At 29.8% G+C, this 52,469-nt stretch carries 48 protein-coding genes, 14 tRNA genes and 1 riboswitch; of the genes, 8 read left to right on the forward strand and 54 right to left on the reverse strand.

Going from position 1 to position 52,469, the window contains the following annotated elements; all coding sequences use genetic code 11:
• Positions 1 to 419: 419 nt before the first annotated feature.
• A tRNA-Arg gene (locus tag QK892_RS11545) sits at positions 420 to 496 on the forward strand.
• A gap of 148 nt (positions 497 to 644) precedes the next feature.
• Here QK892_RS11545 and pulA read toward each other — a convergent pair.
• From pulA to rph, 17 genes are all read right to left on the reverse strand, one after another.
• Complete coding sequence (gene pulA, locus QK892_RS11550; RefSeq protein ID WP_317273703.1) at positions 645 to 2,636, reverse strand: type I pullulanase; 1,992 nt, start codon at positions 2,634 to 2,636, stop codon at positions 645 to 647.
• A gap of 145 nt (positions 2,637 to 2,781) precedes the next feature.
• Positions 2,782 to 2,855, reverse strand: a tRNA-Gly gene (locus QK892_RS11555).
• Positions 2,856 to 2,861: 6 nt separating this feature from the next.
• Positions 2,862 to 2,936, reverse strand: a tRNA-Gly gene (locus QK892_RS11560).
• A 28-nt stretch (positions 2,937 to 2,964) separates the two neighbouring features.
• Positions 2,965 to 3,048: transfer RNA gene (locus QK892_RS11565), tRNA-Leu, on the reverse strand.
• Positions 3,049 to 3,057: 9 nt separating this feature from the next.
• Positions 3,058 to 3,133 (reverse strand) — tRNA-Lys (locus QK892_RS11570).
• A 3-nt stretch (positions 3,134 to 3,136) separates the two neighbouring features.
• A tRNA-Gln gene (locus QK892_RS11575) sits at positions 3,137 to 3,211 on the reverse strand.
• An 8-nt stretch (positions 3,212 to 3,219) separates the two neighbouring features.
• Positions 3,220 to 3,295 (reverse strand) — tRNA-His (locus tag QK892_RS11580).
• Between the two features lie 6 nt (positions 3,296 to 3,301).
• Positions 3,302 to 3,377 (reverse strand) — tRNA-Lys (locus QK892_RS11585).
• A gap of 5 nt (positions 3,378 to 3,382) precedes the next feature.
• Positions 3,383 to 3,459, reverse strand: a tRNA-Arg gene (locus QK892_RS11590).
• A gap of 27 nt (positions 3,460 to 3,486) precedes the next feature.
• Positions 3,487 to 3,560 (reverse strand) — tRNA-Gly (locus QK892_RS11595).
• Between the two features lie 15 nt (positions 3,561 to 3,575).
• Positions 3,576 to 3,651, reverse strand: a tRNA-Pro gene (locus QK892_RS11600).
• 6 nt (positions 3,652 to 3,657) lie between these two features.
• A tRNA-Arg gene (locus tag QK892_RS11605) sits at positions 3,658 to 3,734 on the reverse strand.
• Between the two features lie 75 nt (positions 3,735 to 3,809).
• A tRNA-Gly gene (locus QK892_RS11610) sits at positions 3,810 to 3,883 on the reverse strand.
• Between the two features lie 15 nt (positions 3,884 to 3,898).
• Positions 3,899 to 3,974, reverse strand: a tRNA-Pro gene (locus tag QK892_RS11615).
• Between the two features lie 149 nt (positions 3,975 to 4,123).
• Positions 4,124 to 4,600, reverse strand: a complete 477-nt coding sequence (locus QK892_RS11620) for a metallophosphoesterase (RefSeq protein WP_317273704.1) — start codon at positions 4,598 to 4,600, stop codon at positions 4,124 to 4,126.
• Between the two features lie 9 nt (positions 4,601 to 4,609).
• Positions 4,610 to 5,221 carry an XTP/dITP diphosphatase gene (locus QK892_RS11625; protein WP_317273705.1) on the reverse strand — a complete coding sequence of 204 codons (612 nt, stop codon included), beginning with the start codon at positions 5,219 to 5,221 and terminating at the stop codon, positions 4,610 to 4,612.
• A 3-nt stretch (positions 5,222 to 5,224) separates the two neighbouring features.
• A complete protein-coding gene (gene rph / locus QK892_RS11630; RefSeq protein ID WP_317273706.1) occupies positions 5,225 to 5,971 on the reverse strand; it encodes a ribonuclease PH in 747 nt (248 codons plus the stop codon).
• Positions 5,972 to 6,068: 97 nt separating this feature from the next.
• Between rph and QK892_RS11635 the strand changes: the two genes are divergently transcribed.
• Entirely contained in the window at positions 6,069 to 7,649 is a 1,581-nt protein-coding gene (locus tag QK892_RS11635; protein ID WP_317273707.1) for a hypothetical protein, read from the forward strand.
• A 28-nt stretch (positions 7,650 to 7,677) separates the two neighbouring features.
• On the opposite strand, the gene QK892_RS11640 is transcribed toward QK892_RS11635, so the two are convergent.
• Entirely contained in the window at positions 7,678 to 9,177 is a 1,500-nt protein-coding gene (locus QK892_RS11640) for an ABC transporter substrate-binding protein (RefSeq protein ID WP_317273708.1), read from the reverse strand.
• Between the two features lie 147 nt (positions 9,178 to 9,324).
• Between QK892_RS11640 and QK892_RS11645 the strand changes: the two genes are divergently transcribed.
• Entirely contained in the window at positions 9,325 to 9,582 is a 258-nt protein-coding gene (locus QK892_RS11645; RefSeq protein ID WP_317273709.1) for a hypothetical protein, read from the forward strand.
• A 141-nt stretch (positions 9,583 to 9,723) separates the two neighbouring features.
• On the opposite strand, the gene QK892_RS11650 is transcribed toward QK892_RS11645, so the two are convergent.
• Positions 9,724 to 10,044: a thioredoxin family protein gene (locus QK892_RS11650; RefSeq protein WP_317273710.1), complete on the reverse strand. Its 321-nt coding sequence runs from the start codon at positions 10,042 to 10,044 to the stop codon at positions 9,724 to 9,726.
• Between the two features lie 102 nt (positions 10,045 to 10,146).
• On the opposite strand from QK892_RS11650, the gene QK892_RS11655 reads away from it, so the two are divergent.
• Complete coding sequence (locus QK892_RS11655) at positions 10,147 to 10,863, forward strand: superoxide dismutase (RefSeq protein WP_394855026.1); 717 nt, start codon at positions 10,147 to 10,149, stop codon at positions 10,861 to 10,863.
• Between the two features lie 118 nt (positions 10,864 to 10,981).
• Here the strand turns inward: QK892_RS11655 and QK892_RS11660 are convergent, their stop codons facing one another.
• The 8 genes from QK892_RS11660 to QK892_RS11695 all read right to left on the reverse strand — a co-directional run bounded on the left by QK892_RS11660 (position 10,982) and on the right by QK892_RS11695 (position 20,065).
• A complete protein-coding gene (locus QK892_RS11660) occupies positions 10,982 to 12,091 on the reverse strand; it encodes an ABC transporter ATP-binding protein (RefSeq protein ID WP_317273711.1) in 1,110 nt (369 codons plus the stop codon).
• Positions 12,092 to 12,112: 21 nt separating this feature from the next.
• Positions 12,113 to 12,586, reverse strand: coding sequence for a hypothetical protein (locus QK892_RS11665; protein ID WP_317273712.1), 474 nt, complete (start codon positions 12,584 to 12,586; stop codon positions 12,113 to 12,115).
• Between the two features lie 289 nt (positions 12,587 to 12,875).
• Positions 12,876 to 14,981: a HelD family protein gene (locus QK892_RS11670; protein ID WP_317273713.1), complete on the reverse strand. Its 2,106-nt coding sequence runs from the start codon at positions 14,979 to 14,981 to the stop codon at positions 12,876 to 12,878.
• Positions 14,982 to 15,097: 116 nt separating this feature from the next.
• Entirely contained in the window at positions 15,098 to 17,020 is a 1,923-nt protein-coding gene (ftsH, locus tag QK892_RS11675) for an ATP-dependent zinc metalloprotease FtsH (protein WP_317273714.1), read from the reverse strand.
• Between the two features lie 21 nt (positions 17,021 to 17,041).
• On the reverse strand, positions 17,042 to 17,590 hold the full coding sequence (lepB, locus tag QK892_RS11680) for a signal peptidase I (protein WP_317273715.1): 549 nt from the start codon (positions 17,588 to 17,590) through the stop codon (positions 17,042 to 17,044).
• Positions 17,587 to 17,811, reverse strand: coding sequence for a DUF3006 domain-containing protein (locus tag QK892_RS11685; protein WP_317273716.1), 225 nt, complete (start codon positions 17,809 to 17,811; stop codon positions 17,587 to 17,589). Before QK892_RS11685 ends, lepB begins: the two co-directional genes overlap by 4 nt.
• A 151-nt stretch (positions 17,812 to 17,962) precedes the next feature.
• Positions 17,963 to 19,255, reverse strand: coding sequence for a diaminopimelate decarboxylase (gene lysA / locus QK892_RS11690; RefSeq protein WP_317273717.1), 1,293 nt, complete (start codon positions 19,253 to 19,255; stop codon positions 17,963 to 17,965).
• Positions 19,256 to 19,387: 132 nt separating this feature from the next.
• The gene (locus tag QK892_RS11695) at positions 19,388 to 20,065 is read right to left on the reverse strand and encodes a beta/alpha barrel domain-containing protein (protein ID WP_317273718.1); all 678 of its coding nucleotides are present in this window, start codon (positions 20,063 to 20,065) and stop codon (positions 19,388 to 19,390) included.
• Between the two features lie 220 nt (positions 20,066 to 20,285).
• On the opposite strand from QK892_RS11695, the gene QK892_RS11700 reads away from it, so the two are divergent.
• Positions 20,286 to 21,482 carry a DUF1576 domain-containing protein gene (locus QK892_RS11700; protein ID WP_317273750.1) on the forward strand — a complete coding sequence of 399 codons (1,197 nt, stop codon included), beginning with the start codon at positions 20,286 to 20,288 and terminating at the stop codon, positions 21,480 to 21,482.
• Between the two features lies 1 nt (position 21,483).
• Positions 21,484 to 21,828, forward strand: coding sequence for a hypothetical protein (locus QK892_RS11705; RefSeq protein ID WP_317273719.1), 345 nt, complete (start codon positions 21,484 to 21,486; stop codon positions 21,826 to 21,828).
• 46 nt (positions 21,829 to 21,874) lie between these two features.
• Here QK892_RS11705 and QK892_RS11710 read toward each other — a convergent pair whose 3' ends face one another.
• From QK892_RS11710 to QK892_RS11755, 10 genes are all read right to left on the reverse strand, one after another.
• Positions 21,875 to 22,369: an NAD(+) diphosphatase gene (locus tag QK892_RS11710; protein WP_317273720.1), complete on the reverse strand. Its 495-nt coding sequence runs from the start codon at positions 22,367 to 22,369 to the stop codon at positions 21,875 to 21,877.
• Between the two features lie 33 nt (positions 22,370 to 22,402).
• The gene (sfsA, locus tag QK892_RS11715) at positions 22,403 to 23,095 is read right to left on the reverse strand and encodes a DNA/RNA nuclease SfsA (RefSeq protein ID WP_317273721.1); all 693 of its coding nucleotides are present in this window, start codon (positions 23,093 to 23,095) and stop codon (positions 22,403 to 22,405) included.
• Positions 23,096 to 23,600: 505 nt separating this feature from the next.
• Positions 23,601 to 23,771, reverse strand: coding sequence for a hypothetical protein (locus QK892_RS11720; protein ID WP_317273722.1), 171 nt, complete (start codon positions 23,769 to 23,771; stop codon positions 23,601 to 23,603).
• Positions 23,772 to 23,985: 214 nt separating this feature from the next.
• The gene (locus QK892_RS11725) at positions 23,986 to 24,285 is read right to left on the reverse strand and encodes a DUF3892 domain-containing protein (RefSeq protein ID WP_317273723.1); all 300 of its coding nucleotides are present in this window, start codon (positions 24,283 to 24,285) and stop codon (positions 23,986 to 23,988) included.
• Between the two features lie 152 nt (positions 24,286 to 24,437).
• Positions 24,438 to 24,875 carry a hypothetical protein gene (locus tag QK892_RS11730; protein ID WP_317273724.1) on the reverse strand — a complete coding sequence of 146 codons (438 nt, stop codon included), beginning with the start codon at positions 24,873 to 24,875 and terminating at the stop codon, positions 24,438 to 24,440.
• Between the two features lie 259 nt (positions 24,876 to 25,134).
• Positions 25,135 to 25,722 carry a rubrerythrin gene (rbr, locus tag QK892_RS11735; RefSeq protein ID WP_317273725.1) on the reverse strand — a complete coding sequence of 196 codons (588 nt, stop codon included), beginning with the start codon at positions 25,720 to 25,722 and terminating at the stop codon, positions 25,135 to 25,137.
• A gap of 210 nt (positions 25,723 to 25,932) precedes the next feature.
• The gene (locus QK892_RS11740; protein ID WP_317273726.1) at positions 25,933 to 27,804 is read right to left on the reverse strand and encodes a PTS fructose transporter subunit IIABC; all 1,872 of its coding nucleotides are present in this window, start codon (positions 27,802 to 27,804) and stop codon (positions 25,933 to 25,935) included.
• A gap of 17 nt (positions 27,805 to 27,821) precedes the next feature.
• Complete coding sequence (gene pfkB / locus QK892_RS11745) at positions 27,822 to 28,727, reverse strand: 1-phosphofructokinase (protein WP_317273727.1); 906 nt, start codon at positions 28,725 to 28,727, stop codon at positions 27,822 to 27,824.
• Complete coding sequence (locus tag QK892_RS11750; protein ID WP_317273728.1) at positions 28,724 to 29,476, reverse strand: DeoR/GlpR family DNA-binding transcription regulator; 753 nt, start codon at positions 29,474 to 29,476, stop codon at positions 28,724 to 28,726. The genes pfkB and QK892_RS11750 overlap by 4 nt, the downstream gene beginning before the upstream one ends.
• A gap of 197 nt (positions 29,477 to 29,673) precedes the next feature.
• A complete protein-coding gene (locus tag QK892_RS11755; protein ID WP_317273729.1) occupies positions 29,674 to 29,994 on the reverse strand; it encodes a (2Fe-2S)-binding protein in 321 nt (106 codons plus the stop codon).
• A 250-nt stretch (positions 29,995 to 30,244) separates the two neighbouring features.
• On the opposite strand from QK892_RS11755, the gene pflB reads away from it, so the two are divergent.
• Entirely contained in the window at positions 30,245 to 32,476 is a 2,232-nt protein-coding gene (gene pflB, locus QK892_RS11760) for a formate C-acetyltransferase (RefSeq protein ID WP_317273730.1), read from the forward strand.
• A gap of 53 nt (positions 32,477 to 32,529) precedes the next feature.
• Here pflB and QK892_RS11765 read toward each other — a convergent pair whose 3' ends face one another.
• The 11 genes from QK892_RS11765 to QK892_RS11815 form a co-directional block, all read right to left on the reverse strand.
• Positions 32,530 to 33,417, reverse strand: coding sequence for a tocopherol cyclase family protein (locus tag QK892_RS11765; protein WP_317273731.1), 888 nt, complete (start codon positions 33,415 to 33,417; stop codon positions 32,530 to 32,532).
• Positions 33,407 to 34,849, reverse strand: coding sequence for an FAD-dependent oxidoreductase (locus QK892_RS11770; protein WP_317273732.1), 1,443 nt, complete (start codon positions 34,847 to 34,849; stop codon positions 33,407 to 33,409). The genes QK892_RS11765 and QK892_RS11770 overlap by 11 nt, the downstream gene beginning before the upstream one ends.
• A gap of 231 nt (positions 34,850 to 35,080) precedes the next feature.
• Positions 35,081 to 35,971, reverse strand: coding sequence for an SDR family oxidoreductase (locus QK892_RS11775; RefSeq protein ID WP_317273733.1), 891 nt, complete (start codon positions 35,969 to 35,971; stop codon positions 35,081 to 35,083).
• A gap of 265 nt (positions 35,972 to 36,236) precedes the next feature.
• Positions 36,237 to 36,977 carry an amino acid ABC transporter ATP-binding protein gene (locus tag QK892_RS11780; protein ID WP_317273734.1) on the reverse strand — a complete coding sequence of 247 codons (741 nt, stop codon included), beginning with the start codon at positions 36,975 to 36,977 and terminating at the stop codon, positions 36,237 to 36,239.
• Positions 36,978 to 36,997: 20 nt separating this feature from the next.
• A complete protein-coding gene (locus QK892_RS11785) occupies positions 36,998 to 37,759 on the reverse strand; it encodes an amino acid ABC transporter permease (protein WP_317273735.1) in 762 nt (253 codons plus the stop codon).
• A gap of 68 nt (positions 37,760 to 37,827) precedes the next feature.
• Positions 37,828 to 38,655: a transporter substrate-binding domain-containing protein gene (locus QK892_RS11790; protein ID WP_317273736.1), complete on the reverse strand. Its 828-nt coding sequence runs from the start codon at positions 38,653 to 38,655 to the stop codon at positions 37,828 to 37,830.
• A 141-nt stretch (positions 38,656 to 38,796) separates the two neighbouring features.
• Positions 38,797 to 38,980, reverse strand: a riboswitch (Lysine riboswitch).
• Positions 38,981 to 39,087: 107 nt separating this feature from the next.
• Entirely contained in the window at positions 39,088 to 40,062 is a 975-nt protein-coding gene (locus QK892_RS11795; RefSeq protein WP_317273737.1) for an ABC transporter ATP-binding protein, read from the reverse strand.
• Between the two features lie 22 nt (positions 40,063 to 40,084).
• On the reverse strand, positions 40,085 to 41,059 hold the full coding sequence (locus QK892_RS11800; RefSeq protein WP_317273738.1) for an ABC transporter ATP-binding protein: 975 nt from the start codon (positions 41,057 to 41,059) through the stop codon (positions 40,085 to 40,087).
• Positions 41,059 to 41,910 carry an ABC transporter permease gene (locus tag QK892_RS11805; protein ID WP_317273739.1) on the reverse strand — a complete coding sequence of 284 codons (852 nt, stop codon included), beginning with the start codon at positions 41,908 to 41,910 and terminating at the stop codon, positions 41,059 to 41,061. The genes QK892_RS11800 and QK892_RS11805 overlap by 1 nt, the downstream gene beginning before the upstream one ends.
• Positions 41,911 to 41,914: 4 nt before the next feature.
• Complete coding sequence (locus tag QK892_RS11810) at positions 41,915 to 42,868, reverse strand: ABC transporter permease (protein ID WP_317273740.1); 954 nt, start codon at positions 42,866 to 42,868, stop codon at positions 41,915 to 41,917.
• Positions 42,869 to 42,934: 66 nt separating this feature from the next.
• On the reverse strand, positions 42,935 to 44,512 hold the full coding sequence (locus QK892_RS11815; RefSeq protein WP_317273741.1) for an ABC transporter substrate-binding protein: 1,578 nt from the start codon (positions 44,510 to 44,512) through the stop codon (positions 42,935 to 42,937).
• A gap of 685 nt (positions 44,513 to 45,197) precedes the next feature.
• On the opposite strand from QK892_RS11815, the gene QK892_RS11820 reads away from it, so the two are divergent.
• Positions 45,198 to 45,407 carry a cold-shock protein gene (locus QK892_RS11820; RefSeq protein WP_317273742.1) on the forward strand — a complete coding sequence of 70 codons (210 nt, stop codon included), beginning with the start codon at positions 45,198 to 45,200 and terminating at the stop codon, positions 45,405 to 45,407.
• 58 nt (positions 45,408 to 45,465) lie between these two features.
• Here the strand turns inward: QK892_RS11820 and QK892_RS11825 are convergent, their stop codons facing one another.
• The 6 genes from QK892_RS11825 to QK892_RS11850 all read right to left on the reverse strand — a co-directional run bounded on the left by QK892_RS11825 (position 45,466) and on the right by QK892_RS11850 (position 52,210).
• Positions 45,466 to 46,269, reverse strand: a complete 804-nt coding sequence (locus QK892_RS11825) for an alpha/beta hydrolase (protein ID WP_317273743.1) — start codon at positions 46,267 to 46,269, stop codon at positions 45,466 to 45,468.
• Positions 46,270 to 46,469: 200 nt separating this feature from the next.
• Positions 46,470 to 47,408, reverse strand: coding sequence for an ABC transporter ATP-binding protein (locus QK892_RS11830; RefSeq protein WP_317273744.1), 939 nt, complete (start codon positions 47,406 to 47,408; stop codon positions 46,470 to 46,472).
• Positions 47,398 to 48,477 carry an ABC transporter ATP-binding protein gene (locus QK892_RS11835; protein WP_317273745.1) on the reverse strand — a complete coding sequence of 360 codons (1,080 nt, stop codon included), beginning with the start codon at positions 48,475 to 48,477 and terminating at the stop codon, positions 47,398 to 47,400. The genes QK892_RS11830 and QK892_RS11835 overlap by 11 nt, the downstream gene beginning before the upstream one ends.
• A gap of 12 nt (positions 48,478 to 48,489) precedes the next feature.
• Complete coding sequence (locus QK892_RS11840; protein ID WP_317273746.1) at positions 48,490 to 49,554, reverse strand: ABC transporter permease; 1,065 nt, start codon at positions 49,552 to 49,554, stop codon at positions 48,490 to 48,492.
• The gene (locus QK892_RS11845) at positions 49,547 to 50,488 is read right to left on the reverse strand and encodes an ABC transporter permease (RefSeq protein ID WP_317273747.1); all 942 of its coding nucleotides are present in this window, start codon (positions 50,486 to 50,488) and stop codon (positions 49,547 to 49,549) included. The genes QK892_RS11840 and QK892_RS11845 overlap by 8 nt, the downstream gene beginning before the upstream one ends.
• A 66-nt stretch (positions 50,489 to 50,554) precedes the next feature.
• Positions 50,555 to 52,210, reverse strand: coding sequence for a peptide ABC transporter substrate-binding protein (locus QK892_RS11850; protein WP_317273748.1), 1,656 nt, complete (start codon positions 52,208 to 52,210; stop codon positions 50,555 to 50,557).
• Between the last annotated feature and the right edge of the window lie 259 nt (positions 52,211 to 52,469).

The following is a 52,469-nucleotide window of genomic DNA, read 5'->3' on the forward strand; positions in this document are numbered from 1 at the left end:
AGATTCTCACTTAAGACTTAAAAGAATTGCTGGTTTACTTTATACTTAACTTATATTCTGTTCAATTTTCAAAGATCATGTTTACTTCGCATTTAAGCGACTTCTATATGTTATCATCTTGAGTTTGCATTGTCAACATATTTTTTTAATTTATTTTGCCAACGCCTCAGGAACATTGACTATTGTATCATAGCTTTATTTTAATTCAAATAAACTTAATTCATTTATTTAAATTTATTTACTATTTACTTTATTTTTATTCATATTTCTTTATTTTATACATACTGATACACTAGGATATGTTTAACTTAAATGATTTAATATTTAGTATATTTTTATTAAAAATTAATTATTTATTATATAAAACTAGCAATCAAGGCATATTCATAATATAATATAGTATATTTTGAAATATTTATGCATCTATAGCTCAGCAGGATAGAGTGCTGGACTTCGAATCCAGGCGTCGGGGGTTCGAGTCCCTCTAGGTGCACCATCGACTTACAAAACGCAATCCGTATTGTGTTTTGTAGGTTTTTTAATTTCCATTATCTTATCACTAAAGTTATTTATCTATAAAAATAGAGTAGAAATTTTCTACTCTATTTTAGTCATTCTTAGTTCTTTATCTAATTCATTTTATATTAGCTATAATCATACCTTAATATTAATGCTGATATACCTTTTACTTTAATCTTTGAGTCATTTATTTTATAAATACCATTTTCATTTATATCTTTATAATCTAGAACAACTATAAATCTATTATGTTCTAACTCTACTTCGACATCATGTTTATTCCCATTAAATATAACTACTATTTTCCCCAAAGGATCATTAACATTATCTCCTTCTGCTATATAGCCAACAATATTTTCATCCTTAAAATTCTTCCCGAATTTTAGAAAACTAATATTCTTATTAATATCATTACTTGAATCCATTTTAAATATTTTATGATTTTTTCTAAGCTCAATCAAACTTTTATAATAATTGAAAACATATAAATACTTTTCTTTTTTGCTCCAATTAAATTTATTTACGTAATCTGATGATTTATAGCTATTTTCTACTAAAGTTCCATCTCTCTCTTCTTTACTTCTAAGTATTTCATCTCCTGAATGAATAAATGGTATTCCTTGTGATGTTAATATGATAGCAGCTGCTAACTTGTTCATTCTTATTCTTTCTTCTATTGTTGATGAGGACTCTACTAAAGATAACTTATCCCAAAGCGTATAATTATCGTGAGCTGAGGTATATGTTATAACTTGATATGGTTCATTAGCCCATGGTTTTTTTGAGTAGTTAAGCTTATTGAAATCTATATCTTTGTGATTTGTTGATGCAACTATTCCAAATTTTATAGTTTCCTCAAAACCAATTCCTCCGTTTATAAATCCACCCTTTTCCACTTCAAACACGCTTCCCTTTATAGCATCTCTTATATCATCACTAAATGCTCCTACTTGTATATTACCAAAACACTTTATATTTTCCTTTAATGTCAATATTGAATTATGAAGTGGAGACTCTCCGGCCTTCCAGCCTTCGCCGTATATTAACACACCATCATTTAACTCTGATCTAATTGACTTCATAGTTTCAATATCATGAAGGCCCATCAAATCAAATCTAAATCCATCTATTTTGTATTCTTTTACCCAATATTTCACAGAGTCTAAAATGAATTTTCTTACCATAGTTCTTTCTGAAGCTAATTCATTTCCACATCCTGATCCATTTGAAAAACTCCCATCTTTATTAAATCTATAATAATATTTAGGTACTATTTTATTAAAATTAGAATTTTCAGTATCTGCAGTATGATTAAATACCACGTCCATAACAACTTTAAATCCTAGCTCATGAAGATTCATTATTAGTTCTTTAAATTCTCTTATTCTAACCTCACCATCATAAGGATTTGTTGAGTAAGATCCCTCTGGTACATTATAATTTAAAGGATCATACCCCCAATTATACTCTTCCTCATCATAATACATTTCATTTACAGTTTTATAATCAAATGCTGGAAGCAATTGTATCACATTTACACCTAATTCCTTTAAATGATTTATCCCCGTCTTTATGCCACTACTTAAACCTGCCGTATTATTATGAAATCCCTTAAACTTTCCTTTTATATCATCTTTCACACCTGAATTATAATCTATTGTGAAATCCCTAATATGTACCTCATATATAATTGAATCTAGATGACTCTGAAATTTGGGAATTTTATGACTTTCCCATCCAATAGGATTAGTTCTTTCTAAATCTATTACCATCCCTATATTTCCATTAACTCCAACTGATTTTGCATATGGATCCACTACTTCACTCTCTATTCCATTGTTTTTTATAATATAGTTGTAATATTCTCCGTGTAAGTCTCCAACTACTTCTATTTCCCAAAGACCTCTTTCTTTATATTTCATATCTTTAATATCCTTATACTTTTTATTACAAAGATATCCATCATTACCCCTAAAAATTATTTTTACAGATTGCGCATTTGGTGCCCAAACCCTAAAAATCGTTTTCTCTTTATTGTAAATCGCTCCCAATTCCCCATCATACTTATATAGTTCATCAAACTCTTTCACCAAATTTTCTTCAAAAAAATTGAACATATAATCCCTCCCACAAAGCAATTATATTATAAAAAATTCTATTTTTATATTTATTCTTTTAATTTTATATTTAAAACAAATTTAAAAGCTATATTTTGTTATTTTATAAAAAAATAAAAAGCTTACGATAACTCGTAAGCTTTTTTGGAGCGGGTGATGAGAATCGAACTCACGTAACTTGCTTGGAAGGCAAGGGCTCTACCATTGAGCTACACCCGCATATTATGGAGCGAAAGACGGGACTCGAACCCGCAACATTCACCTTGGCAAGGTGACGCTCTACCATTGAGCCACTTCCGCTTATTTTTCTGAAGTTTTAAAATATATATGGTGCAGATGAAGGGAGTCGAACCCCCACGCCAATGGCGCTAGATCCTAAGTCTAGTGCGTCTGCCAATTCCGCCACATCTGCATATATATTTGGTGGCTTACCCGGGAATCGAACCCGGTACACCTTGATTAAAAGTCAAGTGCTCTACCGAATGAGCTAGTAAACCACATGGCTGGGATAGCAGGATTCGAACCTACGAATACCGCAGTCAAAGTGCGGTGCCTTACCGCTTGGCGATATCCCAGTATTTAATGGGGTGAACGATGGGACTCGAACCCACGACAACCAGTGCCACAAACTGGCGCTCTACCAACTGAACTACGTTCACCATTAATGGTGCGTTATCAGGGGATCGAACCCGGGACACCCTGATTAAGAGTCAGGTGCTCTACCAACTGAGCTAATAACGCATATATGGTGCGTGTTAAGAGATTCGAACTCCTGGCCCACGCCTTAGAAGGGCGTTGCTCTATCCAGCTGAGCTAAACACGCATATTAACCATTAATATCTTATGTTTATGGAGCGGGTGATGAGAATCGAACTCACGTAACTTGCTTGGAAGGCAAGGGCTCTACCATTGAGCTACACCCGCATATTAAGTTTTAAATGGTCGGGGTGACAGGGATTGAACCTGCGACCTCATGGTCCCAAACCACGCGCGCTCCCATCTGCGCCACACCCCGAGATAATGGTGCGTGTTAAGAGATTCGAACTCCTGGCCCACGCCTTAGAAGGGCGTTGCTCTATCCAGCTGAGCTAAACACGCATTCTCTCGTAAAGAACATAAACTATTTTATATCATTACTGTCTACTTGTCAATATCTTTTTTAAAACCTTTTATTGGAGCGGGTGATGAGAATCGAACTCACGTAACTTGCTTGGAAGGCAAGGGCTCTACCATTGAGCTACACCCGCATATAAGGTTTTAAATGGTCGGGGTGACAGGGATTGAACCTGCGACCTCATGGTCCCAAACCACGCGCGCTCCCATCTGCGCCACACCCCGAAAGCTAATATCTCTCAGCGACAATGTTTATTCTACAATAGGAACAGCAATCCGTCAATACATTTTTTTTAAAAATTTTAATATAACTATTCACTTATTACATAAGCCATTAAAAATAAACATCTTAAGACGGACTGCTAAAGCTCTAACTATATTTCTTCCAAATATAGTTTAGGATTTTTACCTTTATCTAACTCTATAAATCCCATTGTTTTCTTCATACCACCATATGGTAACGATATACTGCCAGGGTTCATCATAGATATTCCATCATGCATACTTATTAAAGCTTTATGTGAATGTCCAAAGAGTAAAATATCAGCATCTATTTCTTTGCCTTTATAAAATATAGTATTGTACTCATTTTTTACATTATACATATGTCCATGAGTTACCAATATTTTTGTTCCCATTACATCTATGATTCTTTCATATGGATATTCATTACTAATATCACAATTACCTCTGACTGCATATATCTCTCCATTAAAATCTTCTTCTAATAATCTAGTATCAGGCGCTCCATCTCCACAATGTATAATTATATCTACATTCTCTAAGTGTTTCTTAACTAGATTTATAGATGAAGAGTCATAATGGGAATCACTTATTACAGCAATTTTCATTTTCTCCTCCTACAATAATTCCTCTATTATTTTCCTTGCCTTTTGAAGAGCAACTCCTCTATGTGATATTTTATTCTTATCTTCTATGCTAAGTTCGGCAAAGCTTTTATTAAATGGTTCATAAAAGAATAATGGATCATATCCAAAACCCCCATCCCCATTTTCCTTATTTAAAATATATCCATCAACAGTTCCTTTGACACTTCTATATTCATTCCTATCATTTACAATAGCCAATTGACAAACAAATCTTGCATTTCTATTTTTATACTCCACGTCATTTAACTTTAAAAGAAGCTTCTCATTATTTTTCTTATCATTTCCATGCTCACCAGCATATCTCGCTGAAAAAACTCCTGGTTCACCATTTAAATATTCTACTTCTAACCCTGAGTCATCAGACATTACTATAAAGTCTTTTTCGCCTCTTTTTATTAATTCTTTATATATTTCTATGCTTTTCTTTTTTGCATTTTCTTCAAAAGTAAGTCCATCCTCTTCGACCTCTATATTTAATCCTATATCTTTCAAAGATAAAACTTCAACTCTTATATCACTTAAAACTCTTTTTATTTCTTTAATTTTACCTACATTATTACTAGCAATAACTAATTTCTTCATAAGTTATTTTCCCCCAGTACCTATCCATAATGCATCCATTTTTAATGAATCCTTTTGTATTTGAATCATTTGCTTTATACCCTTTTGAGCTAAATCTAATAATTCATTTAATTCATTTCTATTAAATGGTGATTCTTCTCCAGTTCCTTGCACTTCTATAAACTCACCTTCGTCTGTAGCCACTATGTTCATATCAACCTTTGCATTAGAATCTTCTTCGTAACATAAGTCTAAAATTTTCTCATCTTTAAGAATACCAACACTTGTAGCACTTACGAATTTTCTAATAGGATATACTTCGAAAGGTTTTTCTTTATGAAGCTTATTAACTGCATCTACTAATGCTACAAAGGCTCCTGTTATAGACGTCGTTCTAGTTCCTCCATCTGCCTGTATTACATCGCAATCTATCCATATAGTTTTTTCTCCAAGTGCTTTTAAGTCCATGATAGATCTTAAAGCTCTACCTATTAATCTCTGAATCTCCATAGTTCTACCATCTATCTTTAGCCTAGCTATATCTCTAACTTTTCTTGTTCCAGTGGATCTTGGTAGCATATTATATTCAGCAGTTATCCATCCTTCACCTTGCCCTTTTAAAAATGGTGGGACTTTATCCTCGATTGAAGCTGTACAAATTACCTTTGTGTCACCAACCTCTATTAGAACAGAACCTTCTGCATATTTTGTATATCCTCTTGTAATTTTAGTTGCTCTAACTTGATCATTTTTTCTTCCATCTATTCTCATGTTATTACCTCCAGTTCTTAATATTATAAAAATTTATGCACTATTTTAACTTTCAACTCATATTATTAGTATGAGGATTAATGAAGAGGTGAAGAATTTGCGATATATAGGACCTTACTTTAGAATGAATAAATTATCTTATAAAGAAATTAACGGCCAACTTTTTCATTTATCAAAGGAAGCCATAAGAACCTTGGTTCTAGAGTCAAAATGTGGATTAGTTGATTCTATTAAAAATTATAAAAAATTATCATCCTCCATTGATATTACCACATCTACCAATTTTTCTCCACTACTATGTATATATAGAAAATCATCTCCTAATTATATTCATAGTAAGAATTACAATGGATTTGATGAAGAATCATTCAAGAAAGAAGTTTCTCCGACAACCAATGCACTATTGACTACAAGTATACTTAATTTATCTACTTATTATTCTAGATTTAAAGATGTAGATGAAAAATTATATTCTTATTCTAAAGTATATAAAAAACTTTCAAAACGACAGCTTGAGTTTTATTCAGTTAACCTTAGAGACAATGATGGTTTTTTTACAGAGAAAAAAAACTTATCAGAAAACAATTATAAAGGTTTTAATCTTGTAGATAAAAATAATAAATTTAAATTCTCTGATCAAGCATTTATGATGGTAGCTTATAATCTATATTCAATATTATACCCAGAAGATAAACTTTCATCAGACTATAATAGCTTTTCTCTTGAAATACTTAATACACTCATGGATTTTAAAGAAAAGATATATGATTGCTCCTTCGAAGAAATATGCAAGATACTTACTGCTCTTAATATGTTTTACAGTAATTCTGAAAATAAGGATGCAGAAATATTAATTATAGATTTAACAGATTTCTTAATTAATAAATTTGATGAAAAAGACTACTATGTTGATTCTTTAGATTTTACTACATTATTTGCTTTAAATTTAATCTTAGCTCATAAGTACACTAAGATAATTGCTTTTAATGAGAAATCCAAAGATATATTAAAGAAACTATTGTCATTCTATGATGATGAAAAAGACGTCTTTCTAAAATTATCTAGTAAGAAGGATATGAAATATAGTTGTTTTGATATTGCCTTTTATTTCTTAGCATTATTTATGCATGCGAAAGAAGATAATAATGAGATGGAATACAAAAATATTATTTCTTCATTATATAGAAAATACTTTATTAATTCCGGCATAATTACATCTTGGCCAGATGCACCTACATTAGATGATGCTGAAAGATACAGGGGATTAACATTTAATTCAGCCGATATGCTTGATGAAGGTTTCTTTAAATTATCCACTACCCAATCACCATCAAGCTCAGGAATAGCTCCTGTATTTAAGAAAAATGTTACTTATTCAAAAAAGAAAAACTCATTTTCTTCATCTAACTCATCCTTTGATAGCTATAAGAATTTGTATATATACAATTTAATTATATTCTTATTTAAGGATGACTTTATGTTAGAAACTAATTTATTATCTACTCCTTCTGATTATAGATTAGATGATAATGACTCTATTGATGATAATGATTTAGAAGTGAATGATGAAATAATTAATGACAATAATAAAAGTAAAAGTAAAGATAATGAAGTAAAAGATAAAAGTACTGTTCCTAAAGATGATTCTATAATCGAAGAAGAATCAACTATAAAATAATAAAGACTGAGACATACCTCAGTCTTTATTATTTTTGTATTTCGTTGAAATTTATATTTCCATTTCCATCTAAAACAAGATTTTTAATTTCTTTATTAATAGCGATATTATCATTATAGAAAACTAATGGCAGCACACTATAATTACTAAATAACTCTTCTTCTATACTTAAAAACTTTTCTAGTCTATCTCCTTCTGTTTTAGCAAGTAATAATTTTTCTTTATTATCACTATCTAAGAATTTTACTAAACTGTTGTAGATTGATGCCTCATTAGAAAGTGTTAAATCACCTTGAATTATCGCAAAGTCATAGTAATTTGCCTCATCAATAGAATTTAATTCTTCGCTTGTAATTAAATCATATACTAAATTAATATCGGTATTATTCTCAAACCAGGAAGATAAGTAATCGCATATTTCTTTATTCTCGCTTCCTTCTTTTGCTACAATATGTAATACTTCAGGCTTAACCCATTCTCTATCTTCTGTACTCATTACTTTTCTAGCTTGAAGCTTTTCTAGATTCTCCTTGTCTTCTCTAAAATAACTTCCTTCAGCCAATTCAATATACATACTATTTTTGATCTCATATTCTTCTAAAGCCTTATTTACTAATCTATAAACTTCTCTTCTACCTTCTACTTTCAGTGTAGTATCTTTAGGATTAAAAGCTAAATACATAGCTTTATTAGATTTCAAATTAATTAATCTTCCTTCTGAACTCAATCTATTTAGTTGACTCTTTGGTGGATTAATAACTAAATCTCTTCCCCCCACTTCAAAAGAAGCCATAGCTACTTCTTCCCCTTCATAGGGAATGATAGTTATTCTATCAACTATATTTTTATTCGTCTTTTCATTCCTCTTAAGATTTAATTCTGACATAGTACTGCCTTCGATTTTATAGTTACCTGAATAAATTAAATTAGCATAATTTTTTTTTATATTTTCCCAAAGTAAGACATTTTTTCTGATTCTATATTGTGGTGTAGTAAGTTCCTCTATAAATTTATCATCCTTTGAATTCAATCTAAATATTATATTTTCTTCATTAAACCTTATACCAACGTCTTCAGTAAAAGATCCTTCTCCATTTCTAAACCTCTGTGCACCATATACGTTCAGTAATGCAGCTATATTTTCCTCATTTTCCTCTGTTAATATTTCTCTAAAAAATGTTGCAATATCTTTTGGTGTTATTTTAGTTCCATCGCTCCAAAATACATCACTTCTTATTTTAAAGTCATATTCTAGCCCATCATCCCTTACTTCAACACTTTCTGCTAGAGAAGGTTTTATTTCATTATTTTCATTTATTTCTACTAATCCTCTACTAGTTGCTGTAACAATATCTTGTGCTCTTTTATCTAAACTTCCTACTGCTTTGAAATCTGTTGGTATTTCAGAAATTGAGTATATAACTTCATCATTATTCTTTTCTCCATTTGGTGTAGAAACATCTATAAAGCCTATTAGAAAGCTCGCAACTAAAGCTGAAGATATTAGTGTTATTATTAATTTCTTCATATATACTTCTCCTTATGGTTAGTATCCTTTAGAATTATATCCACATAAATACATATTTAATCACAAATACTAAAATTTATATAAATATGCAAACTTTGTTTTTCTATATGCTATAATACTCTATATACATTATGGAGGAATATTAATATGGATTTAGCAGTACAAATTTTTCAAATAGTCTTTTATAGTATAGGAACATTATTTATGCTAACCTTTGCTATTATAGGTGTATGGGCTTTTATTACCTTTACTAAATACTACAAAACAAAAAGAATTGAAAATTATCTACTTGAAAAAATTTATCAAGCCATAAATCAAATTTCTTATAAAAATAATAGTACACTTAATGAAAATTCTGATGAGAATCTAATTGGTATTGATGATATATTAGATGAAGAAGATTAATGAAGATTTTTATAGATATTTAATTACTATTCATAATTATTAATTTTACTTGTAATTCATACGTAATATATTTGGATAATAAGTTTAAAATCAAAACAAACAAGGGTGAAGCTTATTAACCTAACTTCCCCTTCTATAAAGCTATAAGTCGTAAAAAATCATATTATAGTATCGATCTATTGAGTTTTTAAAATCTAACATATCAAAGTGTCTTCCTATTCTTAAAGTTTCTTTTCCATCAACAAATAATAATAAAATAGGTAACGAAAAAATATTATAAGTTGCTGCTATCTCTTCATTTCCTACAGCGTTAACTTCTATGAATCTCACTTCTTTATAATCTTTAATTATATTTAACACTTTATTCTTTATAGCATCACAAGCCCCACAACTTGAACCACTAAAATATACTATATTTATTAAATTATCTTTTATAAATTCTTCAATTTCACTTTTTTTCATATTACCTCCAAATTATTCATTCTTTATATATATTATATCATTTAAACAAATTATTTATAAAATTCCTTTTCTTTGTAAATACTAAAATAGGAGGTGTTATATTTGAAGAAAAAATATACAATATTATTACTAGCAACATTATCAATTATTACATTCATTACTTTAATTCCCACACTTACTGCAAAAAGTAATCGCTTAGCAGACTCTCAATTCGAGCTTAAGCCTTTGCCTTATTCTTATGATGCATTAGAACCATATATAGATAAGGAAACTATGATGCTTCATCATGATAAACATGAGAAAGCATATTTAGATAATCTAAATAAGGCAATTTCTAAATATCCTGAATTATATAAGAAGGGCTTAGAAGGAATTTTAACAGATTTAAACTCAGTTCCTGAAGATGTAAGAGAAACTGTTAAAAATAATGCAGGTGGTGTTTATAATCATGAATTCTTTTGGGCAATAATGTCTCCTGAAAAAGAGCAAACAGCAAAAGGCGAATTATTAAAAGCTATCAAAAAAGAATTTGGATCTATTGATAGTTTTAAGACCAAGTTTAAAGATGCTGCTTTAGGCAGATTTGGTTCTGGATGGGCTTGGCTCGTTGTTGATAAAGATGGTAAGTTATCTATAATTTCTACTGCAAATCAGGACTCTCCAATCTCTCAAAATTTAACTCCTATATTAGGAATAGACGTATGGGAACATGCATATTACTTGAAATATCAAAATAAACGTGGAGATTATATAGATAATTGGTGGAACGTAGTTAATTGGAAACAAGCAGAAGATAACTATATTTCAAATAATAAATAGCTATACTAAATAAAAATGGAGCTGTTCTCACAGCTCCATTTCAATATTCTATTTATTTTAGAAACTCACTAGGGAGTTTCCTCACTATTTTTTTCATTTTTAATTATTTCATTTTTTCCTAGAATATAGTATTTTGCTCTTCTTTATCAAATAAATGCATCTTATTAGAGTCAATTCCAAATTCTATTGGATCGCCAATCTTATAATCTGCTGCTGTTCTTGACTTAATTATAAAGTTTGCATTATCTTTCTTAACATGGATATATGTTTCAGCTCCTAAATTCTCAGTTAAGTCAACTTGTCCGCTAAAAGTAATAACTCCAGTTTTAGTTAATTCTTCTTTATTGTGATATATATTTTCTGGTCTTATACCAACTATTACCTCTATATTTTCAGCATTTTTTTCTTTTAAAAGTCCAAGTTTATCAGCTGGAATTTCTATTAATTTATCGAACACCTTAACATATTGCTTTCCGCCTTCAATCAAAGTTTGTCCGTATGTCATATTCATTTGTGGACTTCCTATAAATCCTGCAACAAATAGATTTGCTGGGTGATTGTATATTTCAGTAGGTGATGCAACTTGTTGAATAACTCCATCTTGCATAACTACTATTCTAGTTCCTAAAGTCATAGCCTCTGTTTGGTCATGTGTAACATATATAAATGTTGTATTTAATTCATTATATAATTTAGATATTTCTATTCTCATTTGAACTCTTAATTTTGCATCAAGATTTGATAATGGTTCATCCATTAAGAATACTTTCGGACTTCTAACTATAGCTCTACCCATAGCAACTCTTTGTCTTTGTCCACCTGATAAAGCCTTTGGCTTTCTATCTAATAAATGCTCTATGTCTAATATTTTAGCTGCTTCCTTTACCTTCTTATCTATTTCATCCTTCGGTAATTTTCTTAACTTTAATCCAAATGCCATATTTTCATAAACTGTCATATGTGGATATAATGCATAGTTTTGGAAAACCATAGCTATATCTCTATCTTTTGGTGCTACATCATTAACTAATTTATCATCAATATATAATTCTCCACCAGATATTTCTTCTAGACCAGCTATCATTCTTAGTGTAGTTGATTTACCACATCCTGATGGTCCAACAAAAACGATAAACTCTCTGTCTTCGATATCTAAGTTAAAGTTCTTAACTGCTTCAAATCCATTTTCATATACTTTTTGAATATTATTTAATTTTAAACCTGCCATTTTCTCTCCTCCATATATATATTAATAAAATGATAATGGGTTAACCCTTTTTACTAAGTCTAATAATTTTTCGTCCATTGCTAATTGAAAGCCTCTATTCCCATTAGAGTTTTTTGTTATAAATACCATAGGCTTAATTCCGGATTCCTCTAAATATGCTTTTGTAACTTTAGTATTACTACCTAACTTGTCCAAAGTTTTAACACTAGATATTTCTCTAATATTAAAATTTCCAATTTCTTTTCTCTTGCTCTTATTCATAATTTTATATATTGAAAGCTCATTTCCAGTAAGTTCATACTCGTATTCTATTATAATTTTTCTAGATAATATAAAAATGATACTGTAAATTAATATAAAAAACATTGAACCAACTAAATTTAATAGTGCAGCAAACACTATTGCCATAGCTAAGGATAATTTCGAGAAAATATTAAATGTTTTTTCTATCTTCTCATAGTCTTTTGTTTGAAACTGCTCATAGAAGTTATCCACTTACGCACCTCCTTATATCGTTTACAAAAAGCTCATATTTTAATTATATTATCTTTTTTTCTAAATTCAATTTTATTTAACTTGTAATAAAGTTTTCCTAAATATTGACTAATAAAAGCACATATATATTGTGATATTTTACAATAAAGAAGGAGATAGATATCATGTTCCTTGCTCCGTCGCCCGCTCCAAGTCGCCGTCACATGATATCTATCTCCTTCTACACTGAATGTAATAATTCCTCATTTTATTCGGAATTATAAAAATTTATTCATAGGGTATTATTTTATTATCTAATTTTTATTACAGATAATCTATGAAGAGCTCTAGTGCTCATTATATACTTAACTAAATTATCAGTATTTTCATCAAAATCAATTATTATTACTGCATCGAACTCTAAACCTTTTGCATAATATGAAGGAACTAAAACTTTTCCACCTCTATAAACTATATCAGCTTTATTAAATGCTAGAATATTAGTACGTTTTTTTAGCTCAGGTGAAATAATATTTAATTCTTCCTTATCCTTAGTGATTATAGCTACATTTTCATACTTCTCTTCTTGGTAATCTTCTAAAAGATTCACTATAACTTCTATTAAATCTTCAGTATCATCCTTTGGAACTACAGTTTCTAGAACATCAAATTCTCCTTTTCTAACAAAAGGAACTACTGCATTTTCATCTAAAAGCTTACTTGCATACTCCATAATTTGATAAGTAGATCTATAACTTTTTTTAAGTTCATGTAAGTTGAAAAATCCACCAAAGATTTCTCTAAGTCTTAGCATAGCTGGAACTTCTTCTGCTTTAACCAATCTTTGATTAGAGTCTCCTACTATTGTATAGCTTCTGCAGCCAGTTAATTCATTAATAACTATAAATTGAAGCATATTATAATCTTGCGCTTCATCAATGACAATATGCTTAATTTCATAGCTTGCTTTTTTTCCATCTAGTTTTATCATTAAATATAAAACTCCTGATAAATCTAAATATGATAGCGTATCGACATTTAAAAATTCCTTATAAATATCTACTATTCCTTTATTTTCAATCCATGATTCGATGTCATTTTTAGATTTCATAACTTCTTTAATAACATCTCTTATAGCGATTTTTCTTCTAAATTCTATATTATTTTCTTCAACAACTAAATCATCAGCTGATAATTTTGCCTTCTCTTCTAGAGCCTTTTTATTGATTTCTCTAACTTTTTCGTCTCTTTTATCTTTTACCTTAGCAAATAGTATTCTCTTTATCTTTTGACTTCTTCTGAATATAGGCATATATTTATAGTGTTTTTCAAATAGTTCACTTATTTCATCTACTGAAACTATTTCTTCATTCATAAATTTCACAGCATTATATTCGAAGTATTCTTCCTCTATTTCATTTATCTTTTTATCTAGTAAATCTATAAATTCCTTAGATGATTTAAATTTAATTTCATTTATTATTTCTTCATTTCCTTTTAGAACCTCTTCTAAATAAGCAGTTATATCTAGAACTTCTTCATTAAGACCTATTTCTTTATATGCAAATGATAAAAATGTTTCATTATTAACACCAGTTTCGCCTAGATTAGGCAAAACTTCTGAAATATAATCCATAAATATATCATTAGGTCCTAGAATTAGGACTTTATCAGTTAATTGTTGTCTATAGTTATATAATAAATAAGCAACTCTATGAAGAGCTATTGTAGTTTTACCAGAACCAGCTACCCCATTAACTACAACTACCTTATTTCTATCTGCTCTAATTATTTCGTCTTGTTCCTTTTGTATTGTATTTACTATATCTTTAAGCTTTTCTCCTGAACTAGATGATAACACCATTTGTAAAATTTCATCTTGTATATTTATATCCGAATCAAAATAACCCTCTAATTTAGCCTTTTTTATTATAAGTTGTCTTCTAGCTAATATATCAACAGGTATTTCTCCATGTGGGCTTGTATAATTTGTTTTTCCTAGCATTCCTTTATAAAATAATGATGCAACCGGTGCTCGCCAATCTACAACTACTGGTTCATAACTATCTTCAGGAGTTAAACCATATCTACCAATATATAGTTCTTCATTAAAATCATCATCTATGAAATTAATCTTTCCAAAGTAAGGTGATTCCTTTAACTTAACAAACTCTGATAATTTTCTATCGATAGCCTTATAACTTTCTTCCTTTATATATCTTTCATGATCAAAATATTCTACTAATTTATCTTCATCATCTTTGTATTCTTCAATATACTTTTTTCTGTATTCTAGTATATAATCAGAAATCGCCTTTCTTTTCTCTATATAATTTAAAGTTTCATCATTAAGTACACTTAATGTATTTTTTAGGTTTTCCTCTTCTTTTAAGAATTCTATTTTATCCAAGAGCATTTCCCCCTTTGATTTTTTACTAAGAAAGAGTGTAACAAAAAAATTTGTACACTCTTTCTTTAAAATACCCAACTTTTATTATTTTAAACTTCATTATATTTTAAATCAACTTCATTTTATATATTATTTTCATTTGTCATTACTGAAGCTTCATTATTAGAATTATTATTTTCTTTATTCTTCTCTTTCTTCTTTCTAAGCTCCGGATATTTTTCATATACAAACTCCATAAACTCGTCTCCGAAGATAGTTTCCTTTTCCAATAAGTATTCAGAAATCTTATCTAATAAATCTCTATTTTCATTTAATATCTTTCTAGTATTTTTATGACAAGTTCTAATAATATTCAATACTTCTTGATCTACTAATGTTGATGTTTCTTCACTACATTCTCTAACTGCTCTTCCATCTAAGTATCTATTTTGTAATGATTCTAATGCCATCATATCAAATTTATCTGTCATACCATATATAGTTACCATACTTCTAGCTGTTTTAGTTGCTCTTTCTATATCATTAGAAGCCCCAGTTGAAACTAAATTAAACACTTCTTCTTCTGCCGACCTTCCGCCTAACATAACCATGATTTGACTAGTTAATTCTTCTTTAGAAACAAGGTACTTTTCCTCTTCTGGCAACTGCATTGTATAGCCTAAAGCTCCCATAGTCCTTGGCACTATAGTAATCTTATGTACTGGGTCTGTATTTTCTAAAAGTGCTGCAACTAATGCATGCCCTACTTCATGGAATGCAACAACTCTTTTTTCAATAGTGGAAAGAATTCTATCTTTCTTTTCTTTACCAGCAATAATAACTTCAACAGCTTCTCTTAAGTCTGCTTGAATCACAAACTCTCTATTATGTTTAACTGCTCCTAACGCAGCTTCATTTACTATGTTTGCCAAATCTGCTCCTACGGCACCTGGAGTACTTTTAGCTATTTCTTCTAAATCTACATCATCTCCAAGTTTAACGCCTTTAGAATGAACTTTAAGAATATCTATTCTCCCCTTAAGATCAGGTCTATCAACTATGACTCTTCTATCAAATCTTCCTGGTCTTAATAATGCCTTATCTAATATTTCTGGTCTATTTGTTGCAGCTAAAACTACTATTGCCTTAGTTGAATCAAATCCATCCATCTGAGTTAATAACTGATTTAACGTTTGTTCTCTTTCATCATTAGTCTGAAGTTGAGAATCTCTACTCTTACCGATAGAATCTACTTCATCTATAAATATTATACAAGGAGCATTTTTTTCTGCTTCTTGGAATAAGTCCCTAACCTTTGCAGCTCCCATTCCAGCAAACATCTCAACGAAGTTTGAACCAGAAATCGATAAGAATGGTACATTTGCTTCACCTGCTACTGCTTTTGCAAGTAATGTTTTCCCTGTTCCTGGTGGACCTACTAATAAAGCTCCTTTTGGAAGCTTAGCCCCTATATCAGTATATTTTTCTGCATGATTTAAATAATCTATTATTTCCTTTAATGATTCTTTCGCCTCATCTTGACCTGCCACATCATCAAAAGTAATTTTTATATCATTTTCCTTATAGACCTTAGCATTACTTTTACCTAATCCCATCATAGGTCCAGAACCCATTTTCTTACCTATTCTTCCTGCTAAAAATCTAAAAATACCGAAAAGTATTAATGGCATAACTATCCAATTAAAGATAAAGTCAGCAAAAAAATTATCTTGTATTGGCTCTGCTCTATATTCTACTCCAGCTTCATTTAATAAATTTATCAAATTTGGATCATCTACATTACCTGTATATAATATTTTTCTATTTGAACTTTTCTCTTCATTTTCTTTTGGTAATATTTTTATTTCACTTGAAGAAATAATAACACTTTCCACTTGCTTATTTTCTAGCATACTTAAAAACTTATTATAGCTGATTTGATCCGTAGTCATATAATTTTTAGTAGCTGTGAATACATATAAAAATAAAAATGCTAAAATCGCATATATTATTGTATTTTGTTTTTTATTATTATTGTTATTTTCTTCCGTATTCTTATTACTCATATTATTTCCTTTCTAAATAAACTATTTTAATTTACCTATTTCATCAAAAGGATATACCTTAATTTGTGCCTTACCAGTTATATCTTCTCCATCTATATAAGGATTAATCCAATATCTTGAGTCTTTAGAGTATAATCTATTATCTCCTAAAAAGAAAAATTTCCCTTCCGGAACCTCGTAAACTCCATTAAAATTATCTTCTGTACCTATATAATCTTCTACTAATTTTTCTCCATTTACATATACTACACCATTTATTATTTCTATCTTATCCCCAGGAAGACCAATTAATCTTTTAATCAAATCTTCTTGAAGCTCTTCTGAATAAAATACTACTATGTCTCCTCTTTGTAATTTATCCAAATTATATACTCTTGTTACAAACAGTCTATCACCAACATTTAAAGTTGGTACCATAGACTCTGATGGAATTAGAACTTTAAATAACAAGAATTTATTTATAAGAAAAGCTATAATAAAAGCAGAAATTATTGGAATTCCCCACTCATAAATGAAGTTCTTTATTGAATTTTTTCTCTTTCCATCACTTTCGATATTCTTATAAGTCATTCTTCCCATAATCCTTTCATTAATTGATCTATTTCTTCTTTCCTTTGTTTTGAAGCCTCATTATCTATATAATAAAGATTATCTTTTTTGTAAAGTATATCTCCTTCTTTAGCTATTCCATTTATATATTTTTTTTCAGCATTAAATATTTTTCCCTCATTGTCTTCTAATATTACATAGTTTCCTTCTATTCTATCAACTACATACTCCTTATCATTCATAATTATATTTGTATCTTCACCTACCTTTTTATATTATATTTTAGTATACCATATTTATAATAATTAAAATAGATTATGCACGATTAATAATAGGAGCTTTATAAAATCATATAATACTCAATGATTCTTTTATATAGCTCCTAAATAATTATTATATCTCATCTTTAATTAAATCTTCATAACTTTGTCTCTCTACAATTACTCTAGCTTCACTATTTCTAACGAAAACTACTGCTGCTCTAGTTATTTTATTATATCCACTTGCCATCGAAAATCCATAAGCTCCAGTAGATAATATAGCTAATATATCTCCACTTTCAGCTTTCTGAATTTCTATGTCTTGTATCAATATATCTCCAGATTCGCAGCACTTTCCCGCTATTGTAACCTTATCATCCATCTGCTCTAAAGCTTTATTCGCAATTAAAGCTTCATATTTTGCACCATATAAGGCTGGTCTAATATTATCAGTCATTCCCCCATCTACTGATAAATACTTTCTAAAACCAGGTATTTCTTTAATTGCCCCTACTGTGTATAATGTAGTTCCTGCATTTGCAACAATCGATCTCCCAGGCTCTATAGTTAATATAGGTTTCTTAATTCCTAAATCATTACATACTTTATTTACACTTTCTAATATAACCTTACAATAATCATCTATCTCTTTCGGTTTATCTCCTTCAGAATAATAAATTCCAAATCCTCCACCTAAATCTAGTTCCTCTATATAATGACCAGTTTCTTGTTTTATATCATATATATATTTTATCATAATTTCAGCGGCATCTTTATAAGGCTCCGTTTCAAAAATTTGTGATCCTATGTGGCAATGAAGTCCTACCAAGTTTACATTATATAATGATAATGCCTTCTTCACAGCATCCATAATAATATTACCTACAGGAGCAAATCCAAACTTTGAATCAATCTGACCTGTTTTTATATAATCGTGAGTGTGAGCTTCTATTCCAGGTGTTAATCTTAAATAAATATCTTGCTTTTTATTGTACTTTTCTGCTATTTCATTAATTATAGCCATCTCTCTAGTATTATCTACAATAAACCTACCAACACCTAGTTTAATTCCAAGTTCTATTTCACTTAAAGTTTTGTTGTTTCCATGAAAATATATTTTTTCCATCGGAAAGCCTGCTTTATATGCTGTGTATAACTCTCCATCAGAAACAACATCTAAGTATAAACCTTCCTTATTAATTAATTTACACATTTCAATTGTTAAAAATGCTTTGCCAGCAAAAGCTACTCTATTATTTTCTTCTTTAACTCTAAACGCATTTACATAGCCTCTACATTTATCTAATAAGAGTTGTTCATCCATTACATAAAGTGGGGTTCCATAATCTTTAGCTAAATCGCTTGCCTTAATACCCCCAATAAATAAATCATTATCTTTAATTTTGCTTGCCCCAAATAACCTCATACATTACCTCCAATTAAATAATAAATATTATAATAAAGCCACCATGGTAAACCATAGTGGCAATATCATACTATTTATTATTATACTCTTTTCTATATAATTATTCTATATTTATGCAAATGAATTAATTATTTAATTTTCTCCTCTGTATTTGTCCATTAAATCTCCCATTACTTCACCTGATGGTGGTGGTGTATATGTTATTGCATTTGCGCCTGCTTCTATAGTTCTCATTATACTTTCTTTAGTCGGTCCCCCTGTTGCTATTATCGGAAAATTAGGGAACTCTTCTCTTATTTTCTTTACTATATTAGGAGTATTTTTTCCTCCTGATACATTTAATATAGTAGCACCTGCTTCTATTCTTTCCGCTATGTTTTCACATTCAGATACTATTGTAACTATTACTGGTATGTCTATTATTTCTCGTACATTTCTTATTATATCATTAGCTGTTGGAGCATTTACAACTACTCCCATGGCACCCTTAAATTCTGCGTCTAAAGCTAAATTCACTACTCTTTTCCCTTGAGTAATTCCTCCACCTACTCCACAAAATACAGGTATATCAGCAGCCATAACTAAAGCTTGTGTAATAATAGGTTGTGGTGTAAAAGGATATACTGCAATTATGGCATCAGCATTTGTATTTTTTATAATTGCTACATCTGTTGTAAATAATAAAGATTTTATTCTTTTGCCAAAGATTTTTATCCCACTACAATCTCTAATACAGGAAGGAACCTCTATTACATGGCTTCTTAATGCTCCTTTTATCTCTGGTACTTGTTTTACTTTTTTCCCATCCATATAAAACTCCTTCTATTTTTATCTTTCTCTCTATTATCTTTTTTAATATAATTATATTATACTATCTTTTTAGTATATTAACATATAAATAACTAGATTATTTTATAAAATTATGACTATATAATCAATATTAATTATAAGGTATTTACGTAAAAATTTATAAGAGGTGATTGATATAAAAAAGGGTAAATTATATCCCCCGTATACTACTTTGATTGTCATGTACTTATTCTTTATTATTGTTGCATTTATTTTAGATTCTCCAATAGAAATTCTACAAGGACTTAAAAAAATAACTTCTAGCCCTGACATATTAATTTCTGACTATGTAGAGATTGGAGGAATTGGAGCTGCTCTTATTAATTCTGCTTTAACCAGTTTGCTTTCCTTATTACTTTTAGTGTTTAGTGGTGTTAAACCCAATGGAGCTACTATTATGTCTCTATGGTTAATTACAGGCTTTTCATTTTTCGGTAAGAATATAATAAATATTTGGCCAATTATTGCTGGCGTTTACCTTTACTCTAGATATCAAAAAGAACCATTTCTTAATTATAGTTTAGTCGCATTACTTTCTACAACATTAGCCCCTACAGTTAGTCAACTTAGTTTTACTAACTATTTTCCAACGACTTTAAGTATTATTTTAGGTTATCTAATAGGAATACTAACTGGCTTCATATTAGCACCTATATCTTCCCATTGCTTAAAATCTCATAACGGATATAATTTATATAATGTAGGATTTGCAGCAGGCATTTTTGCAACATTGTTAATGTCTATTTTTAGAGCTTTAGGAATAGAGTTCGAAACTAGGCTGTTATGGAATACAGAATCAAATTATATATTTTCAATTTTATTGTTAATTATATCATTTTACTTGGTTGCTATAGGCCTATATAATAATCCAACATTAAAAGAAGATTTCTTTGCATTAATTAAGCATCCTGGAAGATTAGTTAGTGACTTTTATATACTATTTGGTAATACATGCTATTTTAATATGGGCATATTGTGTCTTTTATCAACAATTCTTGTATTAGCTTTAAACTCTAATCTAAATGGTCCTACTATCGCTGGAATATTTACTATTGTTGGTTTTGGAGCCTTTGGTAAGCATATTAAAAATATTACTCCTATTATAATAGGGGCAATATTAGGAGCATTATTTCATATTAATCCAGTTAATTCTCCATCATTAATATTATCAATACTTTTTTCCACAGCTCTTGCACCAATAGCTGGTAAGTTTGGATATAAAGTAGGTATATTAGCTGGATTTTTACATGTAAATATGGTTACTAATATAGGATATCTTCACGGTGGTCTTAATTTATATAACAACGGTTTAGCTGCTGGATTTGTAGCAATGATCTTAATTCCAATAATAAATATTTTTGAGAAGGAGCCTATATAAAATGAAATACTACTTTGAAAGAAATTTAAAAATTATTAATGAACTAATGACATGCCTATACAAATTAGGTTCAAAAGATATTAATGTCAATCTTCATAAGGAGGACTCTGGTACATGCTTTCTTATATGGGGCCAAGTAAACAATGTTGATAGAGATACTTTAGATAACTTAACTACTATACTAAATACTAAAAGACAGCACGAAGTTGAAGAAACTTATTGGCATCTAGGTGGTGAGTGTGAATCAGATGGAGAACTTTCTCTAGTAGGAATGATGATAGATAAGGCCGAAATAAGCTATTCAAATAATATATTAACATTAAAAATTTATAGAACTGAACTTTAATAATAAAAAAATCAGTAGCTGTTATTTTATAGCCACTGATTTTTTATTAATTAGGTTTTAATTCCAATATTTTTTTTACTACTTTTGTTCCTATAATATCTTCTTTCATTTCTTCTAAAGCATTAGATAGTTTTGTCCATCCAATCCCCTCTACTTCTTCTGATTTTTTAATTTCTCCCGAAACAAATTCTGCAACAAAGGTTATCATTAATATTTCTTTATCTGATACATAATCAGATCCTAAGTATCTAATATTGTCTATTTCTATATCCGCTTCTTCCTTTACTTCTCTACGAACCGCTTCTTCAGCTGTTTCGCTATTTCCAACATAACCAGATAATAATACCTTTGAATTTTCATATATATAACTTTGCTTTAATAACAATATTTCATCATCTTTTATTATTGCAACCATTATACAAGGCTTAGGAGTATCAAAAAACATCATATCATCATGAGAACAGTATGGAACACCGCCTTCATCCCAACTGAACTTCTCTTCTAATCGCCTCCCACAGATAGGGCAAAACTTATATTTCATATTCCACCTCTTTACTTGTAAAAACTAGGTTAATTACAATATTATATCAACTTTTTTATTTATTTCAATCATTTTTTTATCGACGATACAATCATAAGCCATAATATCTACGCCATTTTCTTTAGCTAGTCTTAATGCCTTACCGAATTCCGGATCAGTATCATCATTTGGAGAAAAAGTATTCACGTTTTCCAACTGTATTAGAAATAAAATTCCTGCACCATATCCTTGCTTTTTAGCTTCTATTAGCTCCATTATATGTTTAGAACCTCTTTCAGTAGGGGCATCCGGGAACTTGCACTTACCACCACTTTCCAAAGTCACTCCTTTTACTTCTAAATAATACACTTCATCTTCTTCTGTTGATAACTTGAAATCAAATCTACTTTTTCCAAAAGTCTTTTCTCTGTTGATTTCACTATATTTGTTTAAATTTTCAATTTTTTTATTTATCAAAGCCTCATTAACTACCTTATTTGGAATCTGCGAATCAATATTAATTAATATATTTCCTTTCATTGCTGCAATTAGATCAAACTTAGTCTTCCTATTTGGATTTAACTCTTCTCTTAGAAATACTTTTACTCCTTCTTTTAATATTTCTCTACATCTACCTGTATTAGGTACATGTACTATAATCTCCTCACCATTCAATAATACTTTTGCATTAAATCTGTTTGGTCTGTTAATAAATATTCCTTCAAAAATATTTTTATCAAACTTCATATTAATACTCCTTTTACTAATTCTACATTTTTCTCATATTTTTTCATAATTATCCACCATAAATTAGAAAGTTTTCCACAGGTAACTATTTAAATTCTATGATTATCTCTATATTTTCCTTAGAATTATAACATTATCCACAGTTTTTATCCACATTATGTACAAACTGTGCATAACTTCATTTATTACTATATAGACACTTTTTTTTATGTTTTACTTCATATAACATTTCTTTCTAATACTCACCAAAAATCATCATATTGTTACAAACATACATTCAATACATATATATTGTGTCAATACTATTTTTAAAAGTTTTCAACAGTTTTTCGAAGTTGTCCACATTTTGTGGATAACTTTCCACAATTTCAACATATATTTCTATGCTTATCCACATATCACTATTTTCATATTTATCTAAAATTATATCTTATTTATGAAAATTATAAAAAAAAAGCTGTACCAAAAAAGTCTTTTTAAGAATACTTTCCGATACAGCTTTTCATTATCTAAGTACGTTTCTAGAATTATACCATGAAACTAAGTATTGAACTGCTAATACAACTGGTCCTACAAAAAGTGTTGCAGCTGTCCATATAATTTTATTTTGTCCTTTTTCTTCAGCTAACTTAAATGATGAAAAAGCTGATATTAATAATAATATTATTACTATCATAATTTATTTTTTATCTCCCTTATTTTTAATTCCTTAATCCAAATTTATTTTACATAATGTATTCATTTTTTTCAATAAAACCATATTGGTAAAATAGTAAACTATTTGTAACACATTAACTTAAATTTTATATTTCAATATATTCTTTATTTTTATTTAATATTACAATAAAAGATAAAGGCATATTATATACCTTTATCTTTATATAAATATATCATTCAACTGTTGGTAATGAACTCAAATTATTGCTTTCATCTTGATCAGGAAGACTTCTTAAATATTCTTCTCCTTTTTTTGAAACTCCTATTGCAACACCTGCAATCCCTCCATTTTTAGCCTTTAGTATTCCTTCTTCTTTAGATATCCTTTCTCCATTAGAAAGCTCATATCCAACTATCTCTCCAGATTTCTTAATTACAGCTGTAATAGATTGTGCATTATTCTTAGGTGTTGGAACTTCTTTATTTATATTTGCAGGTAAACCACCAATCATATTATCATTCTTATTATTCATAATAACACCTCCTATTTGTATTAAAGTTATTTTACCCAATAATTTTTTTTAAATTCAAGTTCACTTTATTTTTAACCATACTTTGATAATCACTTATGAAAACTAAATAAGGAACACTTGATATTTTGATATTATCAAGTGTTCCTTAAATCCTATAAAATATTCTCTGCTTGTTTTCTTAATAATTCAATATTATTATTTGCATCTACAGTTGTGAAGTTATACACATCCGTAAAATTATAAAAATAATTTGCTATTGCAATTCTCTTAACCCTTGATATTTTTAATTCAGCTGCAATTTTTTCTAAGAAATCAACTTCATCACTCTCGTATTCACCATCTACTAGTGCTAATCCAACTAATTCAAAATAAATTATTCCCTTCGATCTCTCTGATGAATTATTAAGTATTTTAATTATGTCATCATATTCCATAGCTTTTACTTCTTCATCTACTATTCCTAACTCATCCTTATACTCGGCTACTAGTATCTTTTCTTCTTTAGCAAACTTATTATCAACTTTAGCAAAAATTGAAACTAAGTTTAAAAAACATATTGCTTCTTCCTTATTTAATTCATTTAAAAACATAATTACTTCTCTCCTAATTTCATAAAAATTCTAATAATTGAATTATATAATAACTTATACAAATATGAAACATAATCTATATTATAGATAACTAAGATTAATTTAAATCTATCTCTAAAATTTATAATAAACTTGTGTAATTATACTATTATTATTTTGATTTTATTCATAAAATCAAATCTTAACTAATTGATTATACAAAATATAATTTATTGAAAAAGACTTAAGAGAGTTGTCCCTTAAGTCTTTACTTTCTTTATTAATATCTTTCAGTATATACTTCAAAGTATGATTGTGGATGTAAACATGCTGGACATGCTTGTGGTGCTTCTGCTCCTTCAAATATATATCCACAGTTTGAGCATTTCCACAGAACCACTTCATCTTTTTTGAATACTTTTCCATCTTCTACATTCTTAAGTAATTTAAGATATCTATCTTCATGCATATTTTCAACTTCAATTATTCTTTCATATGCAACCGCAACAGCTGGGAAACCTTCTTCTCTAGCAATTCTTGCAAATTCAGGATAAAGTTGAGTCCATTCTTCATTTTCTCCTGCTGCTGCAGCTTTCAAGTTTCTAGCTGTATCATCATACAAGTCTACTGGATATCCCGCAGTAATTTCTATAGCTTCCCCTGCAAAGTCGTCCTTTAAGAATTTATAAAATCTTTTAGCATGTTCTCTTTCTTGTTCAGCAGTTTCCATAAATATGTTTGAAATTTGCACATATCCTTCTTTTTTAGCTACACTTGCATAATAAGTATATCTTGTTCTAGCTTGACATTCTCCCGCAAATGATTTCATTAAATTTTCAGCAGTTCTTGTCCCTTTTAAACTCTTCATAATGACCACACTCCTCTATAAATAATTTAATTAAATTTCCTATAAATACATTATATTACATATGCACTTTTAAATCAAAGGGTTTATTATTAAATAGTAAGAATTATCCGACAACTTCTCAGGTTTTTCTTTGTTTTTTTGAGTTTTTTATAGGTTCCTTTTTACAAAAAAATAGTCACAAGAAAATCTTGCGACTATTAATATCATTTATTAGTTTTTATTCTTCTTTAATATAGCTAAAACTACCATTCCAACTACTGAACCAACTACTAAAGCTATAAAGTATCCAAGTGGATTGCTTATAACAGGTAATACGAATATACCACCATGAGGTGCTCTTAATGCACATCCAAAGAACATTGATAATGCACCTGCTGTTGCTGACCCTATTACACAAGCTGGTATTACTCTTAGTGGATCTGCTGCTGCAAATGGAATTGCTCCTTCAGTTATAAATGATAATCCCATTACATAATTTGTTAAAGCTGATTGTCTTTCTCTTGCTGTAAATTTCTTTTTAAAGAAAGTTGTACATAAAGCTATTGCTAATGGTGGGACCATACCTCCAACCATAACTGCTGCCATAATATCAAATTGACCACTAGCTAATGATGCTGTTCCAAATACGTATGCTGCCTTATTTAAAGGACCACCCATATCAAATGCCATCATTCCACCTAAAACTGCTCCAAGTAATACTTTACTAGTACCACCCATGTTATTTAATACATTTGTAATACCATTATTTAAAGCTCCAACTGGTGGGTTAATTACAAATGTTATTATAGCACCTATTAATAATATTCCGAATAAAGGATATAGTAATACTGGTTTTAAACCTTCTAAGCTATCAGGAAGCTTATCAAATATTTTCTTTAAGCCTACTACTAAATATCCAGCAATGAAACCTGCAAGTAATGCACCTAAGAAACCTGAACCGCCACTATTAGCAAGCATACCTCCAACAAAACCTACTGCAAGTGCTGGTCTATCCCCTATACTCATTGCAATATATCCTGCTAATACTGGTAACATAAATCCGAATGCAGTATCACCTACACTCTTTAAGAATGCTGCAAAAGGTGTATTAGAACCGAAGCTTGCAGGGTTTATGCTGTAATCATCAAATAAGAATGCTAATGCAATTAATATACCTCCACCAATAACGAATGGTAACATATGTGATACACCATTCATTAGGTGCTTATAAATTTGACGTCCTATGCTTTCCTTTTCTCCTGAAAGTTCTTCATCTGAATTTTTTGAACCGCTATGGTTATAAATTGGAGCATCCCCTGATATAGCTTTATTTATTAACTCTTCTGCTTTATGAATTCCGTTAGCAACTTTAGTTTGGATAACTTTCTTGCCATCAAATCTTGCCATATCAACTTTTTTGTCTGCTGCTATTATTATACATTCTGCTGCTTCTATTTCTTTAGCAGTTAATACATTTTTAGCTCCACCTGAACCATTTGTTTCTACTTTTATTGTAACTCCCATGCTCTTAGCTTTTTCTTCTAAGCTTTCAGCAGCCATAAAAGTATGAGCAATTCCTGTTGGACATGCTGTTACTGCTAATACTCTATATCCATCTTTGCTCTCTTCTTTTACTTTATTAACCTTTGCATTTTCAAACTCATCAATTAAATTTACAAATTCTTCTGGTGTTTTCGAGTTTTCTAAAGCATTTCTAAACTTTTCATCCATTAACATAGTTGAAAGTCTTGCTAACACTTCTAAATGTACATTATTTTCTCCATCTGGAGCTCCTATTAAGAAGAATATCTTTGCTGGATTCCCATCAAGTGAATCATAATCTACTCCATTATTTACTATCATAGCTGCTAATCCAGCATTTTTAACTGCCTTTGTTTTAGCATGAGGTATAGCTATTCCATCACCTATCCCAGTAGTGCTAAGCTCTTCTCTAGCTAAAACTGCTTTTTTATATTCATTTTTGTCACTTAAATTACCTGAAGCATCCATTAAATCAACTAATTTATCGATTGCTTCATTTTTAGAATTCACTTTAGGATTTATTGCTATAGATTTGATATTTAATAAATCAGTAATTTTCATTTTTTTATTCCTCCATTTTATAGTATTTCTTTTAGTAACTCATAAACTTTATCTTTAGTTGCTAAACCTTCTGAAAAGGCACTAGCACTTCCTGTTGCAACTCCCATTTTAAAGGCTTCTTCTAAATTGCTATTATTTAAATATCCAGCAATAAAACCTCCAACCATGGAGTCTCCTGCTCCTACAGAATTAACAAGTTTTCCTTTTGGAACATTTGATTTTATAACTCTATTATCTTCAGTTATAAATATTGCTCCATCTCCAGCCATCGAAATTAATACATTTTTTGCACCCATTTCTTTAAGCTTCTTACCATAAACTATAATTTCATCTTCATTTTTTAATTGCACATTAAATAATTCAGCTAATTCATGATGATTAGGTTTAATTAAAAATGGTCTGTATTTCAAAACATTTAATAGTAAATCCTTCGTTGCATCTACTATAATTTTGATATTTTTGTTTTCTAATCTTTTCATAATTATTTCATATATATTTTCTGGAAGTGTATTTGGTATACTTCCTGCTAAAACTAAAATATCACCTTCTTTCAGTGAATCTAATTTATTAAATAATTCATCTAAATCCCTATCATTAATAGCTGGTCCTTGACCATTTATTTCTGACTCTTCATTAGATTTTAATTTAACATTTATTCTAGACATACCATTATTAAGTTTTATAAAGTCTGTCTTACAGCCCATACTCTTTACTCTATTTTCAATTTCATCTCCTGTGAAACCTGCTATATATCCAAGAGCTATATTCTCTACATCTAAATTATTTAGAACTATAGAAACATTAATACCTTTTCCCCCTGCATATATTTCTTCATAAGATGTTCTATTTACTTCACCTACCTTAAAGTTATCAACTCTTACTATATAGTCCAGAGCCGGATTAAAGGTTATAGTATATATCATAGTTTTGAAACCTCCACTACTTCTGTTTTATCTTTATATCTATTCTCTTCTAATTCAGTAGTAATTATTACTGCCTCATCTATTTCTGCGAATGTAATACAGCTTATTTCATTAAATTTTGTGTTATCTGAAAGTATATATGGATTTCTAGTTCTTTTAATTGCTTCTTCTTTTACTAAAGCCTCATTAATATCAGGAGTGGTAAATCCTCTATATTCTGAGATACCATTAGCTCCAAAAAATCCTTTAGTAAAGTTGTATTTCTTCAAACTATTTATAGCTTCTATTCCTACTATAGCTTCAGTTAATGGCTTTATTTCTCCTGCAATAACATAAGTAGTAAATCCTCTACTTATTAATTTCTTTGCCTGATTTATACCATTTGTGACGTAAACTGCATTTTTTTCTTCTAAGTAATCTATAATTAAATTCGTTGTTGTTCCTGCATCTATATAAATAAAATCATTTTTATTTACTAAACTAGCAGCATACTTTGCAATAATAGATTTATCTTTAATATTTAAGTTCTCTCTTACTTCTAAATTATCATCTTGTGTATTGAATTCCTTTTCAACTAAAGTAGCTCCTCCATGAACTTTCTTAAGTTTCCCTTCTTCATTTAATGAATTCAAATCTCTTCTAATTGTAGATTCTGAAGTATCTAGCAATTTTACTAATTCACTTACATATACTACTGAATTTTTGGTGAGTTCCTCTAATATTATTTTATGTCTTTCTTCTGTTAACATAAAAATCACTCCTCGTCATAATAATACTACGCCTTAAAATCGATTTCAAGCATTTTAATTCAAAAACCTCCAAGAACTTTTTGGTAATCAATCATAAAACGTCAAATTTATTCAAATTTATTTAATTTAATTGAATAAAAAATAGACCTATATATTTATAATTTAGATCTACTTTTTCCTTTTAATATAAAATCATTCTATTTCTTTCGTTCTATAATGCTTTGTATTAATGAACTACATCTTCCACAAGTAGTACCAGCTTTTGTAATTTCTCCAACTTTATCTACTGTGTTATATCCATTATTAACTGCACTAATCACTTCATTTACAGAAACAGAATTACAAGTACAGACAGAATCTAATATTGATAAAACCTCACTGGTGCAACCACCACAACAAGTTGCCGCTCCTGTAATTTCCATAATATCTTCTATATCCCTAGCACCTAACTTCATTGCCTTTCTTATATCTAAATAGCTAACATTTCTACATCTGCAAATCTTTCTTTCTCCAACCATAAAAAATCCTCCAAAAATTATAGTTATACTATATACTTATTTTATACTTTTATTATATAATTGTAAAAGTGAGATTAATTTTAATTAATTCTCTACTAGTATTATTTAAAAAGTAATGAATTGTTAAATCTTAAACACTTTATTGCAATTGTTATTACTTAATGATAAAATTTAAATGATAAATATTATTTATTGAGAATATTTTCCAGATGTAAGAGTGTTTGTCAATTTTAAAAAAGGGGTGCAATGTATGAAGCAAGAATGGATCAACTTTAAAGAAGGTCAATGGACTAAAACTATTGATGTTAGAAACTTTATTCAATTAAACTATACTCCATATACTGGCGATGATAGTTTTTTAACTGGTGCAACAGATGCAACAAAAAAATTATGGGATGAAGTTAGTGAATTATTCAAAAAAGAAAGAGAAAATGGTGGAGTTTTAGACGTTGATACTGAGACTATTTCTGGTATTAATGCATATAATGCTGGATATATAGATAAAGCTTTCGAAAAAATAGTTGGTGTTCAAACTGATGCTCCATTAAAAAGAGCTGTAATACCTTATGGTGGTATCAGAATGGCTGAAAATGCTGCAAAAGCATATGGTTATGAAGTTAGCCCAAAGATTTCAGAAATATTTAGTAAATATAGAAAAACTCATAATCAAGGTGTTTTTGATGCTTATACTGATGATATGAGATTAGCAAGAAAATCTGGTGTTATCACAGGTCTTCCAGATGCTTATGGTAGAGGAAGAATCATAGGTGATTACAGAAGAGTTGCTCTATACGGAGTAGATAGATTAATAGAAGATAAAATTGCTCAAAAGAAGAGTTTAGAAGTTAGATGTATAGATGAAGATGTAATTAGATTAAGAGAAGAAATTTCTGATCAAATAGTTGCATTAAAAGAATTAAAAGGATTAGCTGCAACTTATGGTTTCGATATATCTGGACCTGCAACAAATGCTAAGGAAGCTATTCAATGGTTATACTTTGGATTCTTAGGAGCTATAAAAGACCAAAATGGTGCTGCTATGTCTTTAGGAAGAACATCTACTTTCTTAGATATATATGTTGAAAGAGATTTAAAATCAGGATTAATTACTGAAGAAGAAGCTCAAGAATTAGTTGATCATTTCGTTATGAAATTAAGACTAGTTAAATTCTTAAGAACTCCAGAATACAATGATTTATTCTCAGGAGACCCTACTTGGGTTACTGAATCAATCGGTGGTATGGGATTAGATGGAAGAACATTAGTTACTAAGAACTCTTTCAGAATTCTTAATACACTATATACTTTAGGACCATCACCAGAACCTAACCTAACTGTTCTTTGGTCAACTAGATTACCTAAAGGATTCAAGGATTTCTGTTCAAAGGTATCTATTGATACAAGCTCAGTTCAATATGAAAATGATGATTTAATGGCTCCATACTGGGGAGATGATTATGCAATTGCTTGTTGTGTATCTGCAATGAAAGTTGGTAAGCAAATGCAATTCTTCGGTGCTAGAGTTAACTTAGCTAAAACTTTACTTTACGCTATAAATGGTGGTAAAGATGAAAAGTATGGAATGCAAGTTGGACCTAAGCTTGCACCATTAACTAGTGAATATCTAAACTATGATGACGTAATGGATAGATTTGATGCTATGACAGATTGGTTAGCTAACCTATATGTTAATACTTTAAATGTTATTCACTACATGCATGATAAGTATTCATATGAAAAATTACAAATGGCTCTACACGACAGAGATGTATTTAGAACAATGGCTTGTGGTATAGCTGGATTATCAGTTTGTGCTGACTCTCTATCAGCGATCAAATATGCTAAAGTTAAACCAATAAGAAATGAAGAAGGTGTAGCTATCGACTTCGAAGTTGAAGGCGATTACCCTAAATATGGAAATGATGATGATAGAGTTGATGATATAGCAGTCTGGTTAGTTGAAAACATGATGAACAAAATCAGAAAGAATAAGACTTACAGAAACGCTTACCACACTCAATCAGTATTAACAATAACTTCAAATGTTGTTTATGGTAAAAAGACTGGTACTACTCCTGATGGAAGAAAAGCTGGCGAGCCATTTGCTCCAGGTGCGAATCCAATGCATGGAAGAGATAACAGTGGTTCATTAGCATCATTAAACTCAGTTGCTAAATTACCATATGAGCATTCACAAGATGGTATATCAAATACTTTCTCAATAATTCCTGATGCATTAGGAAAATCACCTGAAGATAGAATCCATAACTTAGGAACAATGATGGATGGATACTTCTCTCAAGGTGCTCAACACTTAAATGTAAATGTATTTGATAGAGCTACTTTATTAGATGCTATGGAACATCCAGAATTATATCCTCAATTAACTATAAGAGTTTCAGGATATGCTGTAAACTTCATTAAGTTAACAAGAGAACAACAATTAGATGTTATAAATAGAACATTCCATAAATCAATGTAATTAATTGATTTTATACTATAAATAATTAAGGAGCTGTTGCCACAGCTCCTTTTTTAATTACTTACATATTCAAAACTTGTTTTATTGCTATCTAAATTAAAAATTAAATTTGCATTTTTATAAAATTTAAAACTTGCATTACATGATATATTTTCCTTTATGGTTCTTATCATTTCTCCACCATTTGGTGCTAAAAGACTTTGTGGAGACTTATCTTTTATTAATATTTCTAATCTATATGAACCTCTTTTTATTATTATTCCTTTTTCATTATATGAAATTATTTTAACTCCATTGTACGTAGCTAGCCTATATTCTCTTCCTTCATAATATACTAAAGCTATGCATCCCTTAAATTCAAATCCTAAAAACGGTATATCTGCTATAGAAACCATAACACTTATATCTTTCTTCTTGAAATTATTGCATTGTATCCATAAATAAGTCTTTGGAAAAGACTTCCCCCAATCCTTCTCTATATATCCAGTAGCTTCTGTAAACATAACTTCTTCATTATTAATCGATAAACTTCCTTCTATATTATGATTTGCACTTAAAACACCATGAAAGCACTCCATAAACGGGAAGTGAGCAAATGGTCCCATTATATCTCCCTTTATAGGAGTAATATTATTATAAGAAAGTTCCCCTATTATACTTATATCTTTATTTTTTATATTCACTTTAATTCCTTTAATAGAAAATATATTATCTCTTATCTTTATGGTAAGTTTATCTTCACTTATGTAAAAATCCTCAAAATCATAATTTATATTATAAGACTTATCTTCTGTAATAATTTGAATAAAGGCATACTTCTCTCCATTTTTATTTATATTTATCCCTGGAATAAAAGCTATACTATAATATTTAGTTTGATGTTTAAAGTACCATCCTTCAAAATAGCTTTTTTTATTTTTATAGATTTCTTTACTCTTCATATTTTAAATCTTTAATAGCTGGCGATTCTAAGAAATTACCATTATAATCAAATCTTGATCCATGACAAGGACAATCCCAAGATAAGTCATCAGCATTCCATTTCAGTTCACACCCTAAATGTGGACATTTATTAGATACTGTATAAATCCTTCCCTCACTATTTTTATAAACTCCAACTTTTCTCCCTTCATAAATTACCACACCAGATTCTCCATTCTTTATATTTTCTATAATTTCCATTGGAATTCTTATTTTTTCTGCTATAAAGTTATATGTAGTTTCAAATCCATCCTTAACTAAATTCTTTATAGAAGCAGTCATATCAAATCTACTTGGTGAGAATATTTCATTAAAATCATATGTTTCCCCACTAATCAATCCACTGATTATTATCGCTGAAACCATAGATGATGTCATTCCCCATTTATTAAATCCTGTCGCTACATAAACATTAGGCATTTCTTTAGAATAAACCCCTATAAAGGGAATTCCATCTGAAGTAATACAATCTTGAGCAGACCAATGGTACTCTTCTATTGAATCTGGATAAAGCTTTTTAGCTAAATCTCTTAACTTATTATATGATCCTCCATCTTCATTACTTCCAGTCCTCCCAGCAGCTCCACCTAAGATTAAATAATCTTTATACCTTCTAAATGAATATCCTCCATCTTTTTCATCAATATACATTCCATTTAAGAACTGAGCATTTTTTAATGCCATAACGTATTCTCTTTCCTGATGCATTCTTAAGAAATAATAACCTGGTGTATTTATGATAGGAAAGTGTGTAGCTACTACTATACTTTTAGCTTTAATCTCCCCTCTATCTGTAACTACAACATCATCTTTTATTTCTATTGCTGTTGTATTTTCATATATAGTTAGATCCTTTGCGATATAATTTAGAAATTTTATAGGATTAAAATTTGCTTGATTCTTAAACTTAACAGCTTTAGCAATTTCAAATGGAAGCTCTATGCTATCTACTAATTCGGCATCTATTCCTATACTTATAGCTGCCTCATACTCTTTTTCTATTTTTTGAGGTGAGTCTAATGTATAAATATAAGCATCTGCTACTTCAAAATCACAGTCAATATTATTCTTACTAATTATTTGTTGATAGTTCTCCAATGCTAACTGATTTGCAAGGAAATATCTCTTTGCATTTTCTTTTCCAAATTCTTTTATTAATTTATCATATATAATATTATGTTGTATTGTAATCTTAGCTGTAGTATTAATCGTATTTCCTTTCAATACCTTATTACGTTCTAGTATTACAGCATTTATATTTTTTTCTTTAAGCATATAAGCTGTCAATATTCCTGCTATACCTCCACCTATAATAACTACATCAGCTTCTTGAATATCTAATTTATGTTCTTTTTTGCTTATTTTATAATTTTCAGCCCAAATTGATTTCATATAATCACTCCTATAATTAACTAACTGTTACTCTTATCTATTATTCCCTAATTTTTCTTTTATTATTGAGTGATAATGAATAATTTTTTAATTAATATTTAAGTATATTTATTATTCCTATAAGCTCTCTATATATATTAAAAGGCTCCGATTTAACTCGAAGCCTTTAAATGTAATATATCAATTAAATCATTATTAATAGAGTGTTTTTTACAATCAATATAGCAATTGTTAACTTCCTACCATTCTACCTCCATTAATATGAATAACTTGTCCAGTTACGTAGCTAGAATCATCTGATGCTAAATATACATATGCCGCTGCTAATTCATAAGGTTGCCCAGCTCTTTTCATAGGTGTATCTGTTCCAAATACGGCTACTCGATCTGCTGAAAGACTAGATACTGTTAATGGAGTCCATATTGGTCCAGGAGCTATCCCATTAACTCTTATTCTCTTATCTAGTAGTGATTGAGATAGTGAGCGAGTAAATGTTGTAACTGCTCCTTTAGTAGCTGAATAATCTATAAGCTCTTTATGTCCCTGATATGATGTTACAGATGTAGTATTTATAATGGAACTTCCTGGTTCTAAATAAGGCAAAGCAGCTTTGGTAAGATAAAACATAGAAAAAATATTAATTTTAAAGGTTAACTCTAATTGTTCAGAAGTTATATCTTCTATACTTTTTTGTGAAAATTGAACAGCTGCATTATTTACTAAAATATCTATTTTACCAAATCTATTAATGGTTTGCCTAACAATTTCCTTGCTAAAATTCTCATCAGATATATCTCCTTCTAAATTTAAGCATTCACTACCATACTTCTCTATATAACTCTTTGTCTCCTCAGCATCTACCTTTTCATATAAATATACTATTACTATTTTTGCTCCTTCTTTTGCAAAAGCAACTGCTGCCGCTCTTCCAATACCACTATCTCCACCTGTTATAATAGCAACCTTACCTTCTAATTTTCCACTACCTACATAATTAGGATTATCAAATATAGGTCTTGGGTTCATTATTGCTTCTATTCCAGGTTGAACATCTTGATGTTGTGGTGGAAAATTATTAACTTCACCGTCATCCATCAAATTCCTTCTGTAAACTGAATTCATATACTCCTCCATAGTAATTTATTACAATATTTATACTATGAATCCGCTTAAATAATGTTCCATATATAAAATTACCTAAGTACATACTACGCCTTAATTAACTTTTATATAATTTTGCAAAGTTTTTCCAAGCCAAATTACTTCATCATTCTTATTTTTTAACCTTATAAGTACTTTATAAAAAATTAAAAAAGGAGCTGCCTAGGCATCTCCTTAATTTTATATTTTTGATTATTCATTCTACATTATGCGATAGCACATAAAGTTAAATTGTATTTAATGTACGACTCAAAAATTCGCGTGTTCTTTCTTTTATTGGGTTGTTAAATATTTGCTCTGGTGCTCCTTCTTCTTCAATAATACCATTATTCATAAATACTACACGATCAGCTACCTCTTTAGCAAAGCCCATTTCATGAGTTACAACTAACATTGTAAGTCCACTTTCTGCTAGTTCCTTCATTACTTTTAATACTTCTCCAACCATTTCAGGATCAAGAGCTGAAGTCGGTTCATCAAACAAAATAACATCTGGTTCCATAGATAGTGCCCTTGCTATAGCTACTCTTTGTTTTTGTCCACCTGATAATTGTTTTGGCTTTGCATTTATGTAATTACCCATACCTACTACATCTAAATATTTCATAGCTACTTGTTCAGCTTCTTCTTTAGATCTTCCTAAGACTTTAACTTGTCCAACAACACAGTTACCTAGAACATTATGGTTATTAAATAAATTGAATTGTTGAAATACCATTCCTAATTTAGTTCTATATTTATATATATCATGCTTATCATCTAAAATATTTTCATCCTTATATATTATTTCTCCACCTGACGGTTTTTCTAATAAATTTATACATCTTAATAAAGTAGATTTTCCTGAGCCTGAAGAACCTATTATACAAACAACTTCGCCTTTTTTAACTGAAAAATCAATATCCTTTAAAACTTCATGGCCTCCAAAGGATTTACTTAAATGCTTAACTTCTATTATTTTTTCCATATTAATTCCTCCTTAAGCCACTACATAGATTTTTTAGCCATATCTTCTGGCCTAGCAACTTGCATTTGATTTCCTGCGATTATATAATTCTCTGGTCCATCTATCTTCTTCTCTAAATATCTTAGTATTCTCGTAACTGTAAATGTCATTATAAAGTAAAGAATACATGCTACGAAGAAAGATTCAAAATATCTAAAGTTATTTCCTGCTATAGATTTAGTTTGGAAGAATAGTTCTGATACTGATATAACATTCAATACTGAAGTATCCTTTATATTAATTACAAATTCATTACCTGTTGCTGGTAATATATTTCTAATTACTTGTGGTAAAACTACATTAATCATAGTTTGAAAGTGATTCATTCCAACAGCATGAGCTGCTTCAAATTGCCCCTTATCTATAGAAACTATACCACCTCTTACTATTTCAGACATATATGCTCCTGTATTGATTGAAACTATAATTAAACCTGCAGTAATTTTATTTATATCTAGACCAAAAGCTGCCGCTGATCCATAATAAATTACCATTGCTTGTACAATCATTGGAGTTCCTCTGAAAAATTCTATGTAAACAGATAAAATTCCATTAACTATTTTCAAAAATACTTTTTTAGGCCCTTTTTCTGGAATAGGTATAGTTTTTACTACCCCAACTATAAGTCCAATCATAGTTCCTATTAAAGTACCAATTATTGAAATAAATAATGTCATTCCAGCTCCACGTAAAAACATGGGCCAGTTATTTGTAACTATTTTAACTAACCATTCTATAGTCATAATCTAATCTCCTTATATATAAAATAGGGGCAATTGATTAAAATAAATCAGTTTTACCCCCTTTAATTTTATTGGACTGCTGGTTGATTTTCTATCGCCTTGTCCATTATTTCTAATCTTTCTGCATCTGAAACTCCATTTAAGATTTCGTTTATTTTATCTTTTAATTCACTATCCTTCTTAAGCCCAACTGCAATAGCTGTATCTTCTTCTGAAGTAGTAAATCCTTCTTTAAACTCTACCATCTTAAAGTTTTCATTTGCCGCTTGTGCACTTATTGCTTCTGGTTTTTCTGTTACATATCCATCTATTACTCCAGTCTCAAGTGCAACTCTCATTGCTGGGAAGTTGTCCATAGCTTCTACTTTATTAACACCTGGAATTTGATCTATTACACTATAATGGAATGTGTTTAATTGAGCTGTTATTTTAGCTCCTGAAAAGTCTTTTAATGTAGCTGCCTCTTCATAAATGCTACCTTTTTTAACTAGCATAACTAAATCTGATTTATAGTAAATATCTGAAAAATCTATAGTCTCTTTACGTTCTGCTGTCGGAGACATACCTGCAATTATTGCATCTATCTTCCCAGATGTTAAGGCTGGTACAAGTCCATCCCATTCAGTTTTAACAATTACTAATTCCTTTCCTAGTCCATCAGCTATTTTTTTAGCTATTTCTACGTCATATCCGCCTGCATATTCAGAACTTCCATCTATTTTAACTCCTCCATTAGAATCATCTAATTGAGTCCAGTTGAAAGGTGCATATCCAGCCTCCATTCCAACTCTAAATACATTTTCTTCAGAACTATTTGTTGTGCTTGAGGCACACCCTGTTAATGCTAATGTAGCTGTTACTACAGCTGAAATTAATAATGATAATTTTTTCTTCATAGTATATCCTCTCCTTTTTTATAATAAAAAAACCAACCTATTCGGTTGGTGCTATCTTAAATATTCTGGATAAGATATTCTAAAAATATTTGAGCTATTAGCCTCATAATAAATTCATATATACTTTACCCTCATCTTCCCATTTGAGATAGCACAACTTGATAAACCGGGCAGTTTATCAAGACAGTCCTGCAACTATTAATTACAGACCCAGCAAGTAATATTGAGATATATTACAAACTTCGGCAAAATTTCCTTCTCAATAGCTTCATAGCATTCTCAAGCTCCACTAAAGACTGTTAAATTTTGCGCCTCTACCCCACTGCTAAGTGAGGTATTTATTTAATTTTATATACATTTTACATCTATTTCCTACTACTGTCAATAACTAAATATTTCAATTCTTTTCAAAATATTAAAAATTGAGAATTATTAATATAAATGACAACTTACAAAATGATTCTTCTCTATTTCTTTCATTTCAGGCTCAACAGTCTTGCACTTCTCTGTGGCATAAGGACATCTAGTATGGAATCTACATCCTGTTGGAATATCTATTGGACTTGGAACATCACCTTTTATTAAACTAATATCTGATTCCCTTGATTTCTTTGGATCAGGAACTGGTATCGCTGACAGAAGTCCTTTTGTATATGGATGTAATGGATTTTTATATAATTCATTACTATCTGATATTTCTACTATCTTACCAAGATACATTACTCCAATTCTATCTGAAATATGCTTTACCATTGATAAATCATGTGCAACAAAAAGATATGTGAGTTTTAATTCTTTTTGCAGGTCTTCTAACATATTTATAACTTGCGCTTGAATAGATACATCTAATGCTGAAATTGGTTCATCACAAAGAATAAAGTCCGGCTCAGTTGATATAGCTCTCGCGATACCTATTCTCTGTCTTTGACCTCCACTAAATTCATAAGGATACTTATCCATATCTGCTTTTGATAATCCAACCATTTCTAATAACTTTTCTATCTTTTCATTTCTCTCATCCTTATTTAAGTTAGTATGTAAAGTTAAAGGCTCATTCACTAACTCTCTTACAGTCATATTAGGATTTAAAGATGAATATGGGTCTTGAAATATAGTTTGAATTTTACTATAAAAGTTTTTCATTTCTTTTTTAGGCAATTTTGCTATATCAGTTCCCTCAAAAAGTATATCTCCTTCTGTTACATCATAGAGTCTTGTTATAGTTCTTCCAAGAGTCGACTTCCCACATCCTGATTCACCAACAAGCCCAAAAGTTTCTCCTTTTCTAATATTAAATGAAACCCCATCAACAGCTTTGACATATTTTTTTCCCTTACTTAAAAATTCACTTTTGACTGAAAAATATTTTTTCAAATTCTTTACTTCTATTAATATTTCATTAGACATCCTAACACACCTCCTTCAAAATTTACTTTTCTAAAAAGCACATTGATCTATGCGTTTCACTAAACTCTTTATATTGAGGCACCTCTTCAAAACACCTTTTAAATGCAAATTCACATCTTTCCGCAAACGGACATCCCTTTGGCGGATTTAGTAGCGATGGTGCAGAACCCTTTATAGGTTTAAGTCTTGATTTATCATCATCTTCTATATTAGGAATAGAATTAAGCAGTGCCTTAGTATATGGGTGCTTAGCTTCATAAAAAATTTCATCTATGAAACCTTCTTCCATCACTAATCCACCATACATTACAACTAATCTATTACAAAGGCTTGCCACTACTCCCAGGTCATGAGTTATTAATATAACTGACATATCATTCGTTTCTTTTAGATTTTTCAATAACTGTAAAATCTGAGCTTGTATCGTTACATCAAGAGCCGTAGTAGGTTCATCTGCAATTAATAGCTTCGGATTACATGCTAGTGCCATTGCTATTAAAACTCTTTGCCTCATTCCTCCACTAAATTCATGAGGATATTGATCTATTCTCTTTTCAGGCATCGGTATCCCTACCTCTTTTAAGATATCTAAGGCTACTTTTCTTGCCTCTTTTTTATTTATTCCCTTGTGTCTTACTAATACTTCTATTAAGTGATCCCCTATTTTTTTTAGAGGATTCAAAGCTGTCATAGGATCTTGAAAAATCATAGCTATTTCTTTTCCCTTAATACTCTGCAATTCCTTCTTGGTCATCTTCACTAAATCAAAATTATTAAAATATACTTTTCCTTCATCTATTTTTGCATTTTCAGGTAATATATTCATTACAGATTTCATAAGAACACTTTTTCCACTTCCTGATTCTCCTACTATACCTAAAATATCTCCTTTATTAACATGAAAGCTTACGCCTCTTACAGCTTCAATTTTTTGTTCCTTAATATAAAAGTTAGTCTTAAGATTATCTATTCTAAGAAGGTTATTATCATTTTTCATTAACTCTCACCTCCTGAAGTTTTAGGTTCTACAATTCCCCTTAATACATTTCCTAATTTATTGAAAGAATATATTGTCAATACAATTAATATCCCTGGTATTAATGCCATATATAATGCACTTTGTAGATTACTTTGTGCATTTTGGAGTAAATTTCCCCAAGATGACATAGGTGGTTGAATTCCAAGCCCTAAAAAGCTTAAAGATGACTCAGTCATTATAGCACCAGCAATACTGGATGTGGCAGAAATAATTATGGTTGGAAAAACACTAGGAATTATATGTCTCAAAATTATTTTACCTGAAGATTCACCAATAGATTTTGCATAAAGCACATATTCTCTTTCTTTTATTGATAGAGTTTCTGCACGTACTAGTCTTGAGGTTTCCATCCAAGAAAATAAACCTATAACTATAATAATTGCTTGTAATCCTGGTTTTAAAAATATACTTATTACTGTTACTAATATCATCCATGGTATAGATGATATTATATCAACTAATCTCATTAAAATATTATCTATTTTTCCACCATAATATCCACTTATAGTTCCAGCAGCTACTCCAATACTAGTAGAAATTAACATAGCTAGAATCCCCACTGTCAATGAAACTCGTCCACCATATAAAGTTCTTACAAAATAATCCCTTCCTAATTCATCTGTTCCAAAAATATGTGTAGAACTTGGTGGCTGAAGAATATTAGATGTGTTTGTTAAGTCAGGATCTACTGGGATTAAAAATGCAAATATAGAAATAAGTATTATAAATAGTAGAAATATTGTAGAAAATAAAGCACTTTTATTATATTTAAACTCACTCTTAATTTTATTTAATCTTCTATTCTCCATTTCACTACCTCATTCCCTTTATTCTAGGATCTATCAAACAGTAAAGTATGTCTGACATTAGATTACCTAGTATTACCAAAGTAGACGATAGTAATAAAATAGCCATAATTATCGGATAATCTAGAGATCTTATAGCATTCACAAAATATGGGCCTACTCCTGGCCATCCAAATACAGTTTCTGTTATCATAGCTCCAGTTATAAGCATAGGTAAGGCCATCCCTAACTTTGTAATTATAGGTAACAGTACATTTTTATACACATGTTTAAATAATATTTCTGATTTACTTGCCCCAAAAGCTTCTTGAACCATTACATAATCTTCAGAAATTTGACCTATAGTTGAAGATCTTACATACCTTATTAAATCAGGTAAAAAGGCTATCACTAAAACTGTACATGGCATTATAAAATGTAAAATAAAGTCAGCAAAAGATCCTTCTCTTCCAATTGTATTCATCCCCAATATAGGTAATAAAGATAATTTATAACCAAAAATAAATATAATAATCATTGCAAACCAAAAACTAGGAATAGCTATTCCTATAGAACAAAATCCATCTATAATTTTATCTACCAATTTATTTTTATTAGAACCTGATAATAAACCTAAAAATATTGAAATTATAAAAGCTATTAAATAAGAAGGTAATACTAATACAGCTGTTGCCGGAATTCTTGCTATTAAATCACTTGATATGCTTTGATGAGTAATTATTGAATATCCAAATTCTCCTCCTATAATACCTTTAAGCCACAATAAATACTGAACGTACACTGGTTTGTCAAAACCATATTTAGCCTTAATAAGTTCAACTGTCTCTACAGACATTTTAGGTGTAATCATTGTATCAATGGCATTATATGGTGCTAATTGAATTAATGTAAAACAAATTACTGAAATTAATAATATTAAAGGAATAGCTTGAAGTACTCTCTTCAAAATATATTTAGCCATTTTCTCACTCCCACCTAAAAAATTTTATGGTGCTGCAATAAGCAGCACCCTGTTAGTATTTAAATATTATTCAAATTTCAATTTTGACATATCTTCAAAAGTATAAACTGGAACTAATTTAGCCTCGTCTACTCCTGTTATATTAGAACTCATAACTACAATTCTCTTATTTGATAGCATTGGATAGAAATAAGCATTATCTTGTATTTTTTGTTGAATCTTAGTATAAATTTCAACTCTCTTTGCTTCGTCAGTTTCAACTCTACCAGCATTAAATAAATCATCTATTTCTTTATCCTTATAGTGGCTATAATTATATTGGCTTTCAGATGTGAATAATGAATTAAATGTATCTGGATCTATTCCCATTATATATCCACCTATGAACATATCATAATTTGAATCTTCTTTTAGCATCTCTTGACTTAAAGCTGTTCCTTCTTGTCCTGCTAACTCTACATTAATACCTATAGCCTTAAGATTTTGTTGAATAATAGTTGCTTCCTTTTGTGATGGAACATCATTAGCTGTATATCCAAGCTTAACAGTTAAATTAGTAACCCCTGATTCTTCCAATAATTTTTTAGCTTTTTCTTGATCAAAACTATATTGTTCAACATCCTCTGTATAGAATGGATTTACATTAGGTAAGAATGAATACACTTCATCAGCATATTCCTTTGAACCAAAAGCAGCATTTATTAAATCTGTTCTATTCATTGCATAAAAGATTGCCTGCCTAACTTTTTTATCTTGTAACTTATCTGAATTTGAATTAATAACTACATAAGCAACTCTACCTTCACCATAACTATATGGAGTTAAATCTTCACCCTTAGTTAAATCGGCCAAATCAGTGGATTGAACAGATAGTGCATTTATTTCACCTTTTTGTAAGGCAAGCTTAGCAGTATTAGCATCTGGTATAATTCTAAAAATTACATTTTTTATATTTGCTTCTCCAAGATAATAATATTCATTTTTTTCAAATTTAACATATTGTCCTGCTTTATATTCTACTAATTTATATGGACCAGTTCCTACTGGAGTTGCATTCTTTTCACTATTTTCAAAATTAGTTTCTCCTTCGTAAATATGCTTTGGCATAATAAATATATTTGCTAATAATTCCATAGCAGGAGCACTAACTTCTGGAAGTATAAAATTAACTGTATGATCATCTACTTTTTCAACCTTTAAAGGCTTCCCATTAAATATTAATTGGCTATAAGCCCACCCTGCATTTTCTTCTTTTAGCATTTGCTCATAAGTGAAGACAACATCATCAGCAGTGAAAGGTTCACCGTCACTCCATTTAACATCTTTTTTAAGTTTAGCTGTGTAAGTTAAATTATCTTCTGACGGAGTCATACTTTCTGCAAGAAAATAATTAATTCCATCTGCATTATACATATATAGTGGTGAATATATAGCTTTTATGGTCATTAATCCATAACGATCACTTGTTGTTATTACATTAACTGAATTCCCTGGATCTCCAGCTATACCATATATAAATGTATCAGATTGTGTAGAAACTTCACCATCACTATTATTATTTTCTGTTTTATTCCCACAAGCTGTTAATAACATTGCTGTTGCTAATGTTGCTGTTAAAATTTTTGATAATTTTTTAAATCTCATATTTACCCTCCAAAATTATTATTTTATGTTGTATTTTCAAACTCCGGATTTTGAAAATAAGAAAGTGTGTTATATAAGGTTTCTTATTCAGTCGCTTTGCTCCGAGGCATCGCAACCCTATATAGCATACTTAAAATTTAATTAAGTAATTTTAAATTTTTTATTCACAGAGTAATATCTTTATAAATTACTTGTATAATAAAAAAAATAGCCTTCATATTCAGAGACCAAGTTTAAATCCACGTGGTTCCACTCTGATTTTTATGAAAAAGCATAGAATCTTTTAAATAGATAAATTTATCTATAGCTATAATGAGCGTTTCCGCTAAAGTCTACAATTATTTTAACTTAGTGCTCAAAGATGCACTTCAATCAAGTTCCACTTAAAATCTCACAGACAAGGAAATTATTCTCTGAAAGCTTCCCTTAATTTACTCTTTCCATTAAAACATATTATTCCTATCGGATTACTTGAGTTTCTTTATATTCATATTATATGAACATTAGCAATAATTGTCAACTAAATTTAATATAAAATAATACTACCTATTTTTATGCAGCTACATTAATTTTTATTCACAAACAGTTTACTTTTATACTTAATTAATAAATTTATTTTTTATAGTTTAAAATTTGTTTTTTTAATAATAATAAGTAGTGATAATTTATTAATGGAGGTTTTGCAATGGCAAACTATACTGGAGTTGTAAAATGGTATAACATGAAGAGGGGTTATGGATTCATATCTTGTAATGAAGGAAATGATGTTTTTGTTCATCATTCTCAAATCAAAGAGAAAGGTCCAGAAAAAGATCTTCATGAAGGTGAAAATATAACTTTCGATATTCAAGAAAACGAAAAAGGCCCAATGGCTGTAAACGTGCAAAAGCTTTAATAATAGCCTTTTGTTAACTGAATAGTGTAAAGATAAGGGACATTTTGATAGGTCCCTTTTATTCACCTCTTATTTCACTAAACCATTTCAATACATTTTGTATTTCTCTATCCCAGCAAGCCCAATTATGTTCACCTTCTGAATAATTAAATTTATAATCTACTCCTAAAGATTTCATTTTAGATTCCATCTCTAAGTTATTTTTATATAAAAAATCTTCAGTTCCGCACCAAGAATATATCTTCGGTATATCGTCGATTTTATTACTCTCAGCTAATATATCTAACAGATAAATTAAATCATTCTTCGAATTCTTGATACTTTCTAATGGTCCGAATACGCCTTCCCAAAAAGCTTTTCTTTTATTTCTAAAACCTTCTGTCATTGATTCACTTGCTATATTTAATGGTCCAGATAATGAAGCTGCTGCTCTGAACTTCTGTGGATTAGTTAAAGCTAACTTAAGAGCTCCATGGCCCCCCATCGAAACTCCAGCTACAAAAGTATCTTCTCTTTTGTCTGAAAAATTTTTAAAATATTCCTTCAAAAAAACTGGCAGTTCTTCTGATATGTATGTCCAATAATTAGCTCCATAAGTAGTGTCTGTGTAACAACCTAAGTGAGTTGTTGGTATAACAACAGTAAATCCATATTGTGATGCATATCTTTCTATAGAAGTTCTACGCATCCAAACGCTCTCATCATTTCCCATTCCATGTAATAAATACAACACTGGTTGTCCCTCTTTATTAACATTATCCTTAGAATCTATCTCATTAGCCTTCTTCTGTGGAAAAAGGACATTTAATTTGGTATTAATTCCTAGTACATTTGAAAAATAATTCACTTCAAATAAAACCATTTTGTCCTCCTTAAAAATAATTACTATTATGTTATTATATACCTAAATTTAAAAATTAGATATATTTAATATTAAATAATAGTTATTTTCTATAGATATTAATTTTTATCAATATCAATTTAAATATAATAAAAGGCTGATGCATTTACTTAATTCTATGCATCAGCCTTTTATTTATTGAAGCAATTATATTCTCCATACTAATCTTCTTTACTATTTATCCACTTTTGAAATTCTTCATCAGTAGCTAAAACATAATGGGTTCCGTCTACAAACTTTTTTTCTCCTAGTGAGTAATTTATTCCACTAGTAGCGTAATCATAGCTTATCGCTCTTCTATCCTTCTCAACATTAGGATTTGGATGTGGTATTGCTGAAATCAATGATTTTGTATATGGATGTACTGGATTAGAAAATATTTCTTCTGTAGTGCCTGTTTCAAGCAAATATCCTAAATGTAGTACCCCTATTCTATTGGAAATATATTTAACCATTGATAAATCATGAGCAATAAATAAAAGTGCAGTGTTGGTTTCATTTTGAATTTCTTTCATTAAATTTACTACTTGTGCTTGAATAGATACATCTAAAGCACTAATTGCCTCATCTGCAATTATTAGTCTCGGATTCATTATAAGTGCTCTAGCTATCCCTATACGCTGTCTTTGCCCTCCGGAAAATTGATGTGGATATCTATTGGCATGCTCCTTTGATAATCCAACCTTTTCTAATATTCTATATACTTTTTCATTTCTCTCTTCTTTACTATTATATAGTTTATGAATGTCTAATCCTTGAGCTATTATATCTAATACTTTCTTACGAGGATTCAAACAAGCCATAGGATCTTGAAATATCATTTGCATATTTATTCTTAAATATTTATTATCTTTATCAGATAATTTTCCTGATATATCAATTCCATCAAAATTAATTTCTCCAGAAGTTGGATCATATAGCCTAATTATTGATCTTCCAATTGTAGATTTTCCACTTCCTGATTCCCCTACAAGACCATATGTCTCACCTGGATATATCTCAAAAGACACTCCATTCACAGCTTTTACAGTAAATTTCTTACTTACTTTAAAATATTGCTTTAAATTCTTAACTTCTAATAAAGGCTGTCTATTTTCCACTTATAACTACCTCCTTTAGCATCCTATCTATTCTCTCTCTAAGCTCTTTTGGCATTTCAACCTTTGGTGCATTTTCATGCAATAACCATGTTGATGCATAATGAGTATCAGTTATTTTAAACATCGGAGGCTCAACTCTCTTATCTATATTTAAAGCATAAATATTTCTTTCTGCAAAAGCATCTCCTTCTACTGTACTTAATAAGTTTACAGGTGTTCCTGGTATTGTATATAGCTTATCATCTGTAGTCTCTATATCTGGCATAGCAGACAATAGTCCCCAAGTATATGGATGTCTCGGATCATAGAAAATTTCATCTACATTGCCCTTTTCTACAATTTTTCCTGCATACATGACTGCAACATAATCTGCAACCTTTGCTACAACTCCAAGATCATGAGTAATATATATAACAGAAATATTTAATTTCTTTTGTATATCTTTAATTAACTCTAGTATCTTTGCTTGTATTGTCACATCTAAAGCAGTTGTAGGTTCATCACAGATTAATAAATCAGGATTACATGCAAGTGCTATTGCTATTACTACCCTTTGCCTCATACCACCTGATAGCTGATGTGGATAATTTTTCATTCTTTTTTCTGCATCAGTAATTCCAACAAGATTTAATAACTCCAAAGCTTTTTCATAAGCCACTTTTTTTGGAGTCTTATAATGCCAAATCATGCCCTCCATAATTTGAGCTCCTATTGTCATTGTAGGGTTTAATGAAGTCATTGGATCTTGGAATATCATTGCGATACGTTTTCCATTAATCCTTGCTCTCATTTCCTTTTTAGATAATTTTAATATATCAACTTCAACTTTTTCGTCTTCCCTGTAGTAGTTGAACTTAATACTTCCAGAATTAATTACCCCATTACTACTTAATATACCCATAGCAGCCTTCATAGTAACTGATTTCCCACTACCACTTTCACCAACTATAGCCAAAGTTTCTCCTCTATATAAATCAAGCTTTACACCACGAATAGCATTAACAAGACCTGATGATGTCTTGAATGATATAGATAAATCTCTAATTTCTAATATTTTTTTATTTTCCATCTATACCACCTCCTATATTTCCTTCATCTTAGGATCAAAAGCATCACGTATTCCATCTGCTACAATATTAAAACTTAACATTAATATTGCAAGTACCACAAGAGGTGCTACTATCATATATGGATGAGTTGTAAAAGATTTAAATGCCTCACTAATTAATGAACCTAAAGATGCCATTGGAGCTGGTACCCCTAATCCTATAAAAGCTAAGAATGCTTCTGTAAATATAGCATTAGGAATTGAGAACATTGTATTAGTAATTATAGGTCCAATAATATTAGGCAAAATTTCTTTAAAAATAATAAAGAAACTCTTAGCTCCTAATGTCTTAGATGCTAATACAAACTCTTGCTCTTTAAGTTTAAGCACCTGTGCCCTAGCAATACGATTCATTCCAATCCATCCAGTAATCATAAGAGAAAAGGTAATAGTCAAAAGACCAGGCTTTAGAACTACGATTAACAATGTAACTATTACTAAATTTGGTATTCCATTTAATATTTCTGCAAAACGCTGCATTATATTGTCAACTTTACCTCCAAAATATCCTGAAATTAAACCATAGCTAAGACCAAATATTATATCTATAACAACTGCGACTAATGCTATATAAAGTGAAATTCTAGTTCCCATCCAAGTCCTAGTAAAGATATCTCTTCCTAAAACATCTGTTCCAAACCAATAATATACATCTTCAAGCCCAGTTTTCCCTCCGTCCTTAGATATATATTTGTTAACTTCAATACTTCCTGTAGATGCTTTTAAAGTTTCTCCACCATCAAGTATTCCGAACTTCTCTAAAACCGGAACTCTAGGTGCAAGATTTTGATGACTTATAATTTGAGAATCATAAGTATTCTCATTCATCCCAACACCAAATATAGCCATTAATGCTATTATAACTATGAATATTAATCCAATTATTGTCCCCTTACTCTTTAGTAATCTTCCTAATACATCCCCCCAATAAGATTGACTAGCATAAACTGTATCATCATGGGGTATCTCGTCTTTCCAAATAAATTCAAAATCATTCTCTAAAAAATCCGTACTTTTAGAATTATAATTATTACCCATGGTTATCCTCCTTTGCTAATCTTATTCTTGGATCAACTACTCCATATAGAATATCAACTATAAGCATTATGCCTATATACATAGCACTATAAATAAAGGCTAGTGCAACTATTACATTGTAATCATTAGACTGAATTGCTGTAACTAATAGACTTCCAATACCCGGAATGGAGAATATCTTTTCAATTACTAAGCTTCCAGTCATAAGTCCAACTACAAGTGGCGCTAAAACTGTAATAATAGGAATTAAGGCATTTCTTATAGCATGCCTAAATAATAGCCTAATTCCACTTATCCCCTTACTTTCTGCTAGTTGCATATAATCTGAGCTTAATACTTCTAGCATTTCAGTCCTAGTAAACCTAGATATAGTTGCTATTGTAAACATACATAATGCTATAGTAGGTAGTATTGAAGATTTTATTGCACTTTCTGCCGAATATAATAAAGGAAAAAAACTAACTTTATACCCTAAGTAATATGATAAAACTAATGCAAATACATATGAAGGTAAGCTAACTCCTAACACGGATATAACAGTTGTTATTGTATCCCAAATTGTATTGTGTTTAATTGCTGAAATTATTCCTAAAATTAGTCCTACTATAGAACCTAATAATACAGCTTGCCCACCAATTCTTAATGATATAGGTAGTCTAGTATGAAGAAGTGTTGATATTGGAGTGTTTTTAGAAATTGTATAGGAAACACCAAAGTCTCCTGTAAGCATATTTTTTATATAATTAAAGAATCTTATTATTATCGGTTTATCTAATCCATATTTTTGATTTAATAATACGATTTGGTCTGCTGTTAACTTCTCATCGTTAAACGGAGACCCAGGCATAAATTCTAGCATTAAAAATAGTACTAATAGTATTGCTAATAATGTGGCTATGGAAATTGCTATTCTTTTGAGTAAATATTTTTTCATGTGCAATTCCTCCTTTTAAAAATATTACAGTGGTAAACTAACCACTGTAATATGACTTTATATTCTTTACTCTATAGTTGCATTTTTATAAACTCTGTTGATTCCTACAGAATGGAATTCTATCTTTGAAACATTTTTCTTAATCATTACTGCATTACCTTTTTGATATACAGGTGCAATAACAGCTTCATCCATTACTGTTTTTTCTGCATTTTTTAATGCTTCCCATCTTGCTTCTGGATCTAATGCAAGCTCCCCACTTTTAGCTGATTCAATTACTGCATCATATTCAGTATTTGACCATAATCCATAGTTATTTGGGCTATCAGTAGTCCACATATCTAAATATGTCATTGGATCAGCATAGTCTGGACCCCAACGAGTAAATCCAATCTCATAGTCTCCATTTTGCATTCTTTCAACTCTATTCTTCTTAGGTAATACTTCAAGAGTTATAGTTACACCTGGAAGAGTAGTTTGTATTTCTGATTGAATAAATTGAGCTACATTTTGTGCTGATTCAGTATCTTCTACTAACATCTTATAAGCGAAGGTATCTTTACCTAATTCGCTTTTAGCTTTTTCGTAGAATTCTACTGCCTTAGTCTTATCTGTTGAAAGATAAGTATCAGTACCTTCTCTAAAATCTTTTCCATCAGGCCCAGTAGCAAGTTCTACTGGTACTGCAAAATCAGCTACTATTGATCCATCCTTTAATATATTATTAACAATTGCTTCCTTATCATAAGATAATGCAAGAGCTTTACGTAAATTCTCATTTTCTAAGCCTGCTACCTTTTGATTAGGAGATATATACCATAAATATCCTGCTTTTACATTCGTAAATTCAGGGTCATTCATAAATTGCTCTACTTGTTCTCCTGCTAGAGTTGCAACATCTAAATCACCATTTTGATATGAAAGCATTGTTTGTTGTGCTTCTTTTATCACTTGGAACTTAATTCCTGCTAATTTAACTGCACCTGCATCCCAATATTCTTCATTTTTTACTAAATCTATTGTTGTTGCAGCTGGCTCATATGCAGACATTTTAAATGGCCCATTACCTATTATTGTATCTGGAGATGTACCAAATTTATCTCCTGCACTAGTATAAAACTCCTCATTTACTGGATAGAATGAAGGGAATGATAATAATGATTCCAAGAATGTAACTGGATTTGATAATTCTACTACTAAAGTTTTATCATCTTCTGCCTTAACTCCTAATTCTTCTACCCCAACTTTTCCTGCTGATATATCATCTGCATTTTTTATTCCTGCAATTCCTGCAATAAATGCATATTCACTTGCTGTTTTAGGATCTACAAGACGTCTCCATGCAAAAACAAAGTCATTTGCTGTTACAGGAGTTCCATTAGACCATTTTGCATCTCTTAACTTAAAACTGTAAGTTAATCCATCATCACTTTTTTCTACTGATTCTGCAGCTGCTAATATTGGAGTTCCTGCTTCATCAACTGAATACAATCCCTCTGTAATTGCTGCTATTACTTCAAACGAAGTACCATCAGTTGCAATTTGTGGATCCATAGATGCTACTTCAACATCAAATTGAACCCTTAAAACATTATTAGATCCACCATCTACTTGTCCACTATCTGCGCCATCGCTCGTATTTTTTGCCCCACCACAAGCTACTAGACTAACAGTTAACACCGTTACTATAGCTGAAGTAAATAGTTTTTTAACGATTTTCATTTTTTTGCCCCCTTTTTATATTTAATTAAATCTATTTTTTACCATCGATTTAATTACTTACCAATTATTATATCTTCATTTTTTCGCTTGTCAATATGTTAGTTTAATATATAATTAAATATTTTCATGATAATTTATTAATATGTTTGTCTATTTATTGATAAATTGAGTTTTTTAACTTTAAATAAATCAATTTTATTACACATTTATATTTAAAAATAAACAAAAAAATAACTGATTTCACCCTAAAAAACCAGCT

The sequence above is a fragment of the Clostridium lamae genome, from assembly GCF_033043255.1.
Taxonomy (GTDB): Bacteria; Bacillota; Clostridia; order Clostridiales; family Clostridiaceae; genus Clostridium; species Clostridium lamae.

What these genes read in the sequence shown, in the direction of transcription:
- pulA (WP_317273703.1), bottom strand. Translation starts at nt 2,636, where the DNA reads ATGTTCAATTTTTTTGAAGAAAATTTGGTGAAAGAGTTTGATGAACTA.
- QK892_RS11620 (WP_317273704.1), bottom strand. Translation starts at nt 4,600, where the DNA reads ATGAAAATTGCTGTAATAAGTGATTCCCATTATGACTCTTCATCTATA.
- QK892_RS11625 (WP_317273705.1), bottom strand. Translation starts at nt 5,221, where the DNA reads ATGAAGAAATTAGTTATTGCTAGTAATAATGTAGGTAAAATTAAAGAA.
- rph (WP_317273706.1), bottom strand. Translation starts at nt 5,971, where the DNA reads ATGAGAATAGATGGAAGAAAAAATGATCAAGTTAGAGCAACTAAAATT.
- QK892_RS11640 (WP_317273708.1), bottom strand. Translation starts at nt 9,177, where the DNA reads ATGAAGAAATTAATAATAACACTAATATCTTCAGCTTTAGTTGCGAGC.
- QK892_RS11645 (WP_317273709.1), top strand. Translation starts at nt 9,325, where the DNA reads ATGGATTTAGCAGTACAAATTTTTCAAATAGTCTTTTATAGTATAGGA.
- QK892_RS11650 (WP_317273710.1), bottom strand. Translation starts at nt 10,044, where the DNA reads ATGAAAAAAAGTGAAATTGAAGAATTTATAAAAGATAATTTAATAAAT.
- QK892_RS11660 (WP_317273711.1), bottom strand. Translation starts at nt 12,091, where the DNA reads ATGGCAGGTTTAAAATTAAATAATATTCAAAAAGTATATGAAAATGGA.
- QK892_RS11670 (WP_317273713.1), bottom strand. Translation starts at nt 14,981, where the DNA reads ATGCTCTTGGATAAAATAGAATTCTTAAAAGAAGAGGAAAACCTAAAA.
- ftsH (WP_317273714.1), bottom strand. Translation starts at nt 17,020, where the DNA reads ATGAGTAATAAGAATACGGAAGAAAATAACAATAATAATAAAAAACAA.
- lepB (WP_317273715.1), bottom strand. Translation starts at nt 17,590, where the DNA reads ATGACTTATAAGAATATCGAAAGTGATGGAAAGAGAAAAAATTCAATA.
- QK892_RS11685 (WP_317273716.1), bottom strand. Translation starts at nt 17,811, where the DNA reads ATGAATGATAAGGAGTATGTAGTTGATAGAATAGAAGGAAACTATGTA.
- lysA (WP_317273717.1), bottom strand. Translation starts at nt 19,255, where the DNA reads ATGAGGTTATTTGGGGCAAGCAAAATTAAAGATAATGATTTATTTATT.
- QK892_RS11695 (WP_317273718.1), bottom strand. Translation starts at nt 20,065, where the DNA reads ATGGATGGGAAAAAAGTAAAACAAGTACCAGAGATAAAAGGAGCATTA.
- QK892_RS11700 (WP_317273750.1), top strand. Translation starts at nt 20,286, where the DNA reads ATGTACTTATTCTTTATTATTGTTGCATTTATTTTAGATTCTCCAATA.
- QK892_RS11705 (WP_317273719.1), top strand. Translation starts at nt 21,484, where the DNA reads ATGAAATACTACTTTGAAAGAAATTTAAAAATTATTAATGAACTAATG.
- QK892_RS11710 (WP_317273720.1), bottom strand. Translation starts at nt 22,369, where the DNA reads ATGAAATATAAGTTTTGCCCTATCTGTGGGAGGCGATTAGAAGAGAAG.
- sfsA (WP_317273721.1), bottom strand. Translation starts at nt 23,095, where the DNA reads ATGAAGTTTGATAAAAATATTTTTGAAGGAATATTTATTAACAGACCA.
- QK892_RS11720 (WP_317273722.1), bottom strand. Translation starts at nt 23,771, where the DNA reads ATGATAGTAATAATATTATTATTAATATCAGCTTTTTCATCATTTAAG.
- QK892_RS11725 (WP_317273723.1), bottom strand. Translation starts at nt 24,285, where the DNA reads ATGAATAATAAGAATGATAATATGATTGGTGGTTTACCTGCAAATATA.
- QK892_RS11730 (WP_317273724.1), bottom strand. Translation starts at nt 24,875, where the DNA reads ATGTTTTTAAATGAATTAAATAAGGAAGAAGCAATATGTTTTTTAAAC.
- rbr (WP_317273725.1), bottom strand. Translation starts at nt 25,722, where the DNA reads ATGAAGAGTTTAAAAGGGACAAGAACTGCTGAAAATTTAATGAAATCA.
- QK892_RS11740 (WP_317273726.1), bottom strand. Translation starts at nt 27,804, where the DNA reads ATGAAAATTACTGATTTATTAAATATCAAATCTATAGCAATAAATCCT.
- pfkB (WP_317273727.1), bottom strand. Translation starts at nt 28,727, where the DNA reads ATGATATATACTATAACCTTTAATCCGGCTCTGGACTATATAGTAAGA.
- QK892_RS11750 (WP_317273728.1), bottom strand. Translation starts at nt 29,476, where the DNA reads ATGTTAACAGAAGAAAGACATAAAATAATATTAGAGGAACTCACCAAA.
- QK892_RS11755 (WP_317273729.1), bottom strand. Translation starts at nt 29,994, where the DNA reads ATGGTTGGAGAAAGAAAGATTTGCAGATGTAGAAATGTTAGCTATTTA.
- pflB (WP_317273730.1), top strand. Translation starts at nt 30,245, where the DNA reads ATGAAGCAAGAATGGATCAACTTTAAAGAAGGTCAATGGACTAAAACT.
- QK892_RS11765 (WP_317273731.1), bottom strand. Translation starts at nt 33,417, where the DNA reads ATGAAGAGTAAAGAAATCTATAAAAATAAAAAAAGCTATTTTGAAGGA.
- QK892_RS11770 (WP_317273732.1), bottom strand. Translation starts at nt 34,849, where the DNA reads ATGAAATCAATTTGGGCTGAAAATTATAAAATAAGCAAAAAAGAACAT.
- QK892_RS11775 (WP_317273733.1), bottom strand. Translation starts at nt 35,971, where the DNA reads ATGAATTCAGTTTACAGAAGGAATTTGATGGATGACGGTGAAGTTAAT.
- QK892_RS11780 (WP_317273734.1), bottom strand. Translation starts at nt 36,977, where the DNA reads ATGGAAAAAATAATAGAAGTTAAGCATTTAAGTAAATCCTTTGGAGGC.
- QK892_RS11785 (WP_317273735.1), bottom strand. Translation starts at nt 37,759, where the DNA reads ATGACTATAGAATGGTTAGTTAAAATAGTTACAAATAACTGGCCCATG.
- QK892_RS11790 (WP_317273736.1), bottom strand. Translation starts at nt 38,655, where the DNA reads ATGAAGAAAAAATTATCATTATTAATTTCAGCTGTAGTAACAGCTACA.
- QK892_RS11795 (WP_317273737.1), bottom strand. Translation starts at nt 40,062, where the DNA reads ATGTCTAATGAAATATTAATAGAAGTAAAGAATTTGAAAAAATATTTT.
- QK892_RS11800 (WP_317273738.1), bottom strand. Translation starts at nt 41,059, where the DNA reads ATGAAAAATGATAATAACCTTCTTAGAATAGATAATCTTAAGACTAAC.
- QK892_RS11805 (WP_317273739.1), bottom strand. Translation starts at nt 41,910, where the DNA reads ATGGAGAATAGAAGATTAAATAAAATTAAGAGTGAGTTTAAATATAAT.
- QK892_RS11810 (WP_317273740.1), bottom strand. Translation starts at nt 42,868, where the DNA reads ATGGCTAAATATATTTTGAAGAGAGTACTTCAAGCTATTCCTTTAATA.
- QK892_RS11815 (WP_317273741.1), bottom strand. Translation starts at nt 44,512, where the DNA reads ATGAGATTTAAAAAATTATCAAAAATTTTAACAGCAACATTAGCAACA.
- QK892_RS11820 (WP_317273742.1), top strand. Translation starts at nt 45,198, where the DNA reads ATGGCAAACTATACTGGAGTTGTAAAATGGTATAACATGAAGAGGGGT.
- QK892_RS11825 (WP_317273743.1), bottom strand. Translation starts at nt 46,269, where the DNA reads ATGGTTTTATTTGAAGTGAATTATTTTTCAAATGTACTAGGAATTAAT.
- QK892_RS11835 (WP_317273745.1), bottom strand. Translation starts at nt 48,477, where the DNA reads ATGGAAAATAAAAAAATATTAGAAATTAGAGATTTATCTATATCATTC.
- QK892_RS11840 (WP_317273746.1), bottom strand. Translation starts at nt 49,554, where the DNA reads ATGGGTAATAATTATAATTCTAAAAGTACGGATTTTTTAGAGAATGAT.
- QK892_RS11845 (WP_317273747.1), bottom strand. Translation starts at nt 50,488, where the DNA reads ATGAAAAAATATTTACTCAAAAGAATAGCAATTTCCATAGCCACATTA.
- QK892_RS11850 (WP_317273748.1), bottom strand. Translation starts at nt 52,210, where the DNA reads ATGAAAATCGTTAAAAAACTATTTACTTCAGCTATAGTAACGGTGTTA.